Below are 55,899 nucleotides of genomic sequence, written 5' to 3'. Positions count from 1 at the left end.
GACCCGGCCAACCTGGTGGACCTGCAGGCGTTCGTGCGTGACAGCGGCGCCGATATCGGGCTGGCCTTCGACGGGGACGCGGACCGGTGCTTCGTGGTCGACGAAGGCGGGCGGGTGGTGTCGCCGTCGACGGTGACCAGTTTGGTGGCGGCCCGCGAGCTGGGCCGTGAGATCGGCGCCACGATCATCCACAACGTGATCACCTCCCGCGCGGTCCCCGAACTGGTCATCGAGCGCGGCGGCACGCCGCTGCGGTCGCGCGTCGGCCATTCCTATATCAAGGGGCTGATGGCCGACACCGGGGCGATCTTCGGCGGCGAGCACTCGGCGCACTACTACTTCCGCGATTTCTGGGGCGCCGACTCCGGGATGCTGGCGGCGCTGTACGTGCTGGCCGCCCTCGGCGAGCAGGACCGGCCGCTTTCGGAGCTGACCGCGGACTACCAGCGCTACGAGTCGTCGGGCGAGATCAATTTCACGGTGGCCGATGCGCCCTATTGTGTTGACGCGGTGCTGAAGTCGTTCGGCACCCGCATTCACTCCATCGATCACCTGGACGGGGTGACGGTCGATTTGGGCGATGGCAGCTGGTTCAACCTGCGCAGCTCGAACACCGAGCCGTTGCTGCGGCTCAACGTGGAGGGCCGCACCGCCGAGGACGTCGACGCGGTGGTCACCCACGTCAGCACCGAAATCGCCGCGATCGACGGGGTCGGGCCGTGAACGCGACGCGGTCGATCGACCTGGAAGACCCCCAGGGTCTGCTCGCCGCCGACACCGAGGGCCTGCTGCGGGCGGCGTCGTCGGCGGGCGCGCAGGTGCGCGCGATCGCCGGCGCGGCCGCCGAGGGGGCGCTGGATCCGGTGCGGGCCGAAGACCGCGCTCGCAGCGTGGTCTGGGTGGCCGGCCGCGGGACCGCCGGTACCGCCGGGGCCATGCTGGCCGCGACGCTGGGCGGGCAGGCCTCCGCGCCGATCGCCGTCGTCGGGGAGGCGCCGCCGTGGATCGGCCCGCTCGACGTGCTGGTCGTCGCGGGCGACGACCCCGGCGACCCGGCGCTGGTCTCCGCCGCCGCGACCGGGGTGCGACGCGGCGCGCGGGTGGTGGTGGCGGCGCCGTACGAGGGGCCGCTGCGCGACTGTTCGGCGGGGCGCGCCGCGGTCCTCGAGCCGCGGGTCTGGGTTCCCGACGAGTTCGGGTTGACCCGCTACCTCGCCGCCGGGCTGGCCGTCCTGCACGCCGTCGACCCGCGGCCGGGCCAACAGGACCTGGGCCGCCTCGCCGACGAGCTGGACGCCGAGGCGCTGCGCAACAGCGCCGGCCGCGAGCTGTTCACCAACCCGGCCAAGACGATCGCCGCGCGCACGGCCGGTCGCCGGGTGGCGCTGGCCGGAGACTGCGCCGCGACGCTGGCGCTGGCCCGCCACGGCAGTTCGGTGCTGCTGCGGCTGGCGCACGAGGTGGTCGCGGCCACCGGGCTGGCGGACGCGGTCGTCGCGCTGCGCGCGGCGGCGGGGTCCGGCCGCGCCGCGTCTGCGACCGACGCCCTCTTCCACGACGAGCAGATCGACGGGCCGCCGCCCGATCGGCTGCGGGTGCTGGCGCTGACGCTGGCCGACGAGCAGACGGTGGTCGCCGCCCGGACCGCCGGGCTCGACGACGTGTACCTGCTGGCGGCCGAGGACGTGCCCGACGGGCCCGGCGGCTCGGCGGGCTCCGAGGTTTCGCCGGCGCTGGGGGGTCCCATCAGCGCCGAGCAACAACTGGCAGTATTGGCCGTCCGGCTGGAGATGGCCGCGGTTTACACGCGACTGGTGCGGGGATAGAGACACAAGTGGAACTTCTTCGGGGGGCGTTGCGGACGTACGCCTGGGGATCTCGGACCGCCCTGGCGGAATTCACCGGGCGCCCGGTTCCGGCCGCTCATCCGGAGGCCGAGCTGTGGTTCGGCGCGCACCCCGGCGACCCGGCGTGGCTGGAAACCGACAAGGGTGAACTGTCGCTGCTGCAGGCCCTGGTCGACGACCCCGAGGGGCAGCTGGGCCCGGGGTCGCGGGCCCGGTTCGGCGACGTGCTGCCGTTTCTGGTGAAGGTGCTGGCCGCCGACGAACCCCTGTCGCTGCAAGCGCACCCCAGCGCCGAGCAGGCGGTCGAGGGTTACCTGCGCGAGGAGCGGCTGGGCATTCCGGTGACCTCGCCGGTGCGCAACTACCGCGACACCTCGCACAAGCCCGAGTTGTTGGTGGCGCTGCAGCCGTTCGAGGCGCTGGCCGGGTTCCGGCAGGTGTCCCGGACCGTCGAGCTGCTGCGGGCGCTGGCGGTCTCCGACCTCGACCCCTACATCGACCTGCTGAACGACCAGTCCGACGCCGACGGCCTGCGCGCGCTGTTCACCACCTGGATCACCGCGCCGCAGCCCGACATCGACGTGCTGGTGCCCGCCGTGCTGGACGGCGCCATCGCCTACGTCAGCTCCGGCGCAACGGAATTCGCGGCCGAGGCCAAGACGGTGCTGGAACTCGGCGAACGCTACCCCGGCGACGCCGGGGTGCTGGCCGCGTTGCTGCTCAACCGCATCACCCTGGCCCCGGGCGAGGCCATCTTCGTGTCGGCCGGCAACCTGCACACCTACCTGCGCGGCTTCGCGCTGGAGGTCATGGCCAACTCCGACAACGTGTTACGCGGCGGGCTCACCCCCAAGCACGTCGACGTGCCCGAGCTGCTGCGGGTGCTGGACTTCGCACCCACCACCGAGGAGCGGCTGCGGCCCCACGTCCGCCGCGAGGGGTTCGGCCAGATCTACGAGACGCCGACCGAGGAGTTCGCGGTCGCGCTGCTCTCGCTCGAGGGCGAATACCTCGGCCACGAGGTCGACGCGTCGTGCAACCACGAGGGTCCGCAGATCCTGTTGTGCGCCGAGGGTTGCACGACGGTGCACGCCAAGTCCGGGTCGCTCACGCTGGAACGCGGGATGGCCGCGTGGGTGGCCGCCGACGACGGGCCCATCCGGCTGGTGGCGGCCGAGCCCGCCAAGCTGTTCAGGGCGACCGTAGGGCTGTGAGGGCCGGGCGCCCGCCGGCGCGGCGCTCGCCCAGCCACAACCGCATGTTGTGGGCCATGGCGCGGCCGATTATCCGCGGCGGCGGCACCATGTAGAGGCTGTCCAGCAGCGAAAACCGGCGCAAAAACCATTCGGCCAGAACGGGTTCGGTCTCGGCGGCGCCGAGGAATTGGTCGAACAGCGCGCCGGACGGCCGCCACCACCGGGGGACGGGGCCGCGGGGGGCGGCGTGGTGGAAGGTGATGTCACCGATCGCGTTCATCATCCACACCGGGTAGGTCGTCTTTGCGGTGGCCCGGTTCAGTTGTCGGGCAACGTCTTTCCCGGGCGATCGCAACGCCCGGCTCAGGTGGCCGGCCTGCAGCGACGTCATCGTCATGCCCTGGCCGAAGGTGGGGTTGAAGCTGGCGACGGCGTCGCCGAAGGGGACGATGCCGGCCGGGAAGCGGCGAAGCTTGTGGTAGCGGCGCCACTTGCTGGCGGGGAACGCGTGATAGGCCGGCTCGCCGACGGGTTCCGCCCGCGCCAGCGCGGCGGTGATATGTGCGGGCAGCAGCTCGTCGGCCAGCGCGAGCATCTCCGGGAACGTCGCGGGCGGCCTGGCGCCGGCCACCCCGAACGTTGTCAGCACCCAGGTGCCGTCCTCGTGAAAAAGCATGCCCAGGCCCAGCGACCGGTCGTGCGATGCGCCGGCGACCACCACCTTCTCCCGGATCAAACCCTCGGGCATGCGGAACCGGTGGGTGGCGTAGTTGATGCCGATGTCGATCGTTTTCTCGACCGGTCGTTCGAATCCCCACTGCGCCAACCACACCGGAAGCCGGGTGCCGCGGCCGGCGGCATCGACGACGAGATCGGCCGGCACGAACTCCGGCTCGCCCCGGTCCTTCGGGTTCAGCAGCACCCCGGTCACCCGCCGGCGCGCGCGGTCGAACCGCGGCTCGAAGACCGACCGCCGCACGATCTCGACGTTGCCGATTTGCTCGACCCGCCGGCGCACCTGCCATTCCAGGTGGGGGCGGCTGGGCACGTAGGCGGTGAACTCGTCGCGCAGCGTGTGCCCGGTCCCGAGGACGTGGCCCGCGGCGCCGAGGTGGATGCAGTCGGGCCGGTTCTCCAGCATGGGCACCCCGGCGGCCACCATGTCGGCCAGCAGTCCCGGAAACAGGCCCTCGAACTCCACGGCGCCCCGGGCCATCAGCATGTGCAGGTGCCGGTCCTGGGGAACCGCCGCGCGGTGCGCCGGGGCGCTGGGCAACTCGTCCCGCTCGTAGACGGTCACCTGCGCGTAGTGGTCCGAGAGCACCCGCGCGGCGCACAGACCCGCGATGCTTCCCCCGATGACCACCGCGTGGCTGCGCGCGTTCCCCCCGCTACCCGGCATGTTCGCAGACTACCCAGTACTGTGCGGACCTACGGGGCCCGACAGGCCCGCAAAAGGCCGGTGAAACGCAAGGAAGGCGCGCGGATGGCCAATCGATGGCGCACGAAGTCGGTCGAACAATCGATCGCCGACACCGACGAGCCGGAAACCCGGCTGCGCAAGGAGCTGACCTGGTGGGACCTGGTCGTGTTCGGCGTGGCGGTGGTGATCGGCGCCGGCATCTTCACCGTCACCGCATCCACCGCGGGCGACATCACCGGGCCGGCGATCTGGATCTCGTTCGTGATCGCGGCGGTCACCTGCGCGCTGGCGGCCCTGTGCTACGCCGAATTCGCCTCGACGCTGCCGGTGGCGGGCAGCGCGTACACGTTCTCCTATGCCACGTTCGGGGAGTTCCTCGCGTGGATCATCGGCTGGAACCTGCTGCTGGAGCTGGCGATCGGCGCCGCGGTGGTGTCCAAGGGCTGGTCGAGCTACCTGGGTTCGGTGTTCGGGTTCGCCGGCGGCACGGTCCAACTCGGGTCGGTGCGGCTCGACTGGGGCGCGCTGGTCATCGTCGGGGTGGTGGCGACCCTCATCGCGCTGGGAACCAAACTGTCGTCGCGGTTTTCGGCGGCGATCACCGCCATCAAGGTGTCGGTGGTGGTGCTGGTCGTGGTCGTCGGCGCCTTCTACATCAAGCGCTCCAACTACTCGCCGTTCATCCCGCCCCCGGAGGCCGGGCACGACGCCACGGGCGTCAACCAGTCGGTGCTGTCGCTGCTGACCGGGGCGCACGGCAGCCACTACGGCCTCTACGGCGTGCTGGCGGGGGCGTCGATCGTGTTCTTCGCGTTCATCGGGTTCGACATCGTCGCCACCATGGCCGAGGAGACCAAGAAGCCCCAGCGCGACGTCCCGCGGGGAATCCTCGCGTCGCTGGCGATCGTGACCCTGCTCTACGTCGCGGTCGCCGTCGTGCTGTCCGGCATGGTGCCCTACACCCGGCTGCGCACGTCGCCCGGGGGAAAGCAGGCGAACCTGGCGACGGCGTTCACCGCCAACGGGATCCACTGGGCCAGCAAAATCATCGCCATCGGGGCGCTGGCCGGGCTGACCACCGTGGTGATGGTGCTGATGCTCGGGCAGTGCCGGGTGCTGTTCGCGATGGCGCGCGACGGGCTGTTGCCGCGCTCGCTGGCAAAGACCGGGCCGCGGGGCACCCCGGTGCGGATCACGGTGCTCGTCGCGCTGGTTGTCGCGCTGACGGCGGCGGTGTTCCCGATCGCCAAGCTCGAGGAGATGGTGAACGTCGGGACGCTGTTCGCGTTCGTCCTGGTGTCGGCGGGCGTGATGGTGCTCCGCCGGACCCGCCCGGACCTGAAGCGCGGATTCCGCGCGCCGTGGGTGCCGGTGCTGCCGATCGCCTCGATCTGCGCGTGCGTGTGGCTGATGGTCAACCTGACCGCCCTGACCTGGGTGCGGTTCGCCGTCTGGCTGGTGGTGGGGACCGCGATCTACGTGGGCTACGGGTGCCGGAACTCGGTGCAGGGGCGCCGGAGCGCCGGCGGCCCGGCGCCGAGCGTGCCCGCCCGGGACGCCCCGGAGGCGGACCCGGTGCCCTGATTCGTTTACAAAACGATGTCATATGTCTAGACACGAGACGTAAAGTGTCGTAATGTCCAACCTCAACGTGGCCTGACGCACAGAGGAGGTTCGGCATATGACCACACTCAGCCCCCAACCGGGCCGGGAGGCCGGGGCGCCGGTCTGGCGCGACAAGAAGCGCCACCTGTGGCTGATGGGACTGATCGCCCCGACGGCGCTGTTCGCGATGCTGCCGATCGTGTGGGCGGCCAACCGGCTCGGCTGGCACGCCGCCGCGCAGGTGCCGCTGTGGATCGGGCCGATCCTGGTGTACGTCCTGCTGCCGCTGCTGGACCTGCGCTTCGGGCCCGACGGGCAGAACCCGCCCGACGAGGTGATGGAGCGGCTGGAGAACGACAAGTACTACCGCTACTGCACCTACGCCTACATCCCGTTCCAGTACGCCAGCGTCGTGCTGGGCGCCTACCTGTTCACCGCGCCCAACCTGAGCTGGCTCGGCTTCGACACCGGGCCCGACGGCGGCCTGGGCTGGGCGGGGAAGCTGGGCCTGGCGCTGTCGGTCGGTGTCCTCGGCGGGGTGGGCATCAACACCGCGCACGAGATGGGGCACAAGAAGGAGTCGCTGGAGCGGTGGCTGTCCAAGATCACGTTGGCGCAGTCGTGGTACGGCCACTTCTACATCGAGCACAACCGCGGCCACCACGTGCGCGTCTCGACCCCGGAGGACCCGGCGTCGGCGCGCTTCGGCGAGACCTTCTGGGAGTTCCTGCCGCGCAGCGTGTTCGGCAGCCTGCGCTCCGCGCTGCGGCTGGAGGCGCAGCGGCTGCGACGGCTGGGCAAGAACCCCTGGAACCCCAGGACGTACCTGGCCAACGACGTGCTCAACGCGTGGCTGATGTCGGTGGTGTTGTGGGGCGCGCTGATCGCGGCCTTCGGCCCGGCGCTGATCGTGTTCATGATCGTCCAGGCCGTCTTCGGGTTCGGGCTGCTGGAGGCGGTCAACTACCTCGAGCACTACGGCCTGCTGCGGCAGCGCAACGCGAACGGCCGCTACGAGCGCTGCGCGCCGGAGCACAGCTGGAACTCCGACCACGTGGTCACCAACCTGTTCCTGTACCACCTGCAGCGGCACAGCGACCACCACGCCAATCCGACGCGGCGCTACCAGACGCTGCGCAGCATGGCGGGCTCGCCCAACCTGCCCAGCGGGTACGCGTCGATGATCACGCTCACCTACTTCCCGCCGCTGTGGCGCAAGGTGATGGACCGGCGGGTGCTGGCGCACTACGACGGCGACATCACCCGGGTCAACCTGCAGCCGCGCAAACGCGAGCGGCTGCTGGCCCGCTACGGCGCTGCCCAAGGGGCTCTGGCGTGATGGCCGCCTACCGCTGCCCGGTCTGTGACTACGTCTACGACGAGGCCAAAGGCGATGCGCGGGAAGGCTTTCCGCCCGGCACGCGCTGGCACGACGTTCCCGACGACTGGTGCTGTCCGGACTGCGCGGTGCGCGAGAAGCCAGATTTCAGTGAGATCTCAGACGGATTTCGAGAAGGGGCGATCCAATGACCGACTACAAACTGTTCCGGTGCATCCAGTGCGGCTTCGAGTACGACGAGGCGCTGGGCTGGCCGGAGGACGGCATCGCGCCGGGCACCCGCTGGGACGACATCCCCGACGATTGGAGCTGCCCGGACTGCGGCGCCGCCAAGTCCGACTTCGAGATGGTTGAGGTGGCCCGATCGTGAGCGCGCCAACGACTATTCTCGCGCCTGTGAAGCGGTTGCCCTACGCCGAGGCTTCGCGCGTGCTGTTGCGCGACTCGGTGTTGGACGCGATGCGCGACCTGCTGCTGGACCGGGACTGGTCGGCCATCACGCTGTCGGACGTGGCCCGCGCCGCGGGCATCAGCCGGCAGACCATCTACAACGAGTTCGGCTCGCGGCAGGGCCTTGCGCAGGGGTACGCCCTGCGCCTGGCCGACCGGCTGGTCGACGCCGTGCACGCCTCGCTGGACGCCAACGTCGGCGACATCGCCGCGGCGTTCCTGCAGGGTTTCCGGGCCTTCTTCGCGGAATCGGCGGCCGACCCGCTGGTGATCTCGTTGCTCACCGGTGTCGCCAAACCCGACCTGCTGCAGCTCATCACCACCGACAGCGCGCCCATCATCACCCGCGCGTCGGCGCGGCTGACCGCGGCGTTCACGCAGAGCTGGATCGCCACCAGCGACGAGGACGCCGGGGTGCTGGCCCGCGCCATCGTGCGGCTGGCGCTGAGCTACGTGTCGATGCCGCCGGAGGCCGACCACGATGTCGCGGCCGACCTGGCCCGGCTGATGACGCCGTTCGCGGAGCGGCACGGGGTCGTCAACGTCGGCTGAGTCGCCGCGACTACAGTGGCGGCGGAACATACCTAAGCTATGTACTACGGCTGTGTGCAGCCGTGGACCGCTCCGAATCCGTTAAGCCGCTAAGGATGAATCACGCATGACGACGACCGAAAACGCCTTGACCCCCGACGTTCGCAACGGCATCGAATTCAAGGTCGCCGACCTGTCGTTGGCGGACTACGGTCGCCGGGACATCGAGCTCTCCGAGCAGGAGATGCCGGGCCTGATGTCGCTGCGCCGGGAGTACGCCGAGGTGCAGCCGCTCAAGGGCGCCCGGATTTCGGGCTCGCTGCACATGACGGTGCAGACCGCGGTGCTCATCGAGACCCTCGTCGAGCTGGGCGCGCAGGTCCGGTGGGCGTCGTGCAACATCTTCTCCACCCAGGACCACGCCGCCGCCGCGGTGGTCGTCGGCAAGCACGGCACCCCCGAGGAGCCCAAGGGCGTCCCGGTGTTCGCCTGGAAGGGCGAGACGCTCGAGGAGTACTGGTGGGCCGCCGAGCAGATGCTCACCTGGCCCGACCAGCCGGCGAACATGATCCTCGACGACGGCGGTGACGCCACCATGCTGGTGCTGCGCGGCGCGCAGTACGAGAAGGCCGGCGTGGTGCCGCCGGCCGAGGACGACGACCCCACCGAGTGGAAGGTCTTCCTCGAGCTGCTGCGCAAGCGCTTCGAGACCGACAAGGACAAGTGGACCAAGATCTCCGAGTCGGTCAAGGGCGTCACCGAGGAGACCACCACCGGCGTGCTGCGCCTGTACCAGTTCGCCGCGGCCGGCGACCTGGCGTTCCCGGCCATCAACGTCAACGACTCGGTGACCAAGTCCAAGTTCGACAACAAGTACGGCTGCCGGCACTCGCTGATCGACGGGATCAACCGCGGCACCGACGTGCTGATCGGCGGCAAGAAGGTGCTGGTCTGCGGCTACGGCGACGTCGGCAAGGGCTGCGCCGAGTCGGTCAAGGGCCAGGGCGCGCGCGTCGTCGTCACCGAGGTCGACCCGATCAACGCGCTGCAGGCCCTGATGGAGGGCTACGACGTCGAGACCGTCGAGGACGCGATCGGCAGCGCCGACATCGTCATCACCGCCACCGGCAACAAGGACATCATCACGCTCGAGCACATGAGGGCGATGAAGGACCACGCGGTCCTCGGCAACATCGGGCACTTCGACAACGAGATCCAGGTCTCCGCGCTGGAGAAGTCCGGCGCCACCAAGGTGAACATCCGGCCGCAGGTCGACGTGTGGACGTTCCCCGACACCGGCAAGTCCATCATCCTGCTCTCCGAGGGCCGGCTGCTGAACCTGGGCAACGCCACCGGCCACCCGTCGTTCGTGATGAGCAACAGCTTCTCCAACCAGGTCATCGCGCAGATCGAGCTGTGGACCAAGAACGACGAGTACGACAACGAGGTGTACCGGCTGCCCAAGCACCTCGACGAGAAGGTGGCCCGCATCCACGTCGAGGCGCTCGGCGGCAAGCTGACCAAGCTGACCAAGGAGCAGGCCGAGTACATCGGCGTGGACGTCGACGGTCCCTACAAGGCCGACCACTACCGCTACTGACGCGACCGGGCAGCGTGTGCGGCATCTGGTGCGCCCGGGGTTAGGCTCGCGCGGTGCTGATCGCGATCGAGGGCGTCGACGGCTCGGGTAAGCGGACGCTGACCGACGGGCTGCGGGCCGCGTTCGAGGCGGCCGGAAAGTCGGTGGCCACGCTGGCCTTTCCGCGCTACGGGCGATCGCTGACCGCCGACGTCGTGGCCGAGGCGCTGCACGGCGAGCACGGCGATTTGGCGTCGTCGGCCTACGCGATGGCGATGCTGTTCGCGCTCGACCGGGCCGGGGCGGCCGGGGAGATCGAGGGCCTCGGCCGCGACCACGACGTGGTGATCCTGGATCGCTACGTCGCCTCCAACGCGGCCTACACGGCCGCGCGGCTGCGCGAGGACGCGGCGGGGGAGGCGGTGGCCTGGGTGTGCCGCCTCGAATACGGGCGGCTGCGGCTGCCGGTACCCGACTGGCAGGTGCTGCTCGCGGTCCCCACCGAGCTGGCCGCGCGGCGGGCCCGCCACCGGGCCGAGCACGAGCCGGGGCGGGCGCGCGACAGCTACGAGCGCGACGACGCACTGCAGGAGCGCACCGGCGCGGTCTACGCCGGGCTGGCCGCGGCGAACTGGGGCGGACGCTGGCTGGTCGTCGACAAAGACGTCGATCCGGATCGCCTGGCCGCCCGTTTGACCGCCGGATAGCACAAAAATGTCACGATTTGCCCCGGTTGCCCACGAAACGCCCGTGTGGTGCGCCGAATTTGTCCCGATCTGGTGACACCATGGACTCCATGAGGCAAAGGATTTTGGTGGTCGACGACGACGCTTCGCTGGCCGAGATGCTCACCATCGTGCTGCGTGGCGAGGGCTTCGACACCGCGGTCATCGGCGACGGCACGCAGGCGCTGACCGCGGTGCGCGAATTGCGCCCCGATTTGGTGCTGCTGGACCTGATGCTGCCCGGCATGAACGGCATCGACGTGTGCCGGGTGCTGCGCGCGGACTCCGGCGTCCCGATCGTGATGCTCACCGCCAAGACCGACACCGTCGACGTGGTGCTCGGCCTGGAGTCGGGCGCCGACGACTACATCATGAAGCCGTTCAAGCCCAAGGAGCTGGTGGCCCGGGTGCGCGCGCGGCTGCGCCGCAACGACGACGAGCCCGCCGAAATGCTGTCCATCGCCGACGTCGACATCGACGTGCCCGCGCACAAGGTCACCCGCAACGGCGAGCAGATCTTCCTCACACCGCTGGAGTTCGACCTGTTGGTCGCGCTGGCACGCAAACCGCGCCAGGTGTTTACTCGTGATGTGCTGCTCGAACAGGTGTGGGGATACCGGCACCCGGCGGACACCCGCCTGGTGAACGTGCACGTCCAGCGCCTGCGGGCCAAGGTCGAAAAAGACCCTGAGAACCCGACCGTGGTGTTGACCGTTCGAGGAGTGGGATACAAGGCCGGACCTCCGTGATCCGCGCCGCGCGACGCGATGAGGTGGGGGCACTTCCCAGCCCCGCGGGGGCGCCACCCGCTCGCGGGGGAGAGCGCCGCAAGTGATCCGAGCCTCGCGGCGGCGCACTCGAAGTCGTTGGGGGCGCTCCGGGCCCATGAGCCGCGGCATGGGCGCCCTGAGTCGCGCCGTCGGCATCGCCTGGCGCCGGTCGCTACAGCTGCGGGTGGTGGCGCTGACCCTGGGGCTATCGCTGGCGGTGATCCTCGCGCTCGGTTTCGTGCTGACCAGCCAGGTCACCAACCGCGTGCTGGACGTGAAAGTCAAGGCCGCCATCGAGCAGATCGAGCGGGCGCGCACCACCGTGAGCGGCATCGTCAACGGCGAGGAGACGCGCTCGCTGGACAGCAGCCTGCAGCTGGCCCGCAACACGTTGACGTCCAAGACCGCCCCGGCCTCGGGCGCCGGGTTGGCCGGCGCGTTCGACGCGGTGCTGATGGTGCCGGGCGACGGCCCGCGCGCCGCCACCACGGCGGGGCCCGTCGACCAGGTGCCCAACTCGCTGCGGGGCTTCGTCAAGGCCGGGCAGGCGGCCTACCAGTACGCCACGGTGCACACCGACGGCTTCTCGGGCCCGGCGCTGGTCATCGGCACGCCGGCATCGGCGCAGGTGGCCAACCTCGAGCTGTACCTGATCTTCCCGCTCAAAAGTGAGCAGGCCACCATCCAGCTGGTGCGCGGCACGATGATCACCGGCGGCGCGCTGTTGCTGGTGTTGCTCGCCGGGATCGCGCTGCTGGTCTCCCGCCAGGTGGTGGTGCCGGTGCGCTCGGCGTCGCGGATCGCCGAGCGGTTCGCCGAGGGGCATCTGTCCGAGCGGATGCCGGTGCGCGGCGAGGACGACATGGCGCGGCTGGCCATGTCGTTCAACGACATGGCCGAGAGCCTGTCGCGGCAGATCACCCAGCTGGAGGAGTTCGGCAACCTGCAGCGCCGCTTCACCTCCGACGTCAGCCACGAACTGCGCACCCCGCTGACCACGGTGCGCATGGCCGCCGACCTGATCTACGACCACAGCGCCGACCTCGATCCCACGCTGGCCCGCTCCACCGAGCTGATGGTCAGCGAGCTGGACCGGTTCGAGACGCTGCTCAACGACCTGCTGGAGATCTCCCGGCACGACGCCGGCGTGGCCGAGCTGTCTGTCGAGGCGGTCGACCTGCGCTCCACCGTGCAAAGCGCGCTGGGCAACGTCGGGCACCTGGCCGAGGAGGCCGGCATCGAGCTGCTCGTCGACCTGCCCGCCGAGGAGGTGATCGCCGAGGTCGACGCGCGCCGCGTGGAACGGATCCTGCGCAACCTGATCGCCAACGCCATCGACCACGCCGAGCACAAGCCGGTGCGCATCCGGATGGCCGCCGACGAGGACACCGTCGCCGTCACGGTTCGCGACCACGGGGTGGGGCTGCGCCCCGGTGAGGAGAAGCTGGTGTTCAGCCGGTTCTGGCGCTCGGACCCGTCGCGGGTGCGTCGCTCCGGTGGCACCGGGCTGGGCCTGGCGATCAGCATCGAGGACGCGCGGCTGCACCAGGGCCGGCTGGAGGCGTGGGGCGAACCCGGCCAGGGCGCCTGCTTCCGGCTGACCCTTCCCCTGGTGCGCGGGCACAAGGTCACCACCAGCCCGCTGCCGTTGAAACCGATTTCGCAACCCGTTCCGCCGCAACCCGAGCCGCCCGCCGCGGCCGCGCCGCAACCGGGTGGCGCCCGCCACCGCGAACACGCCGAAAGGAGCGGCTAGCGTGCGGCGACTGCTGACGATGTCGGTGCTGCTGTGGGTGGCGGTGTTGCCGGGCGGCTGCGCGGGGGTGCCCAGCTCGTCGGCCCCGCAGGCGATCGGCACCGTCGAACGGCCGGCGCCGTCGAACCTGCCCAAGCCCACCCCGGGCATGGATCCCGACGTGCTGCTGCGCGAATTCCTCAAGGCCACGGCGGATCCGGCGAACCGGCACCTGGCGGCGCGGCAGTTTCTCACCCAGTCGGCGTCCAACGCGTGGGACGACGCCGGCAGCGCACTGCTGATCGACCACGTGGTGTTCGTGGAAACCCGTGGCGCCGACCGGGTTTCGGCGACCATGCGGGCGGACATCCTGGGTTCGCTGTCCGACGTCGGCGTCTTCGAAACCGCCGAGGGGGTGCTGCCGGACCCGGGCCCGATCGAGTTGGTCAAGACGTCGGGCGGCTGGCGGATCGACCGCCTGCCCAACGGGGTGTTCCTGGACTGGCAGCAGTTTCAGTCGACCTACAAACGCAACACCCTGTATTTCGCCGACCCGACCGGCAAGACGGTGGTGCCCGACCCCCGCTACGTCGCGGTGTCCGACCACGACCAGCTGCCCACCGAGCTGATCTCCAAGATGCTGGCCGGGCCGCGCCCCGAGATGGCCCACACCGTGCGCAACCTGCTCGCCCCGCCGTTGCGGCTGCGCGGGCCGGTGACGCGGGCCGACGGCGGCAAGAATGGGATCGGGCGCGGGTACGGCGGCGCCCGCATCGACCTGGAGAAGCTGTCCACCACCGACCCCCACAGCCGGCAATTGCTTGCCGCACAGATCATTTGGACGCTCGCCCGGGCCGACATCAGGGGCCCGTACGTCATCAACGCCGACGGCGCGCCGCTGGACGACAGGTTCGCCGAGGGCTGGACCACCTCCGACGTGGCCGCCACCGACCCGGGCGTCGCCGACGGCGCGGGCGCGGGGCTGCACGCCTTGGTCAACGGGTCGCTGGTGGGGCTCGACGGCCAGCACGCCACCACCGTGCCGGGGGCGTTCGGGCGGATGGGCGACCAGACCGGCGCCGCGCTGTCACGCAACGGGCGGCAGGTGGCGTCGGTGGTGACGCTGCGCCGCGGGGCCCCGGACCAGGCGGCGTCGCTGTGGATCGGCGACCTGGGCGGCGAGGCGGTGCAGTCCGCCGACGGGCGCAGCCTGACGCGGCCCAGCTGGGCGCTGGACGACGCCGTGTGGGTGGTGGTCGACAGCAACAACGTGCTGCGCGCGATCCAGGAGCCGGCCTCGGGGCAGCCCGCGCGCATCCCGGTGGACTCCGGGCTGGTGGCCGCCAGCTTCCCGGGGCCGATCACCGACCTGCAGCTGTCCCGCGACGGGACGCGCGCGGCGATGGTGATCGGCGGCCAGGTGATCCTCGCCGGGGTGGAGCAGACGCAGGCCGGCCAGTACGCCCTGACCTATCCGCGCCGGCTGGGGTTCGGCCTCGGCAATTCGGTGATCTCGCTGTCGTGGCGAACCGGCGACGACATCGTGGTGACCCGCACCGACGCCAGCCATCCGGTCTCCTACGTCAACCTCGACGGGGTGAACTCCGACGCGCCGTCCCGGGGCATGCAAACCCCGGTGTCGACGGTCGCGGCCAACCCGTCGACGGTGTACGTCGCCGGCCCGTCGGGGGTGTTGCAGTATTCGGCGTCGGCGCCGGAAAGCCAGCAGAGCTGGTCGGAGGTGTCCGGGCTGTCGGTGGCCGGGGCGGCGCCGGTCATGCCGGGCTGAGCCCGGGCGGTTTGTCACCCCCGCCCGCCACACTGTCGCCATGCTCGACCTCATCCTGCCGGCCGAATGCGGCGGCTGCGGGGCGCCGTCGACCCGCTGGTGTGACGCCTGCGGCGGCGAACTCACCGTCCGGGCGCACCAGCCGCACGTGATCAGCCCGCGCGTCGATCCGGGGGTGCCGGTGTTCGCGCTGGGCCGCTACGCCGGTGCGCGCCGCTCCGCGATCCTCGCCCTGAAGGAGCGCGGGCGCGGCGACCTCGTCGCGCCGCTGGCCCGGGCGCTGGCCGTCGGGCTGCACCGGCTGTTGACGTGGGGGCTGGTCGAAACCCCGCTGACGCTCGTGCCCGCACCGACGAGGCGTTCGGCGGCGCGCCGCCGCGGCGGCGACCCGGTGGCCCGGCTGGCGCGGGCCGCGGTGTCCGGGCACCCCGAGATCGCCGTCGCGCCGGCCCTGCGGATGCGGGCGCTGGCCCGGGACTCGGTGGGCCTCGGCACGTCCGCGCGCGAGCGCAACATCGCCGGCCGGGTGGTGCTGCGCGGCCGGGGCACGGATCCGTCGCGTCTGTCGCGCACCGAGGTCGTGCTCGTCGACGACGTCGTCACCACCGGCGCGACGGCGCGCGAGTCGGTGCGCACGCTGCACGCCGCCGGTGTCCGGGTGGCCGCGGTGCTGGCGATCGCGGCGGCGTGACGCTCGGCGGCGGGGGGGTTTGAGGGGTGCGAGGTTTGTGAAGAACTCGCAACAGCCGGCGAAATTGGTGGCATCCCACCGCGGACACGAGCTAACGTCGAAAACAACTATCGGGAACATCCTCGGACTGCTCGCGGGAGTGGTCATAGCGCACCCGCCGCGATTCCCAGGTTGAGACGCCTTAGGACGCCACTGTCAGAAGGGGGTGAGCAATCGGCACCTTGCAGCGGCGGGCAGCCTGCGGCGGTGAGCACCCTCGACACCGCTCCCAACCCCGTCGTTGCGTCATCCGAAAGCCGGCACGCAGCGCGTGCGACGTGGAAAAGGAAGCGAGTTGACACGAATGTCAAGGCTTACCGTGGATCCCGGTCAGATTCTGGATCAACCCCCGGCAGATAGCCCCGAGCCGGCCGAACTGACCAGCGCCGAAGTCGTGTTCAAAGGCCGCAACGTCGAAATCCCCGATCACTACCGCCTCTACGTCTCCCAAAAGCTCGCCCGCCTCGAACGCTTCGATCGCTCCATCTACCTCTTCGATGTCGAGCTCAAGCACGCGCCCAACCGGCGCCAGCGCAAGTCCTGTCAACGCGTGGAGATCACCGCCCGCGGTCGCGGCCCGGTGAGCCGGGCCGAGGCCTGCGCCGACAGCTTCTACGCCGCCTTCGAGTCGGCGGTCAACAAGCTGGAGAACCGGCTGCGCCGCGTCAAGGACCGCCGCAAGGTCCACTACGGCGACAAGACCCCGGTTTCGCTGGCCGCGGCCACCGCGCTGGCCCCCCGGCCGGAACGGGCCTTCAGCTCCAAGCCGGCCGCGGCGCATCAACACGACGCCGCCGAACCGCACGACGACCACGAGCCGGGCCGGGTGGTGCGCACCAAGGAGCACCAGGCCACGCCGATGTCGGTCGACGAGGCGCTCTACGAGATGGAGCTCGTCGGGCACAATTTCTTCTTGTTCTACGACAAGGAGACCGAACGGCCCTCGGTCGTCTATCGTCGGCACGCCTACGACTACGGCCTGATCCGCCTGGCTTGAGCTCGCCTTGCCAAAAGGCCGGCAGCTGGTCGTCCCCTACGATGGGAGTCGCGTTATCGAAGAAGACTCCTCCTAACGAGGGAACATCCCAAAAGGGGACAACACTGTGCTGTCGAAGTTGCTGCGCCTTGGTGAAGGTCGCATGGTCAAGCGCCTCAAGCGGGTGGCCGACTATGTAGGCACATTGTCCGACGACGTCGAGAAACTCACCGACGCCGAGCTGCGCGCCAAGACCGACGAGTTCCGCACGCGCCTCCAAGACGGAGAGGACCTCGACGATTTGCTGCCCGAGGCGTTCGCCGTGGCCCGCGAGGCCGCCTGGCGGGTGCTGGACCAGCGGCCCTTCGACGTGCAGGTGATGGGCGCGGCCGCGCTGCACCTGGGCAACGTCGCCGAGATGAAGACCGGTGAGGGCAAGACCCTGACCTGTGTGTTGCCCGCCTACCTCAACGCGCTGGCCGGCAAGGGCGTGCACATCGTCACCGTCAACGACTACCTGGCCAAACGCGACAGCGAGTGGATGGGCCGGGTGCACCGCTTCCTGGGCCTGCAGGTCGGCGTCATCCTCGCGCAGATGACCCCCGACGAACGCCGGGTCGCCTACAACGCCGACATCACCTACGGCACCAACAACGAGTTCGGCTTCGACTACCTGCGCGACAACATGGCGCACTCGCTCGACGACCTGGTGCAGCGCGGGCACAACTACGCGATCGTCGACGAGGTGGACTCCATCCTGATCGACGAGGCCCGCACCCCGCTCATCATCTCCGGCCCAGCCGACGGCGCGTCCAACTGGTACACCGAGTTCGCGCGCATCGCCCCGCTGATGGAGAAGGACGTCCACTACGAGGTCGACCTGCGCAAACGCACCGTCGGCGTGCACGAGAAGGGCGTCGAGTTCGTCGAGGACCAGCTCGGCATCGACAACCTCTACGAGGCCGCCAACTCCCCGCTGGTCAGCTACCTCAACAACGCGCTGAAGGCCAAGGAGCTGTTCAACCGCGACAAGGACTACATCGTCCGCGACGGCGAGGTGCTCATCGTCGACGAGTTCACCGGCCGCGTGCTGATCGGGCGGCGCTACAACGAGGGCATGCACCAGGCGATCGAGGCCAAGGAGCACGTCGAGATCAAGGCCGAGAACCAGACACTGGCCACCATCACCCTGCAGAACTACTTCCGGCTCTACGACAAGCTGGCCGGCATGACCGGCACCGCCCAGACCGAGGCGGCCGAGCTGCACGAGATCTACAAGCTGGGCGTGGTCAGCATCCCGACCAACAAGCCGATGATCCGCACCGACTGCTCCGACCTCATCTACAAGACCGAGGAGGCCAAGTACATCGCGGTGGTCGACGACGTCGCCGAGCGCTACGAGAAGGGCCAGCCGGTGCTGATCGGCACCACCAGCGTGGAGCGCTCGGAGTACCTGTCGCGGCAGTTCACCAAGCGGCGCCTGCCGCACAACGTGCTCAACGCCAAGTACCACGAGCAGGAGGCGACGATCATCGCCGTGGCGGGCCGCCGCGGCGGCATCACCGTGGCCACCAACATGGCCGGCCGCGGCACCGACATCGTGCTGGGCGGCAACGTCGACTTCCTCACCGACCAGCGGCTGCGCGAACGCGGCCTGGACCCGGTGGAGACGCCCGAGGACTACGAGGAGGCCTGGCACGCCGAGCTGCCCAAGGTCAAGGAGGAGGCGTCCAGGGAGGCCACCGAGGTGATCGAGGCCGGCGGCCTGTACGTGCTGGGCACCGAGCGCCACGAGTCGCGGCGCATCGACAACCAGCTGCGCGGGCGTTCCGGCCGCCAGGGCGACCCGGGCGAGTCGCGCTTCTACCTGTCGCTGAGCGACGAGCTGATGCGCCGCTTCAACGGCGCCGCGCTGGAAGCGATGCTCAACCGGCTGAACCTGCCCGACGACGTGCCGATCGAGAACAAGATGGTGACCCGCGCCATCAAGAGCGCCCAGACCCAGGTCGAGCAGCAGAACTTCGAGGTCAGAAAGAACGTCCTCAAGTACGACGAGGTGATGAACCAGCAGCGCAAGGTGGTCTACGCCGAGCGCCGCCGCATCCTCGAGGGCGAGAACCTCAAGGAGCAGGCGCTGGACATGGTCCGCGACGTGATCACCGCGTACGTCAACGGCGCGACGGCCGAGGGTTACGCCGAGGACTGGGACCTCGACGCGCTGTGGTCGGCGCTGAAGACGCTCTACCCCGTCGGGATCACGCACGAGAGCCTGACGCATCCCGACGCCGACTCCGACCGCGACGACCTGACCCGCGAGGAGCTGCTCGACGCGCTGATCAAGGACGCCGAACGCGCTTACGGCGCAAGGGAAGCCGAGCTCGAGGAGATCGCCGGCGAGGGCGCGATGCGGCAGCTGGAACGCAACGTGTTGCTCAACGTCATCGACCGCAAGTGGCGGGAGCACCTCTACGAGATGGATTACCTCAAGGAGGGCATCGGGCTGCGCGCGATGGCCCAGCGCGACCCGCTGGTGGAATACCAGCGCGAGGGCTACGACATGTTCATGGCCATGCTCGACGGCATGAAGGAGGAGTCGGTCGGCTTCCTGTTCAACGTCACGGTGGAGGCCGTCCCCGCCCCGCAGCTCGCCCCGCAGGCGGCACCCGAAGGCCTGCAGGAGCTCGCCGAACAGCCGCGGGACGGCGGCGCGACGGACGTGCGCGAAGAGGCCCCAAGCGTGTTGCGCGCCAAGGGAATCGACAACGAGGCCCCCGCCATGACGTATTCCGGCCCGTCCGAGGACGGTTCGGCGCAGGTGCAGCGCAACGGCGGTGGCGCGCAGAAGACCCCCGCCGGCGTTCCCGCGGGCGCCAGCCGCCGCGAACGCCGCGAGGCCGCGCGCCGGCAGGGCCGCGGCGCCAAGCCGCCGAAGTCGGTCAAAAAGCGCTAGCCGCGGAATCGGTCCTGACGCCGCGACCGTGACCGGTTGAGAAAGGGACACCTCTCATGCCCTTCGACGGAGCGGTTTCGCGGACCGAGGTTCTGGCGGCCCTGTCGTTGGCGATCGACCTCGGGCTCGGGCAGCCGATGGATCACATGCTGCGATCGGCGGCGATGGGCGTCAGGATCGCCGAGCGGCTCGGGCTCGGCGAGCGTGACCGCGGCACCGTTTTCTACACGGGTCTGGTCATGTGGATCGGGTGTCATGCCGACTCGCACGAGTACGCGCGGTGGTTCGGCGACGACATCGCGATGCGCCACGACAGCCACTTCATCGACTGGTCCGGCGCACCGTACCGGCGATTTCTGCTGACCAATCTCGGTCGCGGGTCGACGCTGCCCAAGCGGGCCCAGCTGGCGGCCAAACTCTTCGTGGACGCGCGCGGTAACCTCGGCGCGCTGGCGCAATCCCATTGCCTGTCGGCCGCATTGCTCGCCGAGGAGATCGGCTTGGGCGCCGACGTCTGCGAAGCCCTGCCCTACGCGTACGAAAGGTGGGACGGCAGCGGCCTTCCCGCCAGGGCCGCGGGGTCCCAGATACCCGTGGCGATGCGGGTGGCGCAGGTCGCCGACATCGCCGAAGTGCACCATCGCGCCTACGGTGCGGAGGCCGCGACGGCGGAGGTGCGCCGCCGCAGCGGCAAGCAGTTCGACCCGGATATCGTCGCGGTCTTCACCGCCGCGGCCGTCGACCTGCTCGTCGAGAACGACGATGCGTGGTCGACCGCCGCCCAGCTGGCGCCGGACCCGGGCGAAGCCCTGGACGGTCCCGCGCTCGACCGGCTGCTGCGCGCCATGGGCGACTTCGTGGACCTGAAATGCCCCTTCACGCTTGGTCATTCACGTGCGGTGGCCGAGCTGGCGGAGAACGCCGGGAAATGCGCCGGGCTGCCGCAGGACGACATCGACATCCTGCGCCGCGCCGGCCACGTGCACGACCTCGGTCGCATCGGCGTGTCCAACCGGGTGTGGGAAAAGCCCGGTGAGCTCACCCACGCCGAACGGGAGCGGGTGCATCTGCACCCGTATCTGACGGGCAGGATCTTGGCCCGGGTCGGTGGGCTCAAGGCGGTTCGGGAGGTCGCGGTGAACCACCACGAACGACTGGACGGGTCGGGATATCCGAACGGCCTGCGGGGCGACGACCTGTCCGTTCGCGACCGGGTGCTCGCCGCCGCCGAAAGCTACCGCTCCTCGACGGAGCCCCGACCGCATCGCGACGCATTCGACGAGGCCGCCGCGGCCGAGCGCCTGCGCGGTGAAGCGGCGCGCGGGCGCCTCGACGGCGACGCGGTCGAGGCCGTGCTCGAGGCCGCCGGTCACCGGCCGTCGCGGAGGGCCGCCCGGCCGGCGGGATTGACCCGGCGCGAGGCCGAGGTACTGCTGCACGTCGCCCAGGGACGGTCGAACCGCGAGATCGCCTCGGCCCTCTGGATTTCCGAGAAGACGGTGCGCAACCACGTCGAGCACATCTATGCCAAGATCGGGGTCTCGAACCGGATCGGGGCCAGCCTGTACGCGACGCGGCACGGCCTGACCGGCAGCGCACCGGCCGGGACCTGATATTTGGGGCCGATGCCCCATGTGCCTGCGGTGACCGGAGGCGATCATTTGCGCATGACCAGCATCGTGCGCCCGGATCCGGTGACGTCGAGGCTGTGGGACGAGGTGCTCACCGACGGCCACGCGCCTCTGGTCAGAGCCAGGCGCGCATTCCGCTACCTGCCCTCCGCGCCGCGATGCAAGCTGTGCAACAACCCGTTCGGCGGGCCGGTCGGCCGGATCTTCGCCGCCGCGGGATTTCGTCGATCGCGAAAAAACCCCAACCTGTGCATGCGCTGCTGCGACGCATTGCCGCGGGGTGGGGCGGAGGTGGACATCGCGGTGCTGTTCGCCGACGTCCGCGGCTCCACCGCACTGGGTCACCGTCGGGCGCCCGCGGACTTCGCCGCGTTGCTGAACCGGTTCTACACCGCCGCGACGCAGACACTTCTTCGCCATGACGCGGTGATCGACAAACTCATCGGCGACGAGGTGATGGCGTTCTTCGTCCGGGGCATCAGCGGGCCCGCGTATCGGCAGCGAGCCGTCGAGGCGGGGGCGGACCTGCTCGAGGCGGTCGGGTACGGCACACCGGGTGGACCCTGGCTGGACGTCGGCGTGGCGGTGAACGCGGGCATCGCATACGTCGGCAACGTCGGCGATGCCGTGGTCGACTTCACCGCGCTGGGTCGCCCGGTCAACGCCGCGGCGCGCATGCAACAACGCGCCGCCGGCGGTGAGTTGTTGGTCGCAAGCGGGGTCGCCGACGAGCTGATGGCCGGAACGCAGCGACGCACGCTGAGCCTGCGGGGACAGGACGAGCCGATCGACGTCTTCGCCCGAAAGATGTGAGCTTCCCCCAAACGCGTTGCGATCGTTCGGGTTATCGGGTCGAAGCGCCGGGCCGGGATCGCCGGTCGAGCAGCCAGGCGGTCGCCAGCGTGAGGGCCACCGCGAACGAACCGAGCGCGATGAGGCTGGCGGCGGTGCCCCCGTGGAAGGTGTCGTGGTAGGCCGACATGGCCGGCAGCGTGGTGGTGTAGCGATCGAGCCCCAGGTCGCGCCCCAGTGCGTCGAACGCGTGGCGGTTCGACAAGACCAGGCTCATCAGGCGTCCCGGCGTGGCCATCTGGTCGACGGGCACGATGGCGCCACCGAACAGCACCTGCGGGAAGCACAGCATCGGCAGGGCCAGGGCCGCCTGCGCGGCGTTGGAGACGGCGGCCGAGGCGAACAGGCCCAGGGCGAGCGCCGAGGTCGCTTCGATCACGATTGTCGCGAACAGCGCGGCGTACACGTCCCAGCCCGCGGCGGGAAGCCGACCGAGCGCGCGCAGCACCACCAGCAACACCACGCTCACCCCGGCCAGAACCGGAAGCAGCGCCGTCACCTTCGACCCCACGTAGGCGCCCACACTGAGCCCGGCCAGGCGTTCGCGCCGAAAGACCGCCATCTCGCCCACGATCTGGAGCAGGCCGTACGTGAGGCCGAAAAAGAAGCCGTCGAACGCGATCCAGAACACCAGCTGGGCCGGGCCGGCGCCGGTCGCGCCGGCCGGATCGAACGCGCCGCGCCGGAACAACGTCGCCATCATCGCCGTCACGAGCACCGGCGAGCCGAGCAGGATCGCAAGGGTCAGCCGGTTGCGGACCAGGACATCGACGTTGCGCCGGGTCAGCAGCCACCATTGCCTTGTCATGCCGGTGCGCCTGACGTCGGGCCGCGGCGCCGGGGCGGGTCGGCGATCGGGGTGGGGCCGGGTGGCCGGGTTCATCCGGCTGTCCGCGAATCGCTTCGCCCAGATCTGGGGAGTGTGCTCGCCGGCCAGGCGCTCGTAGACCTCGGTGAGGTTTTCCACGCCGAAGTAGTACCGCGCCGCGGCCGGGCTGCCCGTGAACGCCAAGTGGCCGTCGCGAGCGAGGAAGACCACGCGGTCACAGCGGTCGATGCCCGCCGGCTCGTGCGTCGTCAGCACGATGGTGATGCCGCGTTGGCTGAGCTTGCGCAGCAGGCGCATCACGTCGGCCGCGGTGGAGGGATCGAGCCCGGAGGTGGGCTCGTCCAGGAAGAAAAGGCGCGGCCGGGTCAGCAGCTCGACGGCGATGCTGGCCCGCTTGCGTTGTCCGCCGGACAGCGCGCGCACCGGCACGTCGGCCCGATCGGCCAGATCGAGATCGCGCAGGGTCTCGTCGACGATTTGTTCCGCTTCCGCCGTGGTGGTGCCGGCGGGGAGCCGCAGCAGCGCCGCGTAGCGCAGCGTCCGGCGCAGGGGCATCTCCAGGTGGATGATGTCGTCTTGGGGCACGTAGCCGATCGCGGAGCCGGCGTTGGCGCGGGCGCGGGGGGCGGCGCCGTCGTGCAGGAGCTCCCCGGCGGACGGCGGTTGCAGCCCGGCGAGGATTTCGAGCAAGGTGGTCTTGCCCGCTCCGCTGCCGCCGGCGATGGCGACCAATTCCCCGGGTTCCACCGAGAGCGACAGCTCGTGGAGGATCTGTCGCCCGCCGGCGCGCCGGCTCACGTCGATGGCGTCGACCCGAACGCCGGGTGCCGATCGCCGGGTACTGGGCCGCTCGATGGTCGTTGCCTTGCCTGCCGATTCGGTCATGATCCGGTCTCCGTGGTTGCCTCGAAGGAGTGTCGTCATCGGCGATCATCGGCCGACCGTGGGCGCGATCGCATGGGGCATTTGCCTCAACTCGTGCCCCCACTCGCGGGACTAGTCAGAAATGACTAGTGCCCCGGCGCGCGAAATTGAGGCAAATGACCTATGTTCCCGCGAGTCCGCGCGGCGGACACTTGCCTGATGAAGCGTTCACTCATCGTCGCTTACGGCGCGGCGGCGTACCTGCTGTTCCTCGGCGCCTTCTTGTATCTCATTGCCTTCGTGGGCAACCTCGTGGTGCCGCGCACCGTCGATCACGGGCTTTCCGCGCCCATCGGCCAGGCCGTCCTGGTCAACGTGTTGCTGGTGGGCGCGTTCGGCGTCCAGCACAGCGTCATGGCACGGCCGACGTTCAAGGCGTGGTGGACCCGCTTCGTGCCCACCTCGATCGAGCGCAGCACCTACGTGGCGCTGGCGAGCGCGGTGCTGGTGCTGCTGTATTGGCAATGGCGCACGATGCCGGCGGTCATCTGGGACGTCCGCCAGCCGGCCGCCCGCCTGGCGGTGTGGGCCGTGTTCTGGCTGGGCTGGGGGATCGCCCTGGCATCGACCTTCATGGTCAGCCACTTCGACCTGTTCGGGCTGCGGCAGGTGTATCTGGCGTGGCGCGGAAAGCCCTACACCCACATAGGCTTTCACGCACGGTGGCTCTACCGGCTGGTGCGCCACCCGCTGATGCTCGGCCTCCTCATCGCCTTCTGGGCGGCGCCCACCCTGACCGCCGGACACCTGCTCTTCTCGATCGCGATGACGGGCTACGTCCTGATCGCGCTGCAGATGGAGGAGCGCAATCTCGTCGACGCGTTGGGTGACCAGTACCGCGACTACCGCCGCGAGGTGCCGATGCTGGTCCCGCACCCGGCCCGGCACCCGGCCGAAACCGTTGGGCAGCACTAACTCTCGAGCAACCCGGCGATCCGCTCCAGGGTGGCGCGCATGCCCTTCTCGGTCAGTTCGGGCATCGAGCCGCTGGTGATCATCCGCCTCTGCTTGTCCCGCGATACGTCCCAGGTCTCGCGCACCAGCGTGCCGCCTTCGGCGGGCTGAAGCTCGTAGCGCCAGATGCGGCCGCCGAGCAGCCCGCCGATCGCGGTGGTCTGCCAGGCGATGCGACGCCCGGGTTCGTATTCGACGACGGTGTTGATGGTGCGGTACGGGACGAACAGCGTCTCCTTGCGTCCCTTCATCGCCATCCCGAATTTCGAACCCATCGACAGCGGAACCGATTCCCGCGAAGCGTGGTTCAGCGACTCCGACCCGTCGAAGGCGGCGTGCCGCCCGGCGTCGGCCAGCAGCGCGAAGATCCGGTCCGGAGGCGCCTTGACGATTCGCTCCACGCTGAGCGTGTCTCCGTCCATCCGCTCACCCTAGCCCCGCCGCCTGCAAAGATGGACCCATGGATGTCAAGGAGGTGCTGCTCCCGGGGGTCGGTCTCCGATACGAGTTCACCAGCCACCAGGGTGACCGGATCGGCATCATCGCGCGCCGGGGTGGTGACTTCGACGTCGTCCTGTACGGCCCCGAAGACCCCGACCGCGCCCGGCCGGTGCTGCACCTGGCCGACGACGAGGCCGAGGCCGTCGCCCAGATCCTGGGCGCGCCCCGCATCGCCGAGCGGTTCACCGAGCTGTCGCGGCAGGTGCCCGGGCTCGAGACGGGGCAGGTCCGCGTCGTGGCCGGCAGCCCCTACGTCGGGCATCCGCTCGGTGACACCCGAGCCCGCACCCGCACCGGGGCGTCGATCGTCGCGATCGTGCGCAACGACGAAGTGCTCGCCTCGCCCGGCCCGGCCGAAACGCTGCGGGCGCAAGACGTTCTGATCGTCGTCGGCACCGAGGACGGTATCGCCGGCGTCGAACAGATCATCGCCAAGGGCTGAGCCGGTGCAGGTTTCGGAGGCGCTGCTGTTCCAACTCGGCGCCCTTCTCGCCACGCTCGCCGTGTTGGGGGGCCTGGCGCGCTTCCTGGCGCTGTCGCCCATCCCGGTCTACCTGCTGGCGGGTCTCTGCCTGGGCAAGGGCGGCGTGGTGCCGGTCGCCGCGGCCGGCGAGTTCATCGCGACGGCCGCGCCCATCGGCGTGGTGCTGCTCCTGCTGACCCTGGGCCTGGAGTTCTCGGCGACCGAATTCGCCAGCAGCCTGCGCCGCCACCTGCCCTCCGCCGCCGTCGACGTCGTCCTCAACGCCGCGCCCGGCGCGGCGGCCGGCTGGCTGCTCGGCCTGAACGGCGTCGCCATCCTGGCCCTCGCCGGCGTCACCTACATCTCTTCGTCGGGTGTCATCGCCCGACTGGTGCAGGACCTGGGCCGGCTCGGTAACCGCGAAACGCCCGCGGTGCTGTCGGTGCTGGTCCTCGAGGACTTCGCGATGGCCGCCTACCTGCCGCTGTTCGCGGTGCTCGCGGCGGGCGGCGGCTGGGTGGAGGCCGTCGTGGACATGGTCGCCGCGGTCGGCGCGCTGGCGGCCGCGTTCACCGCCTCCTACCGCTGGGGACACCACGTCGGCCGGCTCGTCGAACACCCCGATTCCGAGCAGCTGCTGTTGCGGGTCCTGGGCATCACGCTCATCGTGGCGGCGGTGGCGGAGGTCCTGCACGCGTCGGCCGCCGTCGGCGCGTTCCTGGTGGGCCTCACCCTGACCGGCGCGACGGCCGACCGGGCGCGCCAGGTGCTCGGTCCGCTGCGCGATTTGTTCGCCGCGATCTTTTTCCTGTCGATCGGGCTGTCGGTCGACCCGCACGAGCTCGTGCCGATGCTGCCGGTGGCGCTGGCCCTGGCGGCGGTCACCGCGGCGACGAAGGTGGCCACCGGGGTCGTCGCCGCCCGCCGCGACGGCGTGGCCCGGCGCGGGCAGCTTCGCGCCGGCGCCGCGCTCATCGCCCGCGGCGAGTTCTCCCTGATCATCATCGGCCTGATCGGCACGTCCATCCCCGGGTTCGCCGCGTTGGGGACGTCGTACGTCTTCGTCATGGCGATCGCCGGGCCGGTGCTGGCCCGCTACGCGGGCGGTGCTTCCACGCCCGCGACCGGATCGACCTGACCATCGGCGATGGGGTCAGCCGATGTGCAGGGCAACCACCAGCCACCGCGCCCTCTCGGCGCCGGTGCGCACCCGCTCCACGCGGCAGGCGATGGCGTGGACCCGCTCCCCGCGGCTGAAGGACCCGAACACCTCGGCCGCGGACCCGGGGTCGTGGTGTCCGGCCGGTTGCAGCCGTGTGCGGCGCAGCACCGCGGCGGCACGCGCCTGCCCGGCCGGCCCACGGCCGAGCGAAACCACGGAGTCCACCAGGCCGGGCGCCAGCAGGGGCCGCAGCTGGGCCGCGGGCCGGCGGCGGTCGATGACCTCCAGCACCCGGCGCAGCGCGGCGTCGGCGAAGACGGCCGCCTGGCGCATCGGCGCGGACGCGGCGGCGGGTGCGGCCGCCGGGGCCCCGACCGGCCCGTCCGGCGGCGGCGGACACCCCCGGGGGGACGCCCGCGCGCGGCGCCGCAGCGCCGCGTGGGACGGCTGCCGGCACGGGGGGACGTCTCGCCTCGGCGGCTCGTAGTCGACGACGGGGGTCACGGCGAAAACGGTCAACGCGCACTCTCCATCGAATCGGGGCTGCTGGAGAGTGGCAGACGCGGGGGTCGGTCAGTGGTCATCATGGCACAGGGCGGGCCGGCGCGTATCCGCGCCGATGGACCGGGCGATACCCGCGCCGCGCCCCGTCCCGTTTAGGCGATTACGGTGGGCGGGAACACCCGTTCACTGAACGGCACCGAGGTGGAATGACAAGGAGGACAGCGCCGCAATGGTGACCCGTTTGTCCCAGGCGGACGCCTCCTTCTACCGGCTGGAGAACACGGCCACCCCGATGTACGTGGGTTCGCTGTCGATCCTGCAGCGGCCGCGGGCGGGATTGAGCTACGAAACGCTGCTGGCCACGGTCGAGCAGCGGTTGGCCCAGATCCCGCGTTACCGGCAGAAGGTCCGGGAGGTGCGGATCGGCATGGCCAGGCCGGTGTGGATCGACGACAACGACTTCGACATCACCTACCACGTGCGGCGTTCGGCGCTGCCCTCGCCGGGCAGTGACGAGCAGCTGCACGAGCTGATCGCCCGGCTGGCCGCGCGCCCGCTGGACAAGTCGCGGCCGCTGTGGGAGATGTACCTGGTCGAGGGCCTGGCCAAGAACCGCGTCGCCCTCTACACCAAGTCGCACCAGGCCCTGATCAACGGCATGACAGCGCTGGAGATCGGTCACGTCATCGCCGACCGGACGCGCCGTCCGCCGTCGTTCCCCGAGGACATCTGGATCCCGGAACGCGACCCCGGCCACACGCGGCTGGTGCTCGGCGCGATCGGCGACTGGGTGGCGGGGCCGGGCGCGCAGCTGCGGGCCGTCGGATCCGCCGTGGCCGAGGTGGTGACGGATGCCGGGGCGCTGCTCGAGGCCGGTCGCCGCGCCGCCGACATCGCGCGTGCCGTCGCGCGCGGCACCGCGCCCAGCAGCCCGCTCAACGCCACCGTTTCGCGCAATCGGCGGTTCACCGTCGCCCGCGGCAAGCTCGACGACTACCGGGCGGTGCGCGCCCGCTACGACTGCGACATCAACGACGTGGTGCTCGCCGTCATCGCAGGCGCGCTGGGCAACTGGCTGCTGTCCCGCGGGGAAGCGGTGTCGCCGACGGCGACGGTCCGCGCGATGGCGCCGCTGTCGGTCTACGCCGACGAGCAGCTCGACTCGACGGGGCCCGGCCAGATGATCAGTCAGGTCATACCGTTCCTGGTGGATCTGCCGGTGGGGGAGGCCAACCCGGTGGTGCGGCTGTCGCAGATCGCCCACGCCACCGAATCCAACCCGACGGCCGCCCGCCTGGTCGACGCCCGCACCATCGTCACCCTGTCGGGGTTTGCGCCACCGACGCTGCACGCCATGGGAATTCGCGTGGCAACCGGCTTCCCCAGCTTTTCCAGGCGGACGTTCAATCTGCTGATCACCAACGCACCGGGTGCCCAGTCGCAGATGTACATCGCCGGCACCAAGCTGCTGGAGACCTACGCGGTCCCCCCGCTGCTGAACGACCAGGCTCTGGCGATCAGCGTGACGTCCTACCACGGCATGCTGTACTTCGGCATCAACGCCGACCGGGACGCGATGAGCGACGTCGACCTGCTGCCGGGCCTGTTGAACCAGGCCCTGGAGGAGCTCGTGGAGGCTTCCCGCTGAGCGGCCGGGTGAAATGCGGTGTGACGATCTATCATTCGTGGTGTGGGCACCGAGACAAATGACGGCCCGGCGGCCGCGCGCAAGATCTCCGGTGCCGTCTACGAGGCCGAATTACTGCGGCTTCAAACCGAATTCGTGAAGCTGCAGGAATGGGTGCGGCACACGGGCACGCGTCTGGTCGTCATCTTCGAGGGCCGCGACGGGGCCGGCAAGGGCGGAACCATCAAACGGATCACCGAATACCTCAACCCCCGCGTCGCCCGGATCGCCGCGCTGCCCGCCCCGACCGATCGCGAGCGCGGCCAGTGGTACTACCAGCGCTACGTCGCGCACCTGCCCGCCAAGGGCGAGATCGTGCTGTTCGACCGGTCGTGGTACAACCGCGCCGGCGTCGAAAGGGTGATGGGATTTTGTACGCCGCAAGAGCATGCGCTGTTCTTGCGGCAGACGCCGATCTTCGAGCAGATGCTGATCGACGACGGGATCCTGTTGCGCAAGTATTGGTTTTCGGTTTCCGAGGCCGAGCAGCTGCGCCGATTCAGGGCGCGACTGAATGACCCTGTGCGGCAATGGAAACTCAGCCCGATGGACTTGGAAGCGCTGTATCGGTGGGAGGACTACTCGCGCGCCAAGGACGAGATGATGGTGCACACCGACACCCCGGTAAGCCCTTGGTATGTCGTGGAATCGGACATCAAAAAGCACGCCCGGTTGAACATGATGGCCCATCTGCTGTCCACGATCTCCTACCACGACGTCGGGCGGCCGAAGGTCAAACTGCCCAAACATCCGGTGGTGAGCGGCAACTACCAGCGCCCGCCGCGTGAGCTGTCCACGTATGTCGACGACTACGCGGCCACGCTGATCGGGGATTGAGTGGCCGCCTCGATCCAGGTCTACATCCCGGCGACCCTGGCGATGCTGCAGCGGCTCGTTGCCGACGGCTCGCTGTGGCCGGTCAACGGCACCGCGTTCGCGCTGACGCCGCGGCTGCGCGAGGCGTATGCGGAGGGCGACGACGAGGAGCTCGCCGAGGTCGCGCTGCGCGAGGCGGCGCTGGCGTCGCTGCGGCTGCTGGCCGCCGACGCCGCGGAAGGGGAATCCGGCCTGCCGCCGCGGCGGGCGGTGCTGGCCGCCGAGGCCGACCTGGGCGAATCCGGGGTCACCTACCGGCCCGACCTCGACGACGCCGTCGTCCGGCTGGGCGCGCCCGTCACGATCGATCGGGTGGTCGCCGCCTACGTGGACAACGCCGACGCGGAGCCCGACGTCACCAGGGCGATAGAGGCCATCGACGCCGCCGACCTGGGCGACGAGGACGCCGAGCTACTGGTCGGCGACGCGCTGGACCACGACCTCGCCTGGTACGCGGCCCAGGAGCTGCCGTTCCTGCTCGACCTGCTCTGACGCGGTCCGATGTGACGCGATCGCCGCCGGCCGCACTGGATACGGCACCGTAGGTTACGGTACCGTAGCCTTTTTGGAGGGGCGTAGCGAGCAGGAGCATTTTTTGAGCAAGCAGTACGCACCGATCTCCGCCAATGTCGGGGACACCAGGCGCCCGGTCGTCGCCGGGGCGGACCGCCATCCCGGCTGGCACGCGCTGCGCAAGCTGGCCGCGCGCATCACCACGCCGCTGCTGCCCGACGACTACCTGCGCCTGGCCAACCCGCTGTGGTCGGCGCGGGAATTGCGGGGCCGCATCCTGGACGTGCGCCGGGAAACCGAGGATTCGGCGACCCTGGTGATCAAGCCGGGCTGGGGCTTCAGCTTCGACTACCAGCCCGGGCAGTACATCGGGATCGGGCTGCTGGTCGACGGGCGCTGGCGCTGGCGGTCGTACTCGCTGACTTCGAGTCCGGTAGCGCCCGGCTCCGATCGCACGGTGACCATCACCGTCAAGGCGATGCCCGAGGGGTTCCTGTCGACCCACCTGGTGGCCGGCGTCGAACCCGGGACCATCGTGCGGCTGGCCGCGCCCCAGGGCAACTTCGTCCTGCCGGACCCGGCCCCACCGTCGATCCTGTTCCTGACCGCCGGGTCGGGGATCACGCCGGTGATGTCGATGCTGCGAACGTTGGTGCGCCGCAAACAAATTGGCGACGTCACGCACCTGCATTCGGCACCCACCGAAGCCGAGGTGATGTTCCGCGCCGAGCTGGCCGACCTGGCCGCACGCCACCCGGGCTATCGCCTGCAGGTGCGCGAGACGCGCAGCCAGGGCCGGCTCGACCTCGCCGCGCTGGACCGGGAGGTACCCGACTGGCGCGAGCGTCAGACCTGGGCGTGCGGGCCCGAGGGCATGCTGACCCAGGCCCAGAAGCTGTGGTCGTCGGCGGGCGCCGGCGACCGGCTGCACCTGGAGCGCTTCGCCGTGTCGAAGGCCGCACCGGCCGGGGCCGGCGGGACGGTCACGTTCGCCCGCAGCGGGCGCGCCGTGGCCGCCGACGCCGCGACGTCGCTGATGGACGCGGGGGAGGGCGCCGGCGTGCGGATGCCCTTCGGCTGCCGGATGGGCATCTGCCAGTCCTGCGTGGTGGGCCTGGTCGAGGGCCACGTCCGCGACCTGCGAACCGGGGCCGAGCACGACCCGGGAACGCGGATCCAGACCTGCGTGTCGGCCGCCTCGGGCGACTGCGTGCTCGACATCTAAAGGCTACTCACAGGTAACCTACGGATTCGTAGGTTACGATAGCGTAGGTATTGATAGAGAACCGGACAACGACAGCAGGGAGAAGAAGACGATGGCGATCACCGACGTCGACGTATTCGCCCATCTGACGGACGCCGACATCGAGAGCCTGGCCGTTGAGCTGGACGCCATCCGCCAGGACATCGAAGACTCTCGCGGGGCGCGGGACGCCCGCTACATCCGTCGCACCATCGCCGCGCAGCGCGCGCTGGAGGTGGCCGGCCGCGTCGTGCTGGCCGCCAGTTCGCGGCGTTCGGCGTGGTGGGCCGGGGCCGTCACCCTGGGCGTGGCCAAGATCATCGAGAACATGGAGATCGGCCACAACGTCATGCACGGCCAGTGGGACTGGATGAACGACCCGGAGATCCACTCCTCGACGTGGGAGTGGGACATGAGCGGGTCGTCCAAGCACTGGCGCTACACCCACAACTTCGTGCACCACAAGTACACCAACATCCTCGGGATGGACGACGACGTCGGCTACGGGATGCTGCGCGTCACGCGCGACCAGCGCTGGAAGCGCTTCAACCTGCTGAACCTGGTCTGGAACACGTTGCTGTCCCTGCTTTTCGAGTGGGGCGTGGGCCTGCAGCACGTGGAGATCGGCAAGATCGTCAAGAAGCGGATGGGCCACGAGGAGGCCCGGCAACGGATCGACGAGTTCCTGGCCAAGGCCGGCCGGCAGGTCGTCAAGGACTATGTCGCGTTCCCGGCGCTGACCTCGCTGTCGCCCGGTGCGACGTTCCGGTCGACGCTGACGGCCAACGCGACGGCCAACGTGATCCGCAACGTGTGGGCCAACGCCGTCATCTTCTGCGGCCATTTCCCCGATGGCGCGGAGAAGTTCACCAAGACCGACATGATCGGCGAGACCAAGGGCCAGTGGTATCTGCGCCAGATGCTGGGCAGCGCCAACTTCGAGGCCGGGCCGGTGCTGCGGTTCATGAGCGGCAACCTGTGCCACCAGATCGAGCACCACCTGTATCCCGATCTGCCGAGCAACCGGCTGCACGAGATCTCGGTGCGGGTGCGCCAGGTCTGCGACAAGTACGACTTGCCTTACACCACAGGCTCGTTCCTGCTGCAGTACGCCAAGACGTGGCGCACGCTGGCCAAGCTGTCGCTGCCGGACAAGTACCTGCACGACGACGTCGACGACGCGCCGGAGACCCGCAGCGAGCGGATGTTCGCCGAGCTGGAGCCCGGTTTCGCGGGCACCGACCCGGCGACCGGGCGCCGCCGCGGCCTCAAGACCGCGATCGCCACCGTGCGGGGCTGGCGGCGCGCGCAGCGCGACAAGCGGCGCGCGCCGGCGGCGGGGGCCCGGGACGGCCTGGCCGCCTAAAGCCCTTGCGCCCTTGCGCCCTTGCGCCGAGAGTGAACTGGTTGCGAAATTCGGCGCCGAAACTCGCAACAGTTTCACGTTCGGCGCGGCGAGTACGCTTCGAAAAGGCGCAACGGAAGGGCACGCGATGTTCGCAGCGTTCGGATTCGAAACCCTGGGCGTGGTCGTCGGGGACATGTATTTCGTCGACCCGCGCCCGCTGGCCGGCCAGGAGACCCCGGAGCGGGGCGTCAGGCTGGAACTGCGCCTCGTGGAGCGCGCCGAGCCCCGGGGGTCGATCTATGCGGGCGTTCCGATCTCCTTCGGCCGCCCGGTGTGGCGGGTGGACCTGTTCGGCTCCACCCAGAGCCCGCCGGGGACGCTGGACCGCGCCCACCACCACCCCCGCTTCGACGGTTGGGAACCCGGCCGCCGGCACTTCGTTCCCGAGCTGTCCGCCGACCCGGTGTCGTGGCTGGCCGGTCAGCTGGCCGACCCGGACACCGTGCTGGCCCGCGCGGGCGTCGACGCCGCCGACGTCACCGACGCCGACAAGGCGGGGCTCGTCGCCGCCGCCCCGGACATCGTCGCCGCGGTGCGGCGGATGCTCGACGGCGTACGGGACGGGACGTTGGCGCCGTCCCCTGCCGAGCCTGTCGCCGCCGCCCGCACGGGCTGGCTCTGACTCCGGTGGCGCCGCCGGTGCGAGCCTTGGCGCTCACATCATCGGGGGAAATGGCTGCAGCCAGGTCAGCGAAGGATCGAGCGTGCCCCTGTACTGCGGGCAATATGCCGCAATCGAAGCGCCGAGGAAGAAGCCGGCTTGCTGCCTCGTGGAGATATTCAGCTTCGTGTCGTTGATCAGCTTCAAGGCCAGATAGCCCGCGTCATGCCCTCGATCGAGCCCGGCGCACACCGCGTGCCCGTGCGCAATCGCGGTGTCGCGGCCATCGGTGTGGATCCCGTAATTCTCGAGCGCCGTAACGAAAGCTTCATCGGTCGGATCCGCTGACGCCGGCGCTGCGCAAACGAGCGCAGCAGCGGACAAAACGACCGCGCATACTTTCGACAGATTCCCAGGGCTGACGTTCATATGGACCACGGCCTCCTCTCCGCGGGCGAATCACGTGAGTCGTAAGCGATTCCAGCGAACGCTCCGGGTAAGAACTTGCCCACCTCGCGGGTTGCCACGACGCCCTCTCTCACTGTCGGCCCCGCACCCGGCGGGAGGCAGGGGCCAAAGTCCTCCGCACTGGACCCTTCGTCCTGTGGCCGCACCGCCGGGTCGCCCGATCCGCGCCTCAGCCCGCCACCTTGGCGGCCAGCGCGGCCAGCTTGGCGTCGAGTTGTTGTGCGGCGCCCAGGAGTACGGGGTTTTCCTCGACCACCATCAGCGACGACGCCCTGACGTAGGTCAGGCTGCCGCCCGGCTCGTCGAGGATCAGCAGCGCGACCGGCGCGAACAGGCCCGCGGTCACGTCGTGGCGCAGCATCGTGATCGCGATCAGCGGGTTTCCGAGGATGACGAGCAGCGCCTTGCGGTCGACGCCGGCCTTGCCGATCCACGCCCCGTGGTCCACCGGGCCGAATAGCATGAATCCGCTTGGCGCGACATGGGTTTCGACCGCTGCTAAAACGACTGCCAGTCGTCGGTGGCCGTCGCGATGTCGTTGACGGGCACCGGCGTTTCGCCGATGTCGGCCAGCAGCGCGCCGACCAGCTCGTCGTAGCTCTTGGTGCTGTCGTCGCGCACCCGCACACCGTCGAAGCGGGTTTCCCGCGGCATATCCGCCTTCCTAGAGCCGCTCGACGATGGTGGCGTTGGCCATGCCGCCGCCCTCGCACATGGTCTGCAGGCCGTACCGCCCGCCGCGCTGCTCCAGCGCGTTGACCAGCGTGGTCATGATGCGCGCGCCGCTGGCGCCCAGCGGGTGGCCGATCGCGATGGCGCCGCCGTGGACGTTGGTCTTGGCCAGGTCCGCGCCGGTGTCGTGCGCCCAGGCCAGGACGACGGGCGCGAACGCCTCGTTGACCTCGAACAGGTCGATGTCGGCCAGCGTGAGCCCGGCGCGGGTCAGCACCTTTTCGGTGGCGGGGATGACCCCGGTCAGCATGTACAGCGGGTCGGATCCCACCACGGTGGTGGTGTGGATCCGCGCCAGCGGGCGCAGGCCCAGCCTCTTGGCGACCTCGCTGCTGGTGATCAGCACCGCGGCGCTGCCGTCGGACAGCGGCGAGGAGTTGCCCGGCGTGATCTCCCAATTGATCTGGGGGAAACGGGCTTTGGCCGCCTCGCTGTAGAACGCCGGCTGCAACGCGGCCAGCGTCTCGACCGTCGTGCCGGGCCGGATGATCTCGTCCGTGGCCAGGCCCGCGATCGGGATGAGCTCGTTGTCGAACAGCCCCTCCTTGGTGGCGCGGGCGGCCTTCTCGTGGCTGGACGCGGAGAACTCGTCGAGCTGGGTGCGCGACAGGCCCCACTTCGCGGCGATCAACTCGGCGCTGATGCCCTGCGGCACCAGCCCGTCGGGATAGCGACGCGCCATGTCGTGGCCGAACGGGTCGCTGCCCGGCAACACCGAGGTGCCCATCGGGACGCGGCTCATCGACTCCACGCCGCCGGCGATGACGAGGTCGTAGGCGCCGGCGATCACGCCCTGGGCGGCGAAGCTGATGGCCTGCTGGCTGCTGCCGCACTGGCGGTCGATCGTGACGCCGGGAACCGACTCCGGGAATCCCGCGCCCAGCAGCGCGTTGCGCGCGATGTTGACGGCCTGGTCGCCGACCTGGCCGACGGCACCGGCGATGACGTCGTCGACCTGCGCCGCGTCGATGCCGGTGCGGGCCACCAGTTCGCGAAGGCTGTGGGCCAGCAGGTCGGCGGGCAGCACGTCGTGCAGCGCGCCGGTGGCCTTGCCCTTACCGATGGGGGTGCGGACGGCTCCGACGATCACGGCGTCGCGGTTCATGGCTCCTCCTCGAGTCCCTGGAAGCTGGGTATCGTCAGCTTTACTTAGATAAACAGCTGGGTACACTAAAAGCAACCCAGACCGGGAGGTGATTTATGACACTGCTGCAGGGGCCCCTGGCCGACCGCGACGCGTGGTCGCCGGTCGGCGAGTGCGCGATCGAGAAGACCATGGCGGTGCTCGGCACCAAGTCGGCGATGCTCATCATGCGCGAGGCCTACTACGGGACCACCCGGTTCGACGACTTCGCGCGCCGGGTGGGCATCACCAAGGCGGCCACGTCGGCACGGCTCGCGGAGCTGGTCGGCCTCGGCCTGCTGCAGCGGCGGCCGTACCGGGAGCCCGGGCAGCGCGCCCGCGAGGAATACGTGCTGACCGAGGCCGGCGTCGATTTCATGCCGGTGGTCTGGTCGATGTTCGAGTGGGGCCGGCGCCACCTGCCGGGGCGCCACCGCCTGCGGCTGATGCACCTGGGCTGCGGAGCCGAGGTGGGCGTGGAGATCCGCTGCGCCGTGGGGCATCCGGTGCCGCCGGACGAGCTGGGCATCCGGTTGGCCGGGTCCGTCCCGCGGGGCTCCGCCCCGCGCGGGAGTTAGTGGAGCGCGGTCAGCAGGCGGCGGGCGGCGGCGACGCGGCGGGCGGCGGGCCCGGTCAGCGCGTCCAGCGCGCATTCGGGATCGGCCGGCGGCCCCATGTGCCCGCAGCCGCGGGGGCAGTCGACGATCGCCTCGGCCAGATCGGAGAAGGCCATCAGCACGTCGTCGGGCTCGATGTGGGCCAGCCCGAACGAGCGGATGCCGGGCGTGTCGATCACCCAGCCCCCAGGGGCCAGCGGGCCCCCTAAAGGCAAAGCCACCGACTGCGTGGAGGTGTGGCGGCCCCGGCCGATCTCGGTGACCTCGCCCACGGCCCGATCCGCCTCGGGCACAAGCCGATTCACCAGCGTCGACTTGCCGACCCCGGAGTGCCCGAGCAGCACCGTGATCTTGCCGGCGAGCAGGTCCGCGACCGCCAGCAACGGGTCGTCGACGCCGGCGACGACGACCGTCAGGTCCAGGTCCCCGAACTGCTCGGCGAACGGCCCCGGCGGCGCCAGGTCGGTCTTGGTCAGGCACAGGATCGGCGTCAGGCCGCCGGCGTAGGCGGCGATCAGCGCCCGGTCGACCAGCCCGGTGCGCGGCGGCGGGTCGGCCAGCGCCACCACGATCAGCAGCTGGTCGGCGTTGGCGACCACCACCCGCTCGGTGGGATCGGTGTCATCGGCGGTGCGGCGCAACACCGTTCGCCGCTCGCCGCGGCGCACGATGCGGGCCAGGGTGTCGGTGCGCCCGGACAGATCACCCACCAAATCGACCTCGTCTCCGACGACGATCGGGGTGCGGCCCAGCTCGCGCGCCCGCATGGCCGTGACGCGGCGATCGGGACGCCCGCCCAGCACGCACCCCCAGCGGCCCCGGTCGACGCTGACCACCATCGCGGCCTGGGCGTCGGCGTGCTCCGGGCGGGTCTTGGTGCGCGGCCGCGAGCCCTTGCCGGAGCGGACCTTGACGTCGGACTCGTCGTAGTCGCCGGGCCTCAAACGCGAGACTCCAACATGCGCGCCCACAGCCGCGGAAACTCCGGCAGCGTCTTGCTGGTGGCGCCGATGTCGTCCACCTCGACGCCGCGGACCCGCAGCCCGATGATGGCGCCGGCCGTCGCCATTCGATGGTCGGCGTACGCGCGCCAGGTGCCCGCGCGCAGCGGCGTCGCCGTGATCACCAGGCCGTCGGGCGTCTCGGCGCAGTCGCCGCCCAGTCGGTTGATCTCGGCGCTCAGCGCGGCGAGCCGGTCGGTCTCGTGGCCCCGCAGGTGGGCGATGCCCGAAAGGCGCGACACCGATCCGGGGGCCGCCAGCGCGGCCAGCGCCGCCACCGACGGGGTCAGCTCGCCGACGGCGCTCAGATCGACGTCAAAGCCGGCGTAATCGCCCGATCCTCGCGCCTCGAGGAACGAATCGGTATGGGCGACAACGGCATTCAGCTTGCCCAGGACACCCAGGATGTGGTCTGCGGGTTGCACGCTGGTCGCCGGCCAGCCGGTGATCCGCACCGTTCCGCCGCTGACCACGGCCGCCGCCAGGAACGGAACGGCGTTGGTCAGGTCGGGTTCGACGTCCCAGTGCCGCGCCGCGACCGCGCCGGCGCGCACCCGCCAGCGGTTGGCGACGGAATCGTCGACGTCGACGCCGGCCTGGCGCAGCATCACGATCGTCATCGCGATGTGCGGCGCCGACGGCACCGCCGCACCGGTGTGCCGGACGGTCAGGCCGTCGGTGAACGACGCCGCCGACAACAGCAGGCCCGACACGAACTGCGACGACGCGGAGGCGTCGATGGCCACCGTGCCGCCGGCGACCGATCCGTGGCCGTGGACGCGGAACGGCAGGCCGGTGCCGTCGATGGGCACCCCGAGGCCGCGCAGCGCGTCCAGCAGCGGCGCGATGGGCCGCGCCCGCGCCTGCTCGTCACCGTCGAACTCCACCGGCGAATCGGCCAGCGCCGCCAGCGGCGGAACGAAGCGCAGCACGGTGCCCGCCAGGCCGCAGTCCACCGTCGCGCCGGGGCGGGGGGCGATCCGGCCGCTGACCCGAAGCTCGGTCCCGGGCCCGTCGACGCGCAGGCCCAGGGTGCGCAGCGCCCCGATCATCAGGTCGGTGTCGCGGCTGCGCAGCGCCCCGCCGACGGTGGACGTTCCGTGGCCCTGCGCGGCGGCCAGGCCGGCGAGCACCAGCGCCCGGTTGGTCTGCGACTTCGAGCCCGGCACCGTCACGGTCGCGTGCACCGGTGCGGTCGCCTGCGGGGCCCGCCACGATTCGGTGCTGCTCACGGGGTTCATCCTGCCGTGTCGGCGGGGTTCGTGGGTACCGGGCACCATGGTGATATGTGCGGACGTTTTGCGGTGACGACGGATCCGGCCCTGCTGGCGCAGAAGATCAAGGCGATCGACGAGGCGACCGGGACGGCGCCCGATGTCGGGGCGCCCAACTACAACGTGGCCCCGACCTCGACCATCGCGACCGTGGTCACACGGCACGCCCAGCCGGCGGAGAGTGGGGTCGACCCCACCCGCCGCGTGCGGCTGATGCGCTGGGGGGTGATCCCACCCTGGGCCAAGGCCGGGCCCGACGGGACGCCCGAGGGCAAGGGCCCGCTGCTGATCAACGCCCGCGCCGACAAGGTCACCAGCTCGCCGGCTTTCCGCTCGAGCGCGAAGTCCAAGCGTTGCCTGATCCCGATGGACGGCTACTACGAATGGCGCGTCAATTCCGATGGCGCCGACAAGAAGTCCCGCAAGACGCCGTTCTTCATGTACCGCGAGGACGGCGAGCCGCTGTTGATGGCGGGCCTCTGGTCGGTATGGAAGCCCAAGGACCAGAAAGACGCCCGGCCCCTGCTGAGTTGCACGATCATCACCACCGACGCGCCGGGCGAGCTCGCCGAGATCCACGACCGGATGCCGCTCGTGGTGCCCGAACGCGACTGGGACCGCTGGCTGAACCCCGACGCCCCGGTCGACGAGGAGCTGCTGACCCGCGCGCCCGACGTGCGCGGCATCCGGATGCGCGAGGTGTCGACGCTGGTCAACAGCATCCGCAACAACGGGCCCGAGCTTCTCGAACCGGTCGAACCCCAGTCGGAGCAGATGAAGCTGCTGTAGCGGGACTCACGGCTGCGCGCCCAGGTGGGCCAGCGCGAGCCGGGCGGCGTTGGCGCCGCACATGCCGTGCGCGCCCGGGCCCGGTGGGGTGGCCGCCGAGCAGATGTACATTCCCGGCACCCCAAGGGCGTACGGCGCCAGCGTGACCCGCGGCCCGAAGGTCAGCTGGCGGATGTCCTTGGCGCCGGTCATGATGTCGCCGCCCGCGAAGTTGGGGTTGTAGGCGGCCAGCTGGGTCGTCGAGCGAACCGCCAGCCCGACGACGCGCTCCCGGAAACCCGGGGCGAAGCGCTCGATCTGGGCGATGATCGCCTCGGTCGCGTCCCCGGCGTAGCCGTGCGGGACGTGGGCGTAGCTCCACACCGGATGCGTGTCGCCCACCGAGCGTTGCGGATCGGCCAGATACTGCTGGCCCACGAGCACGAAGGGCCGCTCGGGCATGCGCCCGGCGTGGATCTCCCGCTCGGCCGCGGCCAGTTCGGCGTAGGTGCCGGCCAGGTGCACGGTGCCGGCCCGGCCGGCGTCGGGGTTGGTCCACGGCACGCCGCCCTCGACGGCGAAGTCGACCTTGAACGCGCCAGGGGCGCGGCGAAACCTGGTGAAGGCGCGGGAAATTCGGCGCGGCAGCCGGTCTCCCAGGATCGCGGCGACCGCGCCCGGCGCCAGGTCGAACAGCGTGACGTCCGCGGGCGGCAGCTGCGCCGCCGACGCCACCCGAACCCCGGTCTCGACCTTGCCGCCCAGGTCGCTCAGCAGCCCCACCATCGCGTCGGTGATCGATTGCGATCCGCCCTCCGCCACCGCCCAGCCGTGCCGGTGGCCCGCGGCGATGATGCCCATCCCGATCGCGGACGTCATCGGGTAGTGCAGCGGCCGAAAGGCATGCGCCGCAACGCCGCCGAACAACGCCCGGCCCTCGTCGGTGCGAAGCAGCCGGGCGAACGTCGATGCGGGGAGCAGCGTGGGCGCGCCGAAGCGGGCCAGCATCAGCGGGTGCGACGGCCACCGCAGCAGGGGCCCCATGATGTCCTCGCTCAACGCGTCGAACTTCTCGGCGGCGTAGCCGAACGCCAGCCGCCAGCGCGGCCCGTCGCGACCCAGACCGGCCGCCGTGTCGTCCACCGAGCGATGCAGGACGCCGGCGCCGCAGCCGTCCAGGGGGTGCGCGCAATCGACCTCCGGCCAGCGCCACGCCAGGCCGTACCGCCGCAGGTCGAAGCGGCCCAGGAACGGCGAGCCGACGGCCATCGGGTGGATGGCCGAGCAGTGGTCGTGCAGCAGGCCGGGGACGATCGCCTCGCCGCTGCGGGCGCCCCCGCCGACCTCGTCGGCGGCCTCCAGCACCGTGACCGGCACGCCCTCGGCGGCCAGGCAGATCGCGGCGGCGAGCCCGTTGGGCCCGCCGCCCACCACCAGTGCGGTACTCAAGCTTTCATTGTGCGCCATCCGTGCGCGGCCTTTCCCGGTGCGCAATGCGCGCGCGATACCGAATCGTGTCGCCACGGACATTTTCCTGACGCCCGGGTGGCGAATCATGTTCCGCATGACCAATAGCGAACGGACCGTGTTCGAAGGTCCACTGCAGCAGATTGCTCGCAGCGCGTGGCAACTGCTCTTGTTCATCGGCGTCGCCGCGGTGGCGCTGGGTGTCATCGTCCTGGCCTGGCCGGGCAAGACACTGTTCGTCGCGGGTGTGCTGTTCGGCATCTACCTGGTGGTGTCCGGAATCGGGTACGTGTTCGCCTCGTTCGGCGCCCACGCCGGCGCCGCGATGAGGGTGCTCACGTTCATCACCGGCATCGTGTCGCTGGTGCTGGGCTTCTTCTGCTTCCGCAACGAATTCGAGGCGGTCTGGCTGCTGGCCATCTGGATCGGCATCAGCTGGCTGTTCCGCGGGATGACCCTGCTCACCGCGGCGCTGGCGCTGGACCACATGCCCGGCCGCGGCTGGCAGATCCTGTCCGGGCTGATCATCGTGGTCGGCGGCGCCGTGCTGATCATCTCCCCGCTGCGGTCGATCGCGGTCCTGGCCCTGGTGGCGGGGTGGTGGCTGATCGCCATCGGCATCCTGGACATCATCACGGCCTTCCAGACCCGCAGCCGGGCCAAGAGCCTGACCGACGCATAGCGCGCAGTCGTAACGCCACGGCGAAACCGATTTTCGCCGTGGCGTTACGCTCGCGGACCCCATTACGCCAGGATGTCCGCCGTCACCGCGCCCGTCAGCCGGATCAGGTCGTGCGGTGCGACCGCGACGTCCCAGCCGCGCCGGCCCGCGCTGCAGTAGATCCGCTCCCAGGCGAGCGCGCCGGCGTCGACGACAGTGGGCAGCGGCTTGCGTTGTCCGAACGGCGAAATGGCACCGACGACATAGCCGGTGGCGCGCTGGGCGGCGGCGGGTTCGGCCATGCCGGCCCTCGAAAACCCCAGCGCGGCGGCGGCCGCCCGCAGCGACAGGCGCGCGGAGGCCGGCACGATCGCGACGGCGAGCCCGCCGGGCACCGCGATTACCAGGGTCTTGTAGATCCGCTCGGCCGCAACGCCTTTCTCGGCCAGTGCGCGGACGGCCTCGGCGCCGAACGAGTGTTCCCCCGAACCGCGGTCGAACGTGACGATCTCGTGCGGCACACCGGCTTTCACGAGCGCCGCGATGCCCGGTGTGGCGGCACGCGCCGCGCTCACTCGATGGTCGCGACCCACTGCGCCCGGCTGCGCCGCGCTTGCGATCGCAACTAAGGCCCCGTGTACCCCGGCGGGTTGACGCCGTCGACCCAGAAGTCGACACCGAGCTCCCCGCCCGGCACGCAGTCGTACACCGACAGGTCGGAGACGCCGGATTCCACCAGCACGTCCTCGCACAGCAGCATGTTGCCGGTGTACTCGCGCGCCGGCTTGGTGAGGATGACGTACGCCGCGTCGGCGTAGACCTCGGGCTTGCGGGCGCGCGCCATCGCCTCCTCGCCGCCGAGCAGGTTCTGCACCGCGGCGGTCGCCACCAGCGTGCGCGGCCACAACGTGTTCGACGCGATGCCCTCGTCGCGCATCTCTTCGGCGATTCCCAACGCGCACAGCGTCATCCCGAACTTGGCCATCATGTACGCGGTCGGTTTCAACCACTCGCTGCCGAGCAGCACCGGCGGCGACAGCGTCAGGATGTGCGGGTTCTCCCGGCCCTTCAGGTGCGGGATGCAGGCCCGCGACACCGCGTACGTGCCGCGCACCTGGATGCCGTTCATCAGGTCGAACCGCTTCATGGGGACCTCGGTGATCGACCCCAGGTTGATCGCCGACGCGTTGTTGACGCAGATGTCGATGCCGCCGAACTGCTCGACGGTCTTGGCCACCGCGGCCTCGACCGAATCCGGGTCGCGGACGTCCCCCACGATCGGCAGGGCCTGCCCACCCGCCTCCTCGAGCTCCTTGGCGGCGGTGAACACGGTGCCCGGCAGCTTGGGGTGTGGCTCGGCGGTTTTGGCGATGAGCGCGACGTTGGCGCCGTCCTGCGCGGCGCGCTTGGCGATCGCCAGGCCGATGCCGCGGCTGGCTCCGGAGATGAACATGGTTTTGCCGTTGAGGGACATGGGCGACACACTAACGCCCGCCGGTTCGGGGCCATTCGGGCCCCGGAAATAGCGCGTTGCCCGATGCTGTTGGAGAAGTCGGTCTCTGAAGCAGACACGCCACCGGCCGGCGGGCCGGGACCCGGCCAGTACAAGGCCAGGACAGACACCGTCGGCGGCAGCCTTTAGATTGGGAGGAGCAGTCTGGTGCCAACGGCTACGAGCCTGTTGGGGGACGAGTTGACCCGCTCGCTGGCGAGTCCGGAGCCGTCCGGCGACAGGGCTGCGGAAGGGACCGTGTTAATCGATATGGCCGACCCAGATCGCCTCGACGGCGAGAAACAGCGTTTAGACGCCGATGAACCGGCACCGCGCGAGGAAACGGACGAGGAGCTCACGGCGCGCTTCGAGCGCGACGCGATTCCCCTGCTGGACCAGCTGTACGGCGGTGCGCTGCGGATGACGCGGAACCCCGCCGACGCCGAGGACCTGCTGCAGGAGACGATGGTCAAGGCCTACGCCGGGTTCCGCTCGTTCCGGGCGGGCACCAACCTCAAGGCGTGGCTGTACCGGATTTTGACCAACACCTACATCAACAGCTACCGCAAGCGGCAGCGCCAGCCCGCGGAGTACCCGACCGAGACGATCACCGACTGGCAGCTCGCGTCCAACGCCGAGCACTCCTCGACCGGCCTGCGTTCGGCCGAGGTCGAGGCGCTGGAGTCCCTGCCGGACGACGACATCAAAAAGGCGCTGCAGGCGTTGCCCGAGGAGTTCCGGATGGCGGTTTACTACGCCGACGTCGAGGGCTTCCCGTATAAAGAAATCGCCGAGATCATGGACACGCCGATCGGCACGGTAATGTCCCGGCTGCACCGCGGCCGACGTCAGCTGCGCGGTCTCTTGGCCGACGTGGCCAAGGAGCGGGGTTTCAGCCGCGGTCAGCAGACGCACGAGGAGGTGCCGTCATGAGCGAATTTGCCGGCCCCGCCGACCCGCGCCGCGACGACGGTCATTCCCACGGGCTCGGCTGCGCCGAGGTGATCGCCGAGGTCTGGACCTTGCTCGACGGCGAATGCACCCCCGAAACCAGGGAGAGGCTGCGCCAGCACCTCGAGGCGTGCCCCGGATGCTTCCAGCACTACGGGATCGAGGAACGGCTTAAGGCGCTGATCGCGACCAAGTGCAAAGGCGAGCGGGCCCCCGAGGGCCTCAAGGAGCGCCTGCGACTGGAAATCCGCCGGACCACCATCGTCCGGGGAGTGGAGCAAAGCTAGCTAGGAGTTGGGCCGCTTGCCGTGGTTGGCCTTGCTGTGCTTGCGGTCGCGCTTCTTTCGGCCACGCTTGGCCATGCTTTTCAATCCTCCGTGAATCGCGTTCAATCGGGCGCCCGGCACCCGTTAGGTTGTCGAACAGTCTCTCACGGCGCGCCGCGGGCGGTTGAACGGCCCACGTGCCGCGACCCCGACCGGTCCTGTGGTTCGATATACACCAGTTTGATCGAGCAGCCAGCATGCACGAATCGCCGGGACGAGTGGGGTGAATATGGCCGAGGATGTTCGCGCCGAGATCGTGGCCAGCGTGCTTGAGGTCGTCGTCAACGAGGGTGACCCGATCGGCAAGGGCGACGTCGTGGTGCTGCTGGAGTCGATGAAGATGGAGATCCCCGTCCTCGCGGAGAGCGACGGCACCGTCAGCAAGGTGAGCGTGTCGGTGGGCGACGTCATCCAGGCGGGCGACCTCATCGCTGTGATCAGCTAGACCCCCCATGTCCACGCTCGGTGACCTGCTCGCCGAACACACGATGCTGCCGGGCAGCGCGGTGGACCACCTGCACGCCGTGGTGGGTGAGTGGCAGCTGTTGGCCGACCTGTCGTTCGCCGACTACCTGATGTGGGTGCGCCGCGACGACGGCGTGCTGGTGTGCGTGGCGCAGTGCCGCCCGAATACCGCGCCGACGGTGCTGCAGACCGACGCGGTGGGCACCGTCGTCCCCGCCGAGCGCCTGCCACTGGTCGGCGAGAGCTTCGACTCCGGGGTCACCGTGCGGGAAAGCCATGCGGGACAAGAGCATTCGTGGCAGCTGCCCGGTCCGTACATCGAGGCCTCCCCGGTGCGGTACGGCGACCACGTGGTGGCGGTGCTGACGCGGCACCAAACCGCCGAGGCGGCCGGCCGGGCGTCCGGCCAGCTGGAGACCGCCTACCGCGAGTGCGCCACGGACCTGGTGCACATGCTCGCCGAGGGCACCTTCCCCGACGTGGGGGACGTCGTCATGTCGCGCTCCACCCCGCGGGTGGGCGACGGCTTCATCCGCCTCGACGTCGCCGGCGTCGTCGCCTACGCCAGCCCCAACGCGCTGTCGGCGTACCACCGGATGGGGTTGACGTCGGAGTTGGAGGGGCGCAACTTCATCGACGTGACGCGCCCGCTGATCTCCGACCCGTTCGAGGCGCAGGAGGTGGCGGAGCACGTGCGGGACCTGGTGGCCGGCGGGGAGAGCATGCGCATGGAGGTCGACGCCGGCGGCGCGACGGTGCTGCTGCGGACGCTGCCGCTGGTGGTGCACGGGATCAGCACCGGCGCCGCGGTGCTGATCCGCGACATCACGGAGGTCAAGCGCCGCGACCGGGCCCTGATCTCCAAGGACGCGACGATCCGCGAAATCCACCACCGGGTGAAGAACAACCTGCAAACGGTGGCGGCGCTGCTGCGCCTGCAGGCCAGGCGGACCGCCAACGCCGAGGGACGGGAGGCGCTGATCGAGTCGGTGCGCCGGGTGTCCTCGATCGCCCTGGTGCACGACGCCTTGTCGATGTCGGTGGACGAGCAGGTGAACCTCGACGAGGTCATCGACCGGATCCTGCCGATCATGAACGACGTGGCGTCGGTGGACCGGCCCATCCGGATCAACCGGGTCGGCGACCTCGGGGTGCTGGATTCCGACCGGGCGACCGCCCTGATCATGGTGATCACCGAACTCGTCCAGAACGCCATCGAGCACGCCTTCGACCCGGCGGCCCCGGTGGGGTCGGTGACCATTCGCGCCGAACGCTCGGCACGCTGGCTCGACGTCGTCGTGCACGACGACGGCCGCGGTCTGCCCGAGGGGTTCAGCCTGGAGACCTCCGACAGCCTCGGCCTGCAGATCGTGCGGACGCTGGTGTCGGCGGAACTGGACGGCACGCTGGGCATGCACCGGGCGCCCGCCCGCGGGACCGACGTGGTGCTGCGGGTGCCGATCGGGCGGCGGACGCGGCTGCTGCTGTAGCCGGACGCGCCCCGCGCAACGGTGCGGCCCCGACGAATGTCGGGGCCGCACCGTTGGCAAATCGGATCAGACTCCGCTGCGGGCCTTCGTGCGGGCATTGCGACGCTTGAGCGCGCGCCGCTCGTCTTCGCTCATGCCCCCCCAGACGCCCGCGTCCTGGCCGGTGTTCAGGGCCCAGGACAGGCACTCTGTGGTCACCGGGCACCGATTGCAGACCAGCTTCGCGTCAGCGATCTGCGCGAGCGCGGGGCCGCTGTTCCCTACCGGGAAGAACAGCTCCGGGTCCTCGTCGCGACAGACCGCCTTGTGGCGCCAATCCATAAGTAGTTACTCCTCACTTAGTGCGCAGCAAGACGCACGGCCTTTATTTCTTCGGCTGTTACCGCGTGCACTAGAAAAGGGTCCGCACCCCTACGAAATTTCTGCATGCAACCTTTCGATCGTTTCACAGGCTCAACAGATGTCAATAGTGTCGAGTTGCCTCGTGGGCTATCTCACTTCAGTGGTTTCTTAGTCAGGCCCTTATTCCGTTGTACTACACTGCCGGGCCGCGCCGGCCGTGGCGATTTCGCGGACAGCACGTCAGCGCAGCTCAAAGGCGGTTTTCGTCGGCGGGGCCACCACCGGCAGCACGTCGCGGACCGCCCGGAACGTCATGGTTTCGCGCAGGCCGAGGTAATCCCCGTCGACCTGGCTGGCCACCGGGCCCGCGGTGGAGGTCACCGTCAGGCAGGCGGCGTCGTCGTCGCGGATGAGCTGCTTGTGGGTGCCTTTCGGGCCCTTGGCCAGCAGCTGGCGCACCAGCCGAAGCGTCGGCAACACCCTCATCGCGGTGAGCGCGAACACGCCGAGGCCCGACTCGAAGCTGCAGCCCGGGTTGGTCACCATCGGCCGGCTGTTGCTGTAGGTCCAGGGGGACGTGTTGGAGACCCACGCGAAGTGCACCCCCGAGACGGGCTCGCGGCCCGGCAGCTCGAGCGTGAGGACTGGTTCGCGGCGGCTGAACGCGATCGTGACGGGCACCGCCACGCGCCAATAACGCAGGGGGGTGACCTTGACGCCCTTCCCCCGCTGGGCCTCCACCGCCGCGACCACCTCGGCGTCGACGCCCATCCCCGCGTTGATCACGGCCCACCGCTCGCCGCAGTCGATCAGGCTGATGCGACGCCACGCCTGGTGGCGGCGGTAGTCGTCGAGCAGCTGGATGAGCTGGTTGGTGGCGGCGACCGGGTCCGGGGAGATGCCCAGGGAGCGGGCCAGGACGTTCGCCGAGCCGCCGGGCACCACCGCGAGCGCGGGCAGCGGGGCGCCCGGCGCGGCGGTGGGGGAGTCGGGGCGGCCCAGCAGGCCGTTGACCACCCCGCTCACCGTGCCGTCGCCCCCGTGCACCACGACCACGTCGGTGCCGTCCTCGACCGCCTTCTGGGCGAGTTCCGCGCCGTGACCGCGGTGGGTGGTGTGCTCGACGGTGAGCTGCAGCCGGCTCTTGAGCGCGTGTGCCAGCAGATCGCGAGCGGCCGCCGTGGTGGAGGTGGCGGTGGGGTTGACGATCAGCACGGCGCGCATGGTCCCCGAGCTTATGCGCGGCCGCTGTGCGGGCCGCCGCGCGGAGGGGCGTGGCTACGCTGACGCTGTGAACGATCCCGTCCCGGGCGCCGTGCGCGCCGCGGGCCTCGTCGTCGCGGTGCAGGGTGCGGCCGCGCTGGTGGTGGCCGTGCTGCTGGTGGTGCGCGGCATCGCCGGAGCCGACCAGCGGGTGGTCAACGGCCTCGGCACGGCGGTGTGGTTCGTCCTGGTCGGCGGCGTGGTGCTCGCCGCGGGGCGCGCGCTGGTGGTCGGCAGGCGTTGGGGTCGCGGGCTGGCGGTCGTCACCCAGCTGCTGTTGCTGCCGGTGGCCTGGTACCTGGGGGTCGGCTCGCACCAACCGGCCGTCGGCATTCCGGTGGGCGCCGTGGCGCTGGCGGTGCTGGGCCTGCTGTTCACCCCGGCGGCCGTGCGCTGGGCCGCCGGCGGAGATCAGGGCGGGCCAGCCAGCTCGGCCAGCCGCGGGCCCGAAAGCCGGTAGGTGGTCCACTCGCGCTGCGGCGCGGCGCCGATGCCGTCGTACAGCGCGATGGCGTCGGCGTTCCAGTTCAGCACCGCCCACGACAGCCGCGTGTAGCCGTGGTCGCGGCACTCCCCGGCCAGCGCCGCCAGCAGCGCGCGGGCCAGGCCGCGGCGGCGAAATCGCGGCCGCACGAACAGGTCTTCGAGGTAGATGCCCGCGACACCGTCCCAGGTGGAGAAGTTGACGAACCACAACGCCATGGCCGCGACCTGGCCGTCGAGCTCGGCGACGTGCCCGAACACGGCGGGCGAATCACCGAAAAGCGCTGTGGTGATTTGTGTTTCGGTGACGCTGCATTCGTCGGCGGCGCGCTCGAATGCGGCCAGCGCGTGAATCATGTCGGTGATGTCGGCGGCGTCGTGCGGTGCGGCGCGGCGAATGGTTCCCGTCATTGCCGGACTTCCAGGGCGTTGCAGATGGTGGCGAATTTCGTTGTCGTTTCCGCGACTTCGTCGTCGGGGTCGGATTCGGCGACGATGCCGCCGCCGGCGTGTGCGACGGCCGTGCGGCGGTCCGCCGACAGCTGCGCGCAGCGAATGGACACCACGAAGCGGCCGTCGCCGGCGGCGTCGCACCAGCCCACCGCGCCGGCGTAGAAACCGCGGTCGCCCTCCAGCTCGGCGATGAGATCGGTCGCGGCCTTCGTCGGAACCCCGCCGACCGCCGGCGTGGGGTGCAGCGCAAGCGCCAGATCGATTGCGGTGGTTGACCTCTCGCGCAGCCGGCCGCTGATCGGGGTGCACAGGTGCCAGACGGCCGCGGTGCGGCTAAGCTCCGGCTCGGCGGCGATGCTCAGCTCGTCGCACAGGGGCTCCAGGGCGGCGCGCATGGTGTCGATCACGAGCCGATGCTCGTGGCGGTCCTTGGCCGAGGCGGCCAGCGCCGCCCCGTTGGCGGTGTCGGCGTCGGGGTCGGCGGCGCGCGGGGCCGACCCGGCGAACGGCCGGCACACGACGCGGTCGCCGGTGCGCGCGACCAGCAGCTCGGGGCTGGCGCCCACCAGCGTCGCGCCCGCGTAGCCGTCGCCGGCGGGGCTGAGGTCGACGAGGTAGCCGTAGGCCGCCGGGTCGGCGTCGACGAGGCGGCGCAGGACGACGCGGGCGTCCAAGGGGGCGTCGGCGGCCAGTCGCAGCGCCCGGGCCAGCACCACCTTGTGCAGCGGGGTGTCCGGCGCGGCGAGTTCGTCTCGGGCGCGGGCGATCCGGGCGCGGTAGTCCGCCGGCGGCGGCAGGGCGGTCGCAATGCGCACCGCCGGCAGCGGGCCCGTCGGCCAGTCCGGCGGCCCGGCGCGGTGACGCACGGCGTCCGGCGCCAGCAGGGCCGCGGGACCGCTCACGTCGAAAGGTAACGCGCCCAACACTATCGGGACCGATCCGGCGCGCAGCGCCGCCTGGGCCGCGTCGACGTCGCGGTAGCCGGCGCGCACGCCGTCGGCGACCAGGGTCCCGCGCGGGCCGCACAGCACGAATGGCGGTCGGGTAGCGCTCACCCCGGCGCGACCGCCTGCGGGTTGGCCGTCAATCCGAGCGCGGCGAGCTGCCGCACGCCGTGCTCGAACCCGCACACCGCGATCGAGCCGGCGAGCATCCAGAAGCGGCTGCCCTCGACGAGCGGCAACTCGACCCAGCGCGTGATCACCGAGCGGGAGAAATGGCTGTGGCCCACGAACACCACGTCGCGCGAGGTCATGTGCTCCAGCGCCAGCGCGACCGCGCGATCGGCGCGGTCGCTGACCTGTTGCACGCTCTCGCCGCCGGGGCATCCGTGTGTCCACACCAGCCAATCGGGGTCGGATTCGCGGATCTGCGCGGTCGTCAGCCCCTCGTAGGATCCGTAATCCCATTCGGCGACCAGCGGAGACACCTCGTCGACGGCGAGCCCGGCCAGCTTGGCGGTGGTCAGTGCGCGGATGCGGGGGCTGCTGACCACCAGCGGGTCGGACAGGTTCAGTTCGCGCAGCACGCGGCCGGCGAGCTCGGCCTGGACCCGGCCGTGATCGGTGAGCTCGAGGTCCGTGCGACCCGTGTGCTGGCCGGACTTGGACCACGGCGTCTCGCCGTGGCGCAGCAGGACGAGCCGGTGGTTGTAGATGCCCATGCCGACCGATTCTGCCGGACGGCGCCGGGGGCTCACGGCGCGCAGCGGACGGCGATCGAACATGCCAGGATGGGCACTGTAGTTGCGCGGCGACGATGGGGAGAGGAGCGGCGCTTGTGACCACGACCCGGGTGCTGGCGGTGGCCAACCAGAAGGGCGGTGTCGCCAAGACGACGACGGTCGCCTCGCTGGGCGCGGCGATGGTCGAGGAGGGCGAGCGGGTGCTGCTCGTCGACCTGGATCCGCAGGGTTGTCTGACCTTCTCGCTCGGTCAGGATCCCGACAAGTTGCCGGTGTCGGTGCACGAGGTGCTGCTCGGCGAGGTCGAGCCGAACGCCGCGCTGGTCACCACGATGGAGGGAATGACGCTGCTGCCGGCCAACATTGACCTCGCCGGCGCCGAGGCGATGCTGCTGATGCGGGCCGGCCGCGAATACGCGCTCAAGCGCGCGCTGGCCAAGCTCGACGACCGGTTCGACGTGGTCTTCATCGACTGCCCGCCGTCGCTGGGCGTGCTCACCCTCAACGGGCTGACGGCCGCCGACGAGGTCATCGTGCCGCTGCAGTGCGAGACGCTCGCGCACCGCGGCGTCGGGCAGTTGCTGCGCACGGTCGCCGACGTCCAGCAGATCACCAACCCGGGGCTGCGGCTGCTGGGCGCCCTGCCGACGCTGTACGACTCGCGCACCACCCACACCCGCGACGTGCTGCTCGACGTCGCCGACCGCTACGACCTGCCGGTGCTGGCCCCGCCGATCCCGCGCACGGTGCGCTTCGCCGAGGCCAGCGCGTCGGGCTCGTCGGTGATGGCCGGGCGCAAGAACAAGGGCGCGGCGGCCTACGGCGAACTGGCGCAGGCGCTGATCACGCACTGGAAGTCCGGAAAACCGTTGCCCACCTTCGCCGTCGACGTCTAGTTCCCCGCCGAGCGGCGCGCCGCGGCCGATCACCCTCAGCCCAGGGCCACCACGGTGTCGCCGCGCTGCTCGAACACCCTGGGCCCCGAAACGGCCGGGACCACCGCGGAGTTGCTCGGGGCCCGACTGACCGGGATGTAGCGTTCGTTCGCGCCGCTGAGCGGGTCGTAGACGCCGATGCCGCCGGTGACCGGCACCAGCAGCCGCCCGGCCATCATCGCGCCCGGCCCCAGCGGCGCCCGTTCCCCCGGGGCGATCGTGTAGCGCAGCGTCAGGTTGGCGGCGTCGAAGACCATCAACGAATCGCCCGTCCACCAGGTCACCAGGTTGCCCGCCTGGGACACCGCCGCCGCGCTCGACGGCGGCCTGGGCAGCAGCGTGCTCGCGACGGTGGTGCCGGTGTCGTCGACCACCTCCACCCGCGGCTGCGGCGCGGGCAGGTAGACGGCCGTGTTGTTCTCCCAGACGGTCAGCACGCGGGCGCCCGCGTCCGCGCGGATCCCGGGCTCGGCCACGACGTGCTGCTGGGGTTCGTCGTCTTCCTTGCCCGGGCGCAGCAGGACGAGCCGCAGGTCGGCCTGCTGCGCGCAGCTCTCCAGCACCGACACCGCCGACGAGCTGGCCGCCGCCGAGATCAGCCGGCAGCCGGAGTGCAGCCCGCGCGCCGACGGCTTGACCCGGGCGTCGGTCTCGCCGTAGGCCAGCATCCGGACCATGTCCGAGCGCCACAGCTCCAGCCGGGTATCGCCGGCCGACAGCACCGTCGTGCCGTCGGAGGACAGCCGCACCAGGGGGTCCGCGTAGCCGCTGCGGGCGGCCCCGCGCCGGCCGGTGGCGCCGTCGAGGGTGCTGACCTGCCCGCAACCCCGGTCGTCGCGGTAGACCGCGACGGCGTAGTGGTAGACCCAGGACACCCCGCACAGCTGGCGGTCGCGGGCGTAGCTCCAGCGGGACTGGCCCGTGCCCGGGTCGCGGCCGTCGACCTGGCGTCCGTCACCGGTGGCGATCGTCCCGCTGACCACCACGGGCGCGGTGGTGCCCGGGCTACGGGCGGTCCACAGCTGATTCAGCGCGGCGGGTACCGCCCGGGCGGGCGTCGGGGCGGGTAGCGGAACGGCGGCGGGGCGGCTGATGGTGGCCCGGGCGTCGCTGGTCCACCAGATCACCGCGGCCGCGACCGCGACGACGATCGCGATGGTCGCGGCGGCGACGAGGTCGCCCCTGGTCCGGCGCTCCGGTTTGACCATGCGTTTCCGCGCGGGCGTCAGTTGGCTGGCGCGGCCGCGGATTTCGCCATCGCCGCCGCGGTCCCTTCGGCGGGCTGGCGGCGCCGCCGGCGGCGCCGGGTCGACCCGCCGCTGCCGGCGGGTGCGCTGGCCGACGTCGCGGGCGGCGTCTTCGGGGCCGCCTCGCCGTTGCCGGCGCCGGTCGCGGGGTGCGCGGTCACGGGCTGGCCGGCGCGGGTGCGCCGCCGCCGCGCGCCGGAGCGCGAGCGCCCGGACTTCTCGGGCTTCTCGGACTTACCAGCCCGCTCCGACTTATCGGCGCGGTCCGCACCCTGGCCGGCCGCCCGGCGCTGGCCGTGCGACTTGCGCGCCGCGCCGACCGTGCCGCCCGCCTCGGCGGGGATGCCCAGCTCGGCGTAGAGGTGCGGGGAGCTGGAGTAGGTCTCGGCCGGGTCGGGGGAGCCCAGGCCCAGCGCCTTGTCGATCATCGTCCAGCGGGGCAGCTCGTCCCAGTCCACCAGGGTGACCGCGACGCCGGTCTTGCCGGCGCGGCCGGTGCGGCCGATGCGGTGCACGTAGGCCTGCTCGTCCTCGGGGCACTGGTAGTTGATGACGTGGGTGACGTCGTCGATGTCGATGCCGCGGGCGGCGACGTCGGTCGCGACCAGCACGTCGATCTCCCCCGACCGGAACGCCTTGAGGGCCTTCTCGCGGGCGATCTGGCCGAGGTCGCCGTGCACCGCGCCGACGGCGAAGCCGCGCTCAGCGAGCTCGTCGGCGACCTTCTGCGCGGTGCGCTTGGTGCGGGTGAAGACCATCGTCGCGCCGCGGTCGCGGGCCTGCAGCACCCGGCTGACCAGCTCGACCTTGTCCAACGCGTGGGCGCGGTAGACGAACTGCTCGGTGGTGTCGTGCGTGGCAGCGGAGTGCGGCGCCTCGGCTCGGATGTGGGTGGGCCGGATCATGAAGGTGCGGGCCAGCGTGATGATCGGGCCCGGCATGGTAGCCGAGAACAGCATCGATTGCCGGTCGGCCGGGATTTGGCGCAGGATGCGCTCGATGTCGGGCAGGAAGCCCAGGTCGAGCATCTCGTCGGCCTCGTCGAGGACCAGCGCCGAGAGCCCGCCGAGCTGCAGGTGACCCTGCTGGCACAGGTCGAGCAGCCGGCCCGGGGTGCCCACCACCACGTCGGCGCCGGCGCGCAGCGCGTCGATCTGGGGTTCGTAGGCGCGCCCGCCGTAGATCGAGACCACCGACACGGGCCGGCCGTCCTCGGCGAGCAGGTACTTGGCCGCGGTGGCCAGATCGCCGGTGACCTGCAGGCACAGCTCGCGGGTGGGCACCACGACCAGTGCCCGCGGGGTGCCGTTGAGCGGGCGCGCCGCGCCGTCTTGGGTGGTGATCCGCTGCAGCAGCGGCACCCCGAAGGCGAAGGTCTTGCCCATGCCGGTGCGGGCCTGGCCGATCACGTCGTCGCCGGCGAGCGCCAGCGGCAGCGTCAGCTCCTGAATTGCGAAGGGGCTGTCGATGCCCTTCTCGCCCAGCGCGCGGACGATTTCCTCGCGGACGCCGAGGCTGGCAAAGCTGGTTTCAGGGGTGGTTTCGGGGGTCGCTTCAGTTTTGTCGATGGGTGCGGTCATGCGTGGATGACAAGCCTTTCGGTGACGGTATCGGTGTTGTCGGTGTTTCTCTGTCGCGGTCACGCGCGCACGAGTTCCGACTCCGATTCGTCGCCGAGTCGCGGCCCTCGATACAGCCTGAGCGGGGGCCCAGGCCGGGCGGGCCAGCTGTGCACGCACATTTCGCCGGTACCGGCTCGCCACTGAAATTTCTGAAATTTCTCGGAAATCTCGGCGATGCAGCCAATACCGGGATCCATCATAGCCGGTCGAAAGCTCGTGCCCAGTTTGTCCTGATCCCGCCGACTAGAGTGTTGCCATGACCCCGCCCTCTTCAGCGCCCTCGCCTGCCGGCCGGGTGGACACTTCGCCCACCGCTCGACTGTCGGCGGACCACCCGGGCGTCAACGAGCTGTTCGCGGTGCTCGCCTACGGCGAGATCGCCGCGTTCTACCGGCTCACCGACGAGGCGCGGATGGCGCCCGACCTGCGGGGACGGATCTCCATGGCGTGCATGGCCGCCGCCGAGATGCAGCACTACGAGCTGCTGCGCGACGCCCTGGAGCGCCGTGGCGTCGACGTGGTCGCGGCGATGTCGAAGTATGTCTCGGCGTTGGAGAACTACCACCGGTTGACGATGCCGAGCACGTGGCTGGAAGCGCTGGTGAAGACCTATGTCGGCGACGCGCTGGCCGCCGATTTGTACCTCGAGATCGCCGACGGGCTGCCCGACGAGGTCGCCGACGTGGTGCGCGCGGCGCTGGCGGAGACCGGGCACTCGCAGTTCGTCGTCGCCGAGGTGCGCGCCGCGGTGATGTCCAGCGGCAAGCAGCGCAGCCGGCTGGCGCTGTGGTCCCGCCGCCTGTTCGGCGAGGCCATCACCCAGGCCCAGTACGTGCTGGCCGAGCACGACGAGCTGGTCGACCTGGTGGTGGCGGGCCCGGGCGGCCTGGGCCAGCTCAGCGCGTTCTTCGACCGCCTGCAGCAGACGCACGACCGGCGGATGCGCGAGCTCGGCCTGAGCTGACGCGGCGGGTCAGCGGGTACAGGTCGCCATGACGCCGTTGTGGGCCGACGTCACCACCGGCTGGCCGGCGGCGTTGAGGATCGCGCAGTTGAGCCGGCCGTAGAAGCTGGTGGCGACCACCGACTCCGTCTGGACGCCCGGATTCAAAACGATCACCTTCGACCACGGCAGCGACACGTTGAACTCGGTCTGCGGGTAGCCGCGGGCGTCGGCGACACCGATTTCGACGTAGGCGATCTTGGCGCTCTGGATCAGGAAGCGGCGGCCCCGCTCGTCGC

Annotated in this window: 56 protein-coding genes and 3 pseudogenes (1 of these 59 only partly in view); 37 read left to right on the top strand and 22 right to left on the bottom strand. The window is 70.6% G+C overall.

The window, feature by feature from the left end; all coding sequences use genetic code 11:
- The 3 genes in view from BST11_RS14610 to manA are tightly spaced (at most 8 nt apart) and all read left to right on the top strand, a layout consistent with a single transcriptional unit that may run on beyond the window.
- Positions 1-723, top strand: the 3' portion of a protein-coding gene (locus BST11_RS14610) for a phosphomannomutase/phosphoglucomutase (protein ID WP_083138650.1). Its footprint begins 666 nt before the window's first position; only the last 723 of its 1,389 coding nucleotides appear in the window; its start codon lies off the left edge, out of view; its stop codon occupies positions 721-723.
- Entirely contained in the window at positions 720-1,826 is a 1,107-nt protein-coding gene (locus BST11_RS14605) for a TobH protein (RefSeq protein WP_083138649.1), read from the top strand. Before BST11_RS14610 ends, BST11_RS14605 begins: the two co-directional genes overlap by 4 nt.
- An 8-nt stretch (positions 1,827-1,834) precedes the next feature.
- A complete protein-coding gene (gene manA, locus BST11_RS14600; protein ID WP_083138648.1) occupies positions 1,835-3,061 on the top strand; it encodes a mannose-6-phosphate isomerase, class I in 1,227 nt (408 codons plus the stop codon).
- On the opposite strand, the gene BST11_RS14595 is transcribed toward manA, so the two are convergent.
- Positions 3,039-4,409: an NAD(P)/FAD-dependent oxidoreductase gene (locus tag BST11_RS14595; RefSeq protein WP_142276355.1), complete on the bottom strand. Its 1,371-nt coding sequence runs from the start codon at positions 4,407-4,409 to the stop codon at positions 3,039-3,041. The two genes, manA and BST11_RS14595, sit on opposite strands and share 23 nt — an antisense overlap.
- Positions 4,410-4,529: 120 nt before the next feature.
- On the opposite strand from BST11_RS14595, the gene BST11_RS14590 reads away from it, so the two are divergent.
- The 15 genes from BST11_RS14590 (at position 4,530) to BST11_RS14520 (ending at position 22,089) form a co-directional block, all read left to right on the top strand.
- Entirely contained in the window at positions 4,530-6,050 is a 1,521-nt protein-coding gene (locus tag BST11_RS14590) for an amino acid permease (RefSeq protein WP_083138670.1), read from the top strand.
- A gap of 97 nt (positions 6,051-6,147) precedes the next feature.
- Positions 6,148-7,410 carry an alkane 1-monooxygenase gene (locus BST11_RS14585; protein ID WP_083138646.1) on the top strand — a complete coding sequence of 421 codons (1,263 nt, stop codon included), beginning with the start codon at positions 6,148-6,150 and terminating at the stop codon, positions 7,408-7,410.
- Positions 7,410-7,601, top strand: coding sequence for a rubredoxin (locus tag BST11_RS14580; RefSeq protein ID WP_083138645.1), 192 nt, complete (start codon positions 7,410-7,412; stop codon positions 7,599-7,601). The genes BST11_RS14585 and BST11_RS14580 overlap by 1 nt, the downstream gene beginning before the upstream one ends.
- Entirely contained in the window at positions 7,598-7,780 is a 183-nt protein-coding gene (rubB, locus tag BST11_RS14575; RefSeq protein ID WP_083138644.1) for a rubredoxin RubB, read from the top strand. The genes BST11_RS14580 and rubB overlap by 4 nt, the downstream gene beginning before the upstream one ends.
- A 26-nt stretch (positions 7,781-7,806) precedes the next feature.
- Positions 7,807-8,412, top strand: coding sequence for a TetR family transcriptional regulator AlkX (alkX, locus tag BST11_RS14570; RefSeq protein ID WP_083138643.1), 606 nt, complete (start codon positions 7,807-7,809; stop codon positions 8,410-8,412).
- Positions 8,413-8,518: 106 nt separating this feature from the next.
- Entirely contained in the window at positions 8,519-9,991 is a 1,473-nt protein-coding gene (gene ahcY, locus BST11_RS14565) for an adenosylhomocysteinase (protein ID WP_083138642.1), read from the top strand.
- A gap of 53 nt (positions 9,992-10,044) precedes the next feature.
- On the top strand, positions 10,045-10,677 hold the full coding sequence (locus BST11_RS14560) for a dTMP kinase (protein WP_083138641.1): 633 nt from the start codon (positions 10,045-10,047) through the stop codon (positions 10,675-10,677).
- Between the two features lie 80 nt (positions 10,678-10,757).
- On the top strand, positions 10,758-11,444 hold the full coding sequence (mtrA, locus tag BST11_RS14555; protein ID WP_067320128.1) for a two-component system response regulator MtrA: 687 nt from the start codon (positions 10,758-10,760) through the stop codon (positions 11,442-11,444).
- 82 nt (positions 11,445-11,526) lie between these two features.
- Positions 11,527-13,221 carry an MtrAB system histidine kinase MtrB gene (gene mtrB / locus BST11_RS14550; protein WP_083138640.1) on the top strand — a complete coding sequence of 565 codons (1,695 nt, stop codon included), beginning with the start codon at positions 11,527-11,529 and terminating at the stop codon, positions 13,219-13,221.
- Between the two features lie 19 nt (positions 13,222-13,240).
- On the top strand, positions 13,241-14,989 hold the full coding sequence (gene lpqB / locus BST11_RS14545) for an MtrAB system accessory lipoprotein LpqB (RefSeq protein WP_083138669.1): 1,749 nt from the start codon (positions 13,241-13,243) through the stop codon (positions 14,987-14,989).
- Between the two features lie 40 nt (positions 14,990-15,029).
- Positions 15,030-15,680, top strand: a complete 651-nt coding sequence (locus BST11_RS14540; protein ID WP_083138639.1) for a ComF family protein — start codon at positions 15,030-15,032, stop codon at positions 15,678-15,680.
- Positions 15,681-16,038: 358 nt separating this feature from the next.
- Positions 16,039-16,716 carry a ribosome hibernation-promoting factor, HPF/YfiA family gene (hpf, locus tag BST11_RS14535; protein ID WP_083138638.1) on the top strand — a complete coding sequence of 226 codons (678 nt, stop codon included), beginning with the start codon at positions 16,039-16,041 and terminating at the stop codon, positions 16,714-16,716.
- Between the two features lie 106 nt (positions 16,717-16,822).
- Complete coding sequence (secA, locus tag BST11_RS14530) at positions 16,823-19,645, top strand: preprotein translocase subunit SecA (protein WP_083138637.1); 2,823 nt, start codon at positions 16,823-16,825, stop codon at positions 19,643-19,645.
- A gap of 56 nt (positions 19,646-19,701) precedes the next feature.
- A complete protein-coding gene (locus BST11_RS14525; protein ID WP_083138636.1) occupies positions 19,702-21,258 on the top strand; it encodes an HD domain-containing phosphohydrolase in 1,557 nt (518 codons plus the stop codon).
- A gap of 54 nt (positions 21,259-21,312) precedes the next feature.
- Entirely contained in the window at positions 21,313-22,089 is a 777-nt protein-coding gene (locus BST11_RS14520) for an adenylate/guanylate cyclase domain-containing protein (protein WP_083138635.1), read from the top strand.
- A gap of 31 nt (positions 22,090-22,120) precedes the next feature.
- Here the strand turns inward: BST11_RS14520 and BST11_RS14515 are convergent, their stop codons facing one another.
- Complete coding sequence (locus BST11_RS14515) at positions 22,121-23,842, bottom strand: ABC transporter ATP-binding protein/permease (RefSeq protein ID WP_244897657.1); 1,722 nt, start codon at positions 23,840-23,842, stop codon at positions 22,121-22,123.
- A gap of 198 nt (positions 23,843-24,040) precedes the next feature.
- Here BST11_RS14515 and mddA point away from each other — a divergent pair, with 198 nt between their 5' ends.
- A complete protein-coding gene (gene mddA, locus BST11_RS14510) occupies positions 24,041-24,796 on the top strand; it encodes a methanethiol S-methyltransferase (RefSeq protein WP_211284716.1) in 756 nt (251 codons plus the stop codon).
- Here mddA and BST11_RS14505 read toward each other — a convergent pair.
- The gene (locus tag BST11_RS14505) at positions 24,793-25,257 is read right to left on the bottom strand and encodes an SRPBCC family protein (protein WP_083138632.1); all 465 of its coding nucleotides are present in this window, start codon (positions 25,255-25,257) and stop codon (positions 24,793-24,795) included. The genes mddA and BST11_RS14505 overlap by 4 nt on opposite strands.
- A 38-nt stretch (positions 25,258-25,295) precedes the next feature.
- Between BST11_RS14505 and BST11_RS14500 the strand changes: the two genes are divergently transcribed.
- A complete protein-coding gene (locus BST11_RS14500; RefSeq protein ID WP_068208233.1) occupies positions 25,296-25,778 on the top strand; it encodes a cation:proton antiporter regulatory subunit in 483 nt (160 codons plus the stop codon).
- A 4-nt stretch (positions 25,779-25,782) separates the two neighbouring features.
- Positions 25,783-26,937, top strand: a complete 1,155-nt coding sequence (locus tag BST11_RS14495) for a cation:proton antiporter (protein ID WP_083138631.1) — start codon at positions 25,783-25,785, stop codon at positions 26,935-26,937.
- A gap of 15 nt (positions 26,938-26,952) precedes the next feature.
- On the opposite strand, the gene BST11_RS14490 is transcribed toward BST11_RS14495, so the two are convergent.
- Positions 26,953-27,465 carry an Rv3235 family protein gene (locus tag BST11_RS14490; protein ID WP_083138668.1) on the bottom strand — a complete coding sequence of 171 codons (513 nt, stop codon included), beginning with the start codon at positions 27,463-27,465 and terminating at the stop codon, positions 26,953-26,955.
- A gap of 229 nt (positions 27,466-27,694) precedes the next feature.
- Between BST11_RS14490 and BST11_RS14485 the strand changes: the two genes are divergently transcribed.
- From BST11_RS14485 to BST11_RS14460, 6 genes are all read left to right on the top strand, one after another.
- Entirely contained in the window at positions 27,695-29,113 is a 1,419-nt protein-coding gene (locus BST11_RS14485) for a WS/DGAT/MGAT family O-acyltransferase (RefSeq protein ID WP_083138630.1), read from the top strand.
- 42 nt (positions 29,114-29,155) lie between these two features.
- Complete coding sequence (ppk2, locus tag BST11_RS14480; protein ID WP_083138629.1) at positions 29,156-29,989, top strand: polyphosphate kinase 2; 834 nt, start codon at positions 29,156-29,158, stop codon at positions 29,987-29,989.
- 12 nt (positions 29,990-30,001) lie between these two features.
- Complete coding sequence (locus BST11_RS14475) at positions 30,002-30,520, top strand: DUF6912 family protein (RefSeq protein WP_372509667.1); 519 nt, start codon at positions 30,002-30,004, stop codon at positions 30,518-30,520.
- A gap of 103 nt (positions 30,521-30,623) precedes the next feature.
- Complete coding sequence (locus tag BST11_RS14470; protein WP_083138628.1) at positions 30,624-31,766, top strand: ferredoxin reductase; 1,143 nt, start codon at positions 30,624-30,626, stop codon at positions 31,764-31,766.
- Positions 31,767-31,857: 91 nt separating this feature from the next.
- Entirely contained in the window at positions 31,858-33,150 is a 1,293-nt protein-coding gene (locus BST11_RS14465; protein ID WP_083138627.1) for a fatty acid desaturase family protein, read from the top strand.
- Positions 33,151-33,277: 127 nt separating this feature from the next.
- The gene (locus BST11_RS14460) at positions 33,278-33,814 is read left to right on the top strand and encodes a hypothetical protein (protein WP_083138626.1); all 537 of its coding nucleotides are present in this window, start codon (positions 33,278-33,280) and stop codon (positions 33,812-33,814) included.
- A 33-nt stretch (positions 33,815-33,847) separates the two neighbouring features.
- On the opposite strand, the gene BST11_RS14455 is transcribed toward BST11_RS14460, so the two are convergent.
- From BST11_RS14455 to BST11_RS14445, 3 genes and pseudogenes are all read right to left on the bottom strand, one after another.
- On the bottom strand, positions 33,848-34,222 hold the full coding sequence (locus BST11_RS14455) for a DUF732 domain-containing protein (RefSeq protein WP_083138625.1): 375 nt from the start codon (positions 34,220-34,222) through the stop codon (positions 33,848-33,850).
- Positions 34,223-34,430: 208 nt separating this feature from the next.
- Positions 34,431-34,915, bottom strand: a pseudogene (locus tag BST11_RS14450) (DUF302 domain-containing protein).
- Between the two features lie 10 nt (positions 34,916-34,925).
- Positions 34,926-36,098 (bottom strand): thiolase family protein, encoded by a 1,173-nt coding sequence (locus tag BST11_RS14445; protein ID WP_083138624.1) that lies wholly within the window; start codon positions 36,096-36,098, stop codon positions 34,926-34,928.
- 95 nt (positions 36,099-36,193) lie between these two features.
- On the opposite strand from BST11_RS14445, the gene BST11_RS14440 reads away from it, so the two are divergent.
- Positions 36,194-36,694: a winged helix-turn-helix transcriptional regulator gene (locus BST11_RS14440; RefSeq protein ID WP_083138623.1), complete on the top strand. Its 501-nt coding sequence runs from the start codon at positions 36,194-36,196 to the stop codon at positions 36,692-36,694.
- Here the strand turns inward: BST11_RS14440 and rsgA are convergent.
- Positions 36,691-37,677 (bottom strand): ribosome small subunit-dependent GTPase A, encoded by a 987-nt coding sequence (rsgA, locus tag BST11_RS14435; RefSeq protein WP_083138622.1) that lies wholly within the window; start codon positions 37,675-37,677, stop codon positions 36,691-36,693. The two genes, BST11_RS14440 and rsgA, sit on opposite strands and share 4 nt — an antisense overlap.
- Entirely contained in the window at positions 37,674-38,966 is a 1,293-nt protein-coding gene (gene aroA, locus BST11_RS14430) for a 3-phosphoshikimate 1-carboxyvinyltransferase (protein ID WP_244897656.1), read from the bottom strand. The genes rsgA and aroA overlap by 4 nt, the downstream gene beginning before the upstream one ends.
- 54 nt (positions 38,967-39,020) lie before the next feature.
- Here aroA and BST11_RS14425 point away from each other — a divergent pair, with 54 nt between their 5' ends.
- On the top strand, positions 39,021-39,797 hold the full coding sequence (locus BST11_RS14425) for an SOS response-associated peptidase (RefSeq protein ID WP_083138620.1): 777 nt from the start codon (positions 39,021-39,023) through the stop codon (positions 39,795-39,797).
- Positions 39,798-39,803: 6 nt separating this feature from the next.
- Here BST11_RS14425 and BST11_RS14420 read toward each other — a convergent pair whose 3' ends face one another.
- Complete coding sequence (locus BST11_RS14420; RefSeq protein WP_083138666.1) at positions 39,804-41,225, bottom strand: phytoene desaturase family protein; 1,422 nt, start codon at positions 41,223-41,225, stop codon at positions 39,804-39,806.
- A 115-nt stretch (positions 41,226-41,340) separates the two neighbouring features.
- Between BST11_RS14420 and BST11_RS14415 the strand changes: the two genes are divergently transcribed.
- A complete protein-coding gene (locus BST11_RS14415) occupies positions 41,341-41,925 on the top strand; it encodes an HdeD family acid-resistance protein (RefSeq protein ID WP_083138665.1) in 585 nt (194 codons plus the stop codon).
- Positions 41,926-41,987: 62 nt separating this feature from the next.
- Here BST11_RS14415 and BST11_RS14410 read toward each other — a convergent pair whose 3' ends face one another.
- Positions 41,988-42,479: a YbaK/EbsC family protein gene (locus tag BST11_RS14410; protein WP_083138619.1), complete on the bottom strand. Its 492-nt coding sequence runs from the start codon at positions 42,477-42,479 to the stop codon at positions 41,988-41,990.
- Positions 42,480-42,529: 50 nt separating this feature from the next.
- Positions 42,530-43,378, bottom strand: coding sequence for an SDR family oxidoreductase (locus tag BST11_RS14405; RefSeq protein ID WP_083138618.1), 849 nt, complete (start codon positions 43,376-43,378; stop codon positions 42,530-42,532).
- A 288-nt stretch (positions 43,379-43,666) separates the two neighbouring features.
- On the opposite strand from BST11_RS14405, the gene BST11_RS14400 reads away from it, so the two are divergent.
- The gene (locus BST11_RS14400; protein WP_372509668.1) at positions 43,667-44,329 is read left to right on the top strand and encodes a sigma-70 family RNA polymerase sigma factor; all 663 of its coding nucleotides are present in this window, start codon (positions 43,667-43,669) and stop codon (positions 44,327-44,329) included.
- The gene (gene rsrA / locus BST11_RS14395) at positions 44,326-44,634 is read left to right on the top strand and encodes a mycothiol system anti-sigma-R factor (protein WP_083138616.1); all 309 of its coding nucleotides are present in this window, start codon (positions 44,326-44,328) and stop codon (positions 44,632-44,634) included. Before BST11_RS14400 ends, rsrA begins: the two co-directional genes overlap by 4 nt.
- On the opposite strand, the gene BST11_RS29290 is transcribed toward rsrA, so the two are convergent.
- Positions 44,635-44,709, bottom strand: coding sequence for a 50S ribosomal protein bL37 (locus BST11_RS29290; RefSeq protein WP_085976515.1), 75 nt, complete (start codon positions 44,707-44,709; stop codon positions 44,635-44,637).
- Positions 44,710-44,902: 193 nt separating this feature from the next.
- On the opposite strand from BST11_RS29290, the gene BST11_RS14390 reads away from it, so the two are divergent.
- Both BST11_RS14390 and BST11_RS14385 read left to right on the top strand, forming a co-directional pair.
- Positions 44,903-45,118 (top strand): biotin/lipoyl-binding carrier protein, encoded by a 216-nt coding sequence (locus BST11_RS14390; protein ID WP_067320225.1) that lies wholly within the window; start codon positions 44,903-44,905, stop codon positions 45,116-45,118.
- Between the two features lie 7 nt (positions 45,119-45,125).
- Entirely contained in the window at positions 45,126-46,628 is a 1,503-nt protein-coding gene (locus BST11_RS14385; RefSeq protein ID WP_083138615.1) for a sensor histidine kinase, read from the top strand.
- 66 nt (positions 46,629-46,694) lie between these two features.
- Here the strand turns inward: BST11_RS14385 and whiB1 are convergent, their stop codons facing one another.
- Positions 46,695-46,949 (bottom strand): transcriptional regulator WhiB1, encoded by a 255-nt coding sequence (gene whiB1, locus BST11_RS14380; RefSeq protein WP_067320231.1) that lies wholly within the window; start codon positions 46,947-46,949, stop codon positions 46,695-46,697.
- A gap of 261 nt (positions 46,950-47,210) precedes the next feature.
- Positions 47,211-48,194: a diacylglycerol/lipid kinase family protein gene (locus BST11_RS14375; RefSeq protein WP_083138614.1), complete on the bottom strand. Its 984-nt coding sequence runs from the start codon at positions 48,192-48,194 to the stop codon at positions 47,211-47,213.
- A 67-nt stretch (positions 48,195-48,261) separates the two neighbouring features.
- Here BST11_RS14375 and BST11_RS14370 point away from each other — a divergent pair, with 67 nt between their 5' ends.
- Complete coding sequence (locus tag BST11_RS14370) at positions 48,262-48,693, top strand: hypothetical protein (RefSeq protein WP_083138613.1); 432 nt, start codon at positions 48,262-48,264, stop codon at positions 48,691-48,693.
- On the opposite strand, the gene BST11_RS14365 is transcribed toward BST11_RS14370, so the two are convergent.
- The 3 genes from BST11_RS14365 to BST11_RS14355 are packed head-to-tail and all read right to left on the bottom strand — an operon-like array spanning position 48,645 to position 50,832.
- Positions 48,645-49,127 carry a GNAT family N-acetyltransferase gene (locus BST11_RS14365; protein ID WP_083138612.1) on the bottom strand — a complete coding sequence of 161 codons (483 nt, stop codon included), beginning with the start codon at positions 49,125-49,127 and terminating at the stop codon, positions 48,645-48,647. The genes BST11_RS14370 and BST11_RS14365 overlap by 49 nt on opposite strands.
- The gene (locus BST11_RS14360; RefSeq protein WP_083138611.1) at positions 49,124-50,224 is read right to left on the bottom strand and encodes an isochorismate synthase; all 1,101 of its coding nucleotides are present in this window, start codon (positions 50,222-50,224) and stop codon (positions 49,124-49,126) included. Before BST11_RS14360 ends, BST11_RS14365 begins: the two co-directional genes overlap by 4 nt.
- The gene (locus BST11_RS14355) at positions 50,221-50,832 is read right to left on the bottom strand and encodes an acid phosphatase (protein WP_083138664.1); all 612 of its coding nucleotides are present in this window, start codon (positions 50,830-50,832) and stop codon (positions 50,221-50,223) included. Before BST11_RS14355 ends, BST11_RS14360 begins: the two co-directional genes overlap by 4 nt.
- Before the next feature lie 116 nt (positions 50,833-50,948).
- Here BST11_RS14355 and BST11_RS14350 point away from each other — a divergent pair, with 116 nt between their 5' ends.
- Positions 50,949-51,749, top strand: a complete 801-nt coding sequence (locus BST11_RS14350) for a ParA family protein (protein ID WP_083138610.1) — start codon at positions 50,949-50,951, stop codon at positions 51,747-51,749.
- Positions 51,750-51,784: 35 nt separating this feature from the next.
- Here BST11_RS14350 and BST11_RS14345 read toward each other — a convergent pair whose 3' ends face one another.
- Together BST11_RS14345 and BST11_RS14340 are read right to left on the bottom strand one after the other, a co-directional pair.
- Entirely contained in the window at positions 51,785-52,996 is a 1,212-nt protein-coding gene (locus BST11_RS14345; RefSeq protein WP_083138609.1) for an Rv3212 family protein, read from the bottom strand.
- Between the two features lie 17 nt (positions 52,997-53,013).
- Positions 53,014-54,615 carry a DEAD/DEAH box helicase gene (locus BST11_RS14340; RefSeq protein ID WP_083138608.1) on the bottom strand — a complete coding sequence of 534 codons (1,602 nt, stop codon included), beginning with the start codon at positions 54,613-54,615 and terminating at the stop codon, positions 53,014-53,016.
- A gap of 298 nt (positions 54,616-54,913) precedes the next feature.
- Here BST11_RS14340 and BST11_RS14335 point away from each other — a divergent pair, with 298 nt between their 5' ends.
- Positions 54,914-55,621, top strand: coding sequence for a ferritin-like fold-containing protein (locus tag BST11_RS14335; protein WP_083138607.1), 708 nt, complete (start codon positions 54,914-54,916; stop codon positions 55,619-55,621).
- Between the two features lie 9 nt (positions 55,622-55,630).
- Here the strand turns inward: BST11_RS14335 and BST11_RS29145 are convergent.
- Together BST11_RS29145 and BST11_RS28165 are read right to left on the bottom strand one after the other, a co-directional pair.
- A pseudogene (locus BST11_RS29145) lies at positions 55,631-55,831 on the bottom strand (MmpS family transport accessory protein); the annotation flags it as partial.
- Positions 55,823-55,899 (bottom strand): annotated as a pseudogene (locus tag BST11_RS28165) (DUF3107 family protein); the annotation flags it as partial. The pseudogenes BST11_RS28165 and BST11_RS29145, both read right to left, overlap by 9 nt.

Source organism: Mycobacterium alsense (assembly GCF_002086635.1).
Taxonomy (GTDB): Bacteria; Actinomycetota; Actinomycetes; order Mycobacteriales; family Mycobacteriaceae; genus Mycobacterium; species Mycobacterium alsense.
This window is presented reverse-complemented; position numbering and strand designations above follow the sequence as displayed.

Excerpts from the sequence above, each read along its gene's own strand:
- BST11_RS14590 (WP_083138670.1), top strand. The coding sequence starts at position 4,530 with ATGGCCAATCGATGGCGCACGAAGTCGGTCGAACAATCGATCGCCGAC.
- BST11_RS14585 (WP_083138646.1), top strand. The coding sequence starts at position 6,148 with ATGACCACACTCAGCCCCCAACCGGGCCGGGAGGCCGGGGCGCCGGTC.
- BST11_RS14580 (WP_083138645.1), top strand. The coding sequence starts at position 7,410 with ATGGCCGCCTACCGCTGCCCGGTCTGTGACTACGTCTACGACGAGGCC.
- rubB (WP_083138644.1), top strand. The coding sequence starts at position 7,598 with ATGACCGACTACAAACTGTTCCGGTGCATCCAGTGCGGCTTCGAGTAC.
- ahcY (WP_083138642.1), top strand. The coding sequence starts at position 8,519 with ATGACGACGACCGAAAACGCCTTGACCCCCGACGTTCGCAACGGCATC.
- mtrA (WP_067320128.1), top strand. The coding sequence starts at position 10,758 with ATGGACTCCATGAGGCAAAGGATTTTGGTGGTCGACGACGACGCTTCG.
- lpqB (WP_083138669.1), top strand. The coding sequence starts at position 13,241 with ATGTCGGTGCTGCTGTGGGTGGCGGTGTTGCCGGGCGGCTGCGCGGGG.
- BST11_RS14540 (WP_083138639.1), top strand. The coding sequence starts at position 15,030 with ATGCTCGACCTCATCCTGCCGGCCGAATGCGGCGGCTGCGGGGCGCCG.
- BST11_RS14525 (WP_083138636.1), top strand. The coding sequence starts at position 19,702 with ATGCCCTTCGACGGAGCGGTTTCGCGGACCGAGGTTCTGGCGGCCCTG.
- BST11_RS14520 (WP_083138635.1), top strand. The coding sequence starts at position 21,313 with ATGACCAGCATCGTGCGCCCGGATCCGGTGACGTCGAGGCTGTGGGAC.
- BST11_RS14515 (WP_244897657.1), bottom strand. The coding sequence starts at position 23,842 with ATGACCGAATCGGCAGGCAAGGCAACGACCATCGAGCGGCCCAGTACC.
- mddA (WP_211284716.1), top strand. The coding sequence starts at position 24,041 with ATGAAGCGTTCACTCATCGTCGCTTACGGCGCGGCGGCGTACCTGCTG.
- BST11_RS14505 (WP_083138632.1), bottom strand. The coding sequence starts at position 25,257 with ATGGACGGAGACACGCTCAGCGTGGAGCGAATCGTCAAGGCGCCTCCG.
- BST11_RS14500 (WP_068208233.1), top strand. The coding sequence starts at position 25,296 with ATGGATGTCAAGGAGGTGCTGCTCCCGGGGGTCGGTCTCCGATACGAG.
- BST11_RS14485 (WP_083138630.1), top strand. The coding sequence starts at position 27,695 with ATGGTGACCCGTTTGTCCCAGGCGGACGCCTCCTTCTACCGGCTGGAG.
- BST11_RS14465 (WP_083138627.1), top strand. The coding sequence starts at position 31,858 with ATGGCGATCACCGACGTCGACGTATTCGCCCATCTGACGGACGCCGAC.
- BST11_RS14460 (WP_083138626.1), top strand. The coding sequence starts at position 33,278 with ATGTTCGCAGCGTTCGGATTCGAAACCCTGGGCGTGGTCGTCGGGGAC.
- BST11_RS14455 (WP_083138625.1), bottom strand. The coding sequence starts at position 34,222 with ATGAACGTCAGCCCTGGGAATCTGTCGAAAGTATGCGCGGTCGTTTTG.
- BST11_RS14445 (WP_083138624.1), bottom strand. The coding sequence starts at position 36,098 with ATGAACCGCGACGCCGTGATCGTCGGAGCCGTCCGCACCCCCATCGGT.
- BST11_RS14440 (WP_083138623.1), top strand. The coding sequence starts at position 36,194 with ATGACACTGCTGCAGGGGCCCCTGGCCGACCGCGACGCGTGGTCGCCG.
- BST11_RS14425 (WP_083138620.1), top strand. The coding sequence starts at position 39,021 with ATGTGCGGACGTTTTGCGGTGACGACGGATCCGGCCCTGCTGGCGCAG.
- BST11_RS14415 (WP_083138665.1), top strand. The coding sequence starts at position 41,341 with ATGACCAATAGCGAACGGACCGTGTTCGAAGGTCCACTGCAGCAGATT.
- BST11_RS14405 (WP_083138618.1), bottom strand. The coding sequence starts at position 43,378 with ATGTCCCTCAACGGCAAAACCATGTTCATCTCCGGAGCCAGCCGCGGC.
- BST11_RS14400 (WP_372509668.1), top strand. The coding sequence starts at position 43,667 with ATGGCCGACCCAGATCGCCTCGACGGCGAGAAACAGCGTTTAGACGCC.
- rsrA (WP_083138616.1), top strand. The coding sequence starts at position 44,326 with ATGAGCGAATTTGCCGGCCCCGCCGACCCGCGCCGCGACGACGGTCAT.
- BST11_RS14390 (WP_067320225.1), top strand. The coding sequence starts at position 44,903 with ATGGCCGAGGATGTTCGCGCCGAGATCGTGGCCAGCGTGCTTGAGGTC.
- BST11_RS14385 (WP_083138615.1), top strand. The coding sequence starts at position 45,126 with ATGTCCACGCTCGGTGACCTGCTCGCCGAACACACGATGCTGCCGGGC.
- whiB1 (WP_067320231.1), bottom strand. The coding sequence starts at position 46,949 with ATGGATTGGCGCCACAAGGCGGTCTGTCGCGACGAGGACCCGGAGCTG.
- BST11_RS14375 (WP_083138614.1), bottom strand. The coding sequence starts at position 48,194 with ATGCGCGCCGTGCTGATCGTCAACCCCACCGCCACCTCCACCACGGCG.
- BST11_RS14365 (WP_083138612.1), bottom strand. The coding sequence starts at position 49,127 with ATGACGGGAACCATTCGCCGCGCCGCACCGCACGACGCCGCCGACATC.
- BST11_RS14355 (WP_083138664.1), bottom strand. The coding sequence starts at position 50,832 with ATGGGCATCTACAACCACCGGCTCGTCCTGCTGCGCCACGGCGAGACG.
- BST11_RS14345 (WP_083138609.1), bottom strand. The coding sequence starts at position 52,996 with ATGGTCAAACCGGAGCGCCGGACCAGGGGCGACCTCGTCGCCGCCGCG.
- BST11_RS14340 (WP_083138608.1), bottom strand. The coding sequence starts at position 54,615 with ATGACCGCACCCATCGACAAAACTGAAGCGACCCCCGAAACCACCCCT.
- BST11_RS14335 (WP_083138607.1), top strand. The coding sequence starts at position 54,914 with ATGACCCCGCCCTCTTCAGCGCCCTCGCCTGCCGGCCGGGTGGACACT.